General features: G+C 36.7%; 44 protein-coding genes and 1 tRNA gene. 30 read left to right on the top strand and 15 right to left on the bottom strand.

Annotated elements, in window-relative coordinates:
• Positions 1 to 99: 99 nt before the first annotated feature.
• From A6M55_RS12590 to A6M55_RS12570, 5 genes are all read left to right on the top strand, one after another.
• Positions 100 to 171: transfer RNA gene (locus A6M55_RS12590), tRNA-Glu, on the top strand.
• A gap of 252 nt (positions 172 to 423) precedes the next feature.
• Positions 424 to 921, top strand: a complete 498-nt coding sequence (locus tag A6M55_RS12585) for a ubiquinol-cytochrome c reductase iron-sulfur subunit (RefSeq protein ID WP_064197942.1) — start codon at positions 424 to 426, stop codon at positions 919 to 921.
• A 357-nt stretch (positions 922 to 1,278) separates the two neighbouring features.
• Positions 1,279 to 1,920 (top strand): hypothetical protein, encoded by a 642-nt coding sequence (locus tag A6M55_RS12580; protein WP_064197948.1) that lies wholly within the window; start codon positions 1,279 to 1,281, stop codon positions 1,918 to 1,920.
• Between the two features lie 30 nt (positions 1,921 to 1,950).
• The gene (locus A6M55_RS12575) at positions 1,951 to 2,505 is read left to right on the top strand and encodes a YceI family protein (protein WP_064197941.1); all 555 of its coding nucleotides are present in this window, start codon (positions 1,951 to 1,953) and stop codon (positions 2,503 to 2,505) included.
• Between the two features lie 59 nt (positions 2,506 to 2,564).
• Positions 2,565 to 3,113, top strand: a complete 549-nt coding sequence (locus A6M55_RS12570; protein WP_064197940.1) for a YceI family protein — start codon at positions 2,565 to 2,567, stop codon at positions 3,111 to 3,113.
• Here the strand turns inward: A6M55_RS12570 and gldD are convergent, their stop codons facing one another.
• The gene (gldD, locus tag A6M55_RS12565) at positions 3,114 to 3,710 is read right to left on the bottom strand and encodes a gliding motility lipoprotein GldD (RefSeq protein ID WP_064197939.1); all 597 of its coding nucleotides are present in this window, start codon (positions 3,708 to 3,710) and stop codon (positions 3,114 to 3,116) included. It abuts the gene before it with no gap.
• A gap of 13 nt (positions 3,711 to 3,723) precedes the next feature.
• Positions 3,724 to 4,224: a phosphoribosyltransferase family protein gene (locus tag A6M55_RS12560; protein WP_064197938.1), complete on the bottom strand. Its 501-nt coding sequence runs from the start codon at positions 4,222 to 4,224 to the stop codon at positions 3,724 to 3,726.
• A 205-nt stretch (positions 4,225 to 4,429) separates the two neighbouring features.
• Here A6M55_RS12560 and A6M55_RS12555 point away from each other — a divergent pair, with 205 nt between their 5' ends.
• From A6M55_RS12555 to A6M55_RS12545, 3 genes are all read left to right on the top strand, one after another.
• Complete coding sequence (locus A6M55_RS12555) at positions 4,430 to 4,867, top strand: DUF4783 domain-containing protein (RefSeq protein WP_082893013.1); 438 nt, start codon at positions 4,430 to 4,432, stop codon at positions 4,865 to 4,867.
• A 302-nt stretch (positions 4,868 to 5,169) separates the two neighbouring features.
• Entirely contained in the window at positions 5,170 to 5,658 is a 489-nt protein-coding gene (locus A6M55_RS12550) for a YcxB family protein (RefSeq protein ID WP_064197937.1), read from the top strand.
• 319 nt (positions 5,659 to 5,977) lie between these two features.
• Complete coding sequence (locus tag A6M55_RS12545; protein ID WP_197491704.1) at positions 5,978 to 6,595, top strand: lysoplasmalogenase family protein; 618 nt, start codon at positions 5,978 to 5,980, stop codon at positions 6,593 to 6,595.
• Here A6M55_RS12545 and A6M55_RS12540 read toward each other — a convergent pair.
• The 4 genes from A6M55_RS12540 to A6M55_RS17315 all read right to left on the bottom strand — a co-directional run bounded on the left by A6M55_RS12540 (position 6,592) and on the right by A6M55_RS17315 (position 11,438).
• Positions 6,592 to 6,777, bottom strand: coding sequence for a hypothetical protein (locus tag A6M55_RS12540; protein ID WP_064197935.1), 186 nt, complete (start codon positions 6,775 to 6,777; stop codon positions 6,592 to 6,594). The two genes, A6M55_RS12545 and A6M55_RS12540, sit on opposite strands and share 4 nt — an antisense overlap.
• Positions 6,778 to 6,874: 97 nt before the next feature.
• The gene (locus A6M55_RS12535; RefSeq protein WP_064197934.1) at positions 6,875 to 9,511 is read right to left on the bottom strand and encodes a VPS10 domain-containing protein; all 2,637 of its coding nucleotides are present in this window, start codon (positions 9,509 to 9,511) and stop codon (positions 6,875 to 6,877) included.
• 90 nt (positions 9,512 to 9,601) lie between these two features.
• The gene (locus A6M55_RS12530) at positions 9,602 to 10,711 is read right to left on the bottom strand and encodes a lipopolysaccharide assembly protein LapB (RefSeq protein WP_064197933.1); all 1,110 of its coding nucleotides are present in this window, start codon (positions 10,709 to 10,711) and stop codon (positions 9,602 to 9,604) included.
• A 109-nt stretch (positions 10,712 to 10,820) separates the two neighbouring features.
• Positions 10,821 to 11,438, bottom strand: a complete 618-nt coding sequence (locus A6M55_RS17315) for a hypothetical protein (protein WP_064197932.1) — start codon at positions 11,436 to 11,438, stop codon at positions 10,821 to 10,823.
• A 226-nt stretch (positions 11,439 to 11,664) separates the two neighbouring features.
• On the opposite strand from A6M55_RS17315, the gene A6M55_RS12520 reads away from it, so the two are divergent.
• Together A6M55_RS12520 and pepT are read left to right on the top strand one after the other, a co-directional pair.
• A complete protein-coding gene (locus A6M55_RS12520) occupies positions 11,665 to 12,132 on the top strand; it encodes a nucleoside triphosphate pyrophosphohydrolase family protein (protein WP_064197931.1) in 468 nt (155 codons plus the stop codon).
• 7 nt (positions 12,133 to 12,139) lie between these two features.
• Entirely contained in the window at positions 12,140 to 13,387 is a 1,248-nt protein-coding gene (gene pepT, locus A6M55_RS12515) for a peptidase T (RefSeq protein ID WP_064197930.1), read from the top strand.
• Positions 13,388 to 13,490: 103 nt separating this feature from the next.
• Here pepT and A6M55_RS12510 read toward each other — a convergent pair whose 3' ends face one another.
• Complete coding sequence (locus tag A6M55_RS12510) at positions 13,491 to 14,525, bottom strand: alpha/beta fold hydrolase (protein ID WP_082893012.1); 1,035 nt, start codon at positions 14,523 to 14,525, stop codon at positions 13,491 to 13,493.
• Between the two features lie 46 nt (positions 14,526 to 14,571).
• Between A6M55_RS12510 and A6M55_RS12505 the strand changes: the two genes are divergently transcribed.
• Complete coding sequence (locus tag A6M55_RS12505; protein ID WP_064197929.1) at positions 14,572 to 16,233, top strand: AMP-binding protein; 1,662 nt, start codon at positions 14,572 to 14,574, stop codon at positions 16,231 to 16,233.
• Between the two features lie 69 nt (positions 16,234 to 16,302).
• Here A6M55_RS12505 and A6M55_RS12500 read toward each other — a convergent pair whose 3' ends face one another.
• On the bottom strand, positions 16,303 to 18,456 hold the full coding sequence (locus A6M55_RS12500; protein ID WP_064197928.1) for a DPP IV N-terminal domain-containing protein: 2,154 nt from the start codon (positions 18,454 to 18,456) through the stop codon (positions 16,303 to 16,305).
• A 142-nt stretch (positions 18,457 to 18,598) separates the two neighbouring features.
• Here A6M55_RS12500 and A6M55_RS12495 point away from each other — a divergent pair, with 142 nt between their 5' ends.
• The gene (locus A6M55_RS12495) at positions 18,599 to 19,036 is read left to right on the top strand and encodes a DUF6934 family protein (RefSeq protein ID WP_064197927.1); all 438 of its coding nucleotides are present in this window, start codon (positions 18,599 to 18,601) and stop codon (positions 19,034 to 19,036) included.
• A gap of 167 nt (positions 19,037 to 19,203) precedes the next feature.
• Here A6M55_RS12495 and A6M55_RS12490 read toward each other — a convergent pair whose 3' ends face one another.
• Positions 19,204 to 21,675: a TonB-dependent receptor gene (locus A6M55_RS12490; RefSeq protein WP_229235529.1), complete on the bottom strand. Its 2,472-nt coding sequence runs from the start codon at positions 21,673 to 21,675 to the stop codon at positions 19,204 to 19,206.
• Positions 21,676 to 21,859: 184 nt separating this feature from the next.
• Between A6M55_RS12490 and A6M55_RS12485 the strand changes: the two genes are divergently transcribed.
• Together A6M55_RS12485 and A6M55_RS12480 are read left to right on the top strand one after the other, a co-directional pair.
• Entirely contained in the window at positions 21,860 to 22,591 is a 732-nt protein-coding gene (locus A6M55_RS12485; protein ID WP_064197925.1) for a sulfite exporter TauE/SafE family protein, read from the top strand.
• 92 nt (positions 22,592 to 22,683) lie between these two features.
• Entirely contained in the window at positions 22,684 to 23,196 is a 513-nt protein-coding gene (locus A6M55_RS12480; protein ID WP_064197924.1) for a hypothetical protein, read from the top strand.
• A gap of 2 nt (positions 23,197 to 23,198) precedes the next feature.
• On the opposite strand, the gene A6M55_RS12475 is transcribed toward A6M55_RS12480, so the two are convergent.
• Positions 23,199 to 23,567: a winged helix-turn-helix domain-containing protein gene (locus A6M55_RS12475; RefSeq protein WP_064197945.1), complete on the bottom strand. Its 369-nt coding sequence runs from the start codon at positions 23,565 to 23,567 to the stop codon at positions 23,199 to 23,201.
• Positions 23,568 to 23,732: 165 nt separating this feature from the next.
• Here A6M55_RS12475 and A6M55_RS12470 point away from each other — a divergent pair, with 165 nt between their 5' ends.
• The 15 genes from A6M55_RS12470 (at position 23,733) to A6M55_RS12400 (ending at position 48,248) form a co-directional block, all read left to right on the top strand.
• The gene (locus A6M55_RS12470; RefSeq protein ID WP_064197923.1) at positions 23,733 to 24,242 is read left to right on the top strand and encodes a hypothetical protein; all 510 of its coding nucleotides are present in this window, start codon (positions 23,733 to 23,735) and stop codon (positions 24,240 to 24,242) included.
• Between the two features lie 364 nt (positions 24,243 to 24,606).
• Positions 24,607 to 27,174, top strand: coding sequence for a TonB-dependent receptor (locus A6M55_RS12465; protein WP_064197922.1), 2,568 nt, complete (start codon positions 24,607 to 24,609; stop codon positions 27,172 to 27,174).
• 119 nt (positions 27,175 to 27,293) lie between these two features.
• Positions 27,294 to 28,187, top strand: coding sequence for a DUF1684 domain-containing protein (locus A6M55_RS12460; protein ID WP_064197921.1), 894 nt, complete (start codon positions 27,294 to 27,296; stop codon positions 28,185 to 28,187).
• 85 nt (positions 28,188 to 28,272) lie between these two features.
• On the top strand, positions 28,273 to 29,142 hold the full coding sequence (locus tag A6M55_RS12455; protein ID WP_064197920.1) for an aldo/keto reductase family oxidoreductase: 870 nt from the start codon (positions 28,273 to 28,275) through the stop codon (positions 29,140 to 29,142).
• 87 nt (positions 29,143 to 29,229) lie between these two features.
• Positions 29,230 to 29,895, top strand: coding sequence for a YggS family pyridoxal phosphate-dependent enzyme (locus tag A6M55_RS12450; RefSeq protein ID WP_064197919.1), 666 nt, complete (start codon positions 29,230 to 29,232; stop codon positions 29,893 to 29,895).
• 640 nt (positions 29,896 to 30,535) lie between these two features.
• The gene (locus A6M55_RS12445) at positions 30,536 to 31,201 is read left to right on the top strand and encodes an RNA polymerase sigma-70 factor (protein WP_064197918.1); all 666 of its coding nucleotides are present in this window, start codon (positions 30,536 to 30,538) and stop codon (positions 31,199 to 31,201) included.
• 32 nt (positions 31,202 to 31,233) lie between these two features.
• On the top strand, positions 31,234 to 32,316 hold the full coding sequence (locus A6M55_RS12440; RefSeq protein WP_064197917.1) for a FecR family protein: 1,083 nt from the start codon (positions 31,234 to 31,236) through the stop codon (positions 32,314 to 32,316).
• Positions 32,317 to 32,390: 74 nt separating this feature from the next.
• Positions 32,391 to 35,729 carry a TonB-dependent receptor gene (locus A6M55_RS12435; RefSeq protein WP_064197916.1) on the top strand — a complete coding sequence of 1,113 codons (3,339 nt, stop codon included), beginning with the start codon at positions 32,391 to 32,393 and terminating at the stop codon, positions 35,727 to 35,729.
• Between the two features lie 21 nt (positions 35,730 to 35,750).
• Positions 35,751 to 37,613, top strand: coding sequence for a RagB/SusD family nutrient uptake outer membrane protein (locus A6M55_RS12430; RefSeq protein WP_064197915.1), 1,863 nt, complete (start codon positions 35,751 to 35,753; stop codon positions 37,611 to 37,613).
• Positions 37,614 to 37,707: 94 nt separating this feature from the next.
• The gene (locus A6M55_RS12425; protein WP_064197914.1) at positions 37,708 to 39,084 is read left to right on the top strand and encodes a DUF1080 domain-containing protein; all 1,377 of its coding nucleotides are present in this window, start codon (positions 37,708 to 37,710) and stop codon (positions 39,082 to 39,084) included.
• 32 nt (positions 39,085 to 39,116) lie between these two features.
• Positions 39,117 to 40,826, top strand: a complete 1,710-nt coding sequence (locus A6M55_RS12420) for a hypothetical protein (RefSeq protein ID WP_064197913.1) — start codon at positions 39,117 to 39,119, stop codon at positions 40,824 to 40,826.
• A gap of 13 nt (positions 40,827 to 40,839) precedes the next feature.
• Complete coding sequence (locus A6M55_RS12415; protein ID WP_064197912.1) at positions 40,840 to 42,843, top strand: NPCBM/NEW2 domain-containing protein; 2,004 nt, start codon at positions 40,840 to 40,842, stop codon at positions 42,841 to 42,843.
• Positions 42,844 to 42,863: 20 nt separating this feature from the next.
• Complete coding sequence (locus A6M55_RS12410; protein ID WP_064197911.1) at positions 42,864 to 45,113, top strand: c-type cytochrome; 2,250 nt, start codon at positions 42,864 to 42,866, stop codon at positions 45,111 to 45,113.
• Between the two features lie 35 nt (positions 45,114 to 45,148).
• Positions 45,149 to 46,714, top strand: a complete 1,566-nt coding sequence (locus tag A6M55_RS12405) for a hypothetical protein (protein WP_064197910.1) — start codon at positions 45,149 to 45,151, stop codon at positions 46,712 to 46,714.
• Between the two features lie 22 nt (positions 46,715 to 46,736).
• Positions 46,737 to 48,248, top strand: a complete 1,512-nt coding sequence (locus tag A6M55_RS12400; protein ID WP_064197909.1) for an arylsulfatase — start codon at positions 46,737 to 46,739, stop codon at positions 48,246 to 48,248.
• Here the strand turns inward: A6M55_RS12400 and A6M55_RS12395 are convergent.
• Positions 48,194 to 48,499, bottom strand: a complete 306-nt coding sequence (locus A6M55_RS12395) for a hypothetical protein (RefSeq protein WP_156511052.1) — start codon at positions 48,497 to 48,499, stop codon at positions 48,194 to 48,196. The two genes, A6M55_RS12400 and A6M55_RS12395, sit on opposite strands and share 55 nt — an antisense overlap.
• 381 nt (positions 48,500 to 48,880) lie before the next feature.
• Here A6M55_RS12395 and A6M55_RS12390 point away from each other — a divergent pair, with 381 nt between their 5' ends.
• Entirely contained in the window at positions 48,881 to 49,531 is a 651-nt protein-coding gene (locus A6M55_RS12390) for a hypothetical protein (RefSeq protein WP_064197907.1), read from the top strand.
• Between the two features lie 56 nt (positions 49,532 to 49,587).
• Here the strand turns inward: A6M55_RS12390 and A6M55_RS12385 are convergent, their stop codons facing one another.
• The 4 genes from A6M55_RS12385 to A6M55_RS12370 form a co-directional block, all read right to left on the bottom strand.
• The gene (locus A6M55_RS12385) at positions 49,588 to 51,105 is read right to left on the bottom strand and encodes a lytic transglycosylase domain-containing protein (protein WP_064197906.1); all 1,518 of its coding nucleotides are present in this window, start codon (positions 51,103 to 51,105) and stop codon (positions 49,588 to 49,590) included.
• 160 nt (positions 51,106 to 51,265) lie between these two features.
• A complete protein-coding gene (gene gatA, locus A6M55_RS12380; protein ID WP_064197944.1) occupies positions 51,266 to 52,684 on the bottom strand; it encodes an Asp-tRNA(Asn)/Glu-tRNA(Gln) amidotransferase subunit GatA in 1,419 nt (472 codons plus the stop codon).
• 134 nt (positions 52,685 to 52,818) lie between these two features.
• Positions 52,819 to 52,995 carry a twin-arginine translocase TatA/TatE family subunit gene (locus A6M55_RS12375; RefSeq protein ID WP_064197905.1) on the bottom strand — a complete coding sequence of 59 codons (177 nt, stop codon included), beginning with the start codon at positions 52,993 to 52,995 and terminating at the stop codon, positions 52,819 to 52,821.
• A gap of 230 nt (positions 52,996 to 53,225) precedes the next feature.
• Positions 53,226 to 53,654, bottom strand: a complete 429-nt coding sequence (locus A6M55_RS12370) for a YkvA family protein (protein WP_082893011.1) — start codon at positions 53,652 to 53,654, stop codon at positions 53,226 to 53,228.
• Positions 53,655 to 54,082: the final 428 nt, after the last annotated feature.

Raw genomic sequence — 54,082 nt, 5'->3', positions numbered from 1 at the left:
TTATTTTAAACTTTTTTTGAAGTGTGCTATTGCACATTAAAATTATTGCCGTACTTTTGCACCACAATTCGCTAACGCAGACGATAAATGGAACCAGTCGGCCCTATCGTCTAGCGGTTAGGACAAGTCCCTTTCACGGATTAAACCGGGGTTCGATTCCCCGTAGGGTCACGAAGTCGCTGCGATTAAAAAATCGTTAACGCCTGATAATTTTCTAATTATCGGGCGTTTTCTTTTAATGCTATCTTCAATTTCACTCCTTCTTAAATTTTTACAAAAAAGTTTTCATCACTTCTGCAACCTTGCTTGATTTATTCTCGTATCTGACAATAAACAAAGAGAATTCTTTTATAATGGCCATTTAAAAAGATAAATCTATTATTGTTATCGAGTCTTAAATTTATCCTAAATTTACTTTTCTTTATGGAAACATCACAATTAAGTAGAGGCCAATTTTTGAAGCAACTTGGGCTGAGTAGTGCGGCATTAATGTCATTTTATTGTTTGGGTACGGGACTCACATCATGCTCAAAAGACGAGGCAGAACCAACTCCAACGACTGGTGGTAGTACAGGTTCTACAAATTCAGGCGTAACAGGGACAACATCTGGTGCAATTGATTTTACGATTGATTTGACTAATGCTAATTTTTCGAAGCTAAAAACCGCAGGCGAGTTTACTTATGTAGCCGACATTATTATCGTTAATGCTAAGGGAACATTTGTGGCCTTATCAAAAGTTTGTACACATCAAGGTACGACAATTAATTATAGAAGTGGTACAAACGATTTTCTGTGTCCTAATCATGGTTCACAATTTAAAATCGACGGTTCTGTGCAAAATGACCCAGCCACAAAAGCTCTTACTGTGTATAAGACTGAACTTTTAAACAGCGGAAATTCCTTAAAAATCAAAGCTTAATACCCTATTCTAAATTTCTCAGCAAATATGTAGAAATTTTGGAAAACATAAATCCATTGTTTTTAATTTGACGTATATGTAATTAGTAATTATAGAAATAGATTACAGTAAACTGGTAAATTTATTTAAAGATATCTAAGTCTGTAACATTATATTGAGTTACAGCGTAGTTTACCCTAGTCATTTCTTTAGTTATTTATGTAAACTGGAAAATTACATAAACAAAGTTTTAAGTGTTTTTCAAATACATATAGTAATTATTGTTTAGGGGTATGTGTTTTGATGAATAAAGGAAGCCAAATTTTTTGGCTTTCTTTTTATATTCCTTTTCTAAACTTTTATACCTTATTAATTATCATGAAGAAAATTCTTGTATTGCTGTTATTCGTATCTTCTGCAATTATAAATCAAGCTCTTGCCCAGACCGATGCCGATAGTCTTTTAAACGATTTGGATGCAGGAACTGCAAAAACGGAATTACTGCCCAAACGAATGCTTTTATCTCAAAGGCTTTTTTGGGGTGAGCATGGGCTATATCGAAGAACTGGAATTGCTCCGAAGCTAACACTCGAAAATCGTGAGCGAGAATTAAAGATTCGTAGAAATATGTTTAAAATCCATCAAACACTGGGTTTTATTACAGCAGCTGGTATGATTACACAAGGAATTTTAGGCTCTCGTTTGTATAAAAATGAAACATACAGTGATAAACTTAAGAAGACTCACGGAGCAGTAGCAACAGGTGTAAACATTGGCTATGCAACAACGGCTTTAATGGCCTTTACAGCCCCTCCTGCGATGCTAAACAGAAAAGGTATCAGCAATATTAAGGTTCATAGATATTTGTCTTATGTGCATCTTTCTGCTATGATTGCTACCAACGTCTTGGGTCCTCGAATTAGTGATAATTATAAATTAAAGCCTTATCACCGTGCCGCTGCTTATACTGCAGTTGGAGGCTACTTGGCCGCAATCGCAATGATTAAATTTGAGTTTTAGACTCAACTCTCACATTTTTGATACTAATCAATGAAACTAAGATATAGTTGCCTTGTTTTGTCGCTGATTTCTTTTTTGGGAGTCGCACAGCAACAAGATGTAAATAAGATATTTGCCGATAAAAGCGTTTCAAAGGTAATTTATGCCATGAAACACCCAATGCACGACTGGGAGGGGGGCTCGAAAGACGTAAATGCCGTGATAGTGTATAATAAAGCAACCAAGAGCGTTGATCAAGTGGTGGTTTCGCTTAAAGTAGATTCGTTTGATAGTGGAAACTCTAACCGTGACTCACACGCATTGGAGGTATTAGAAGGTTTAAAGTTTCCGAAAGTGACTTTTGTTAGTACAAAAGTCAAACCAAATGGAAATGTCCTTAGTATTGATGGAAATCTAACTTTTCATGGCATTACGAAGGCGATTACGATTACTGCAAACCGAAATGACACAGCCAATAAAATGACTTTTGAAGGCAAATTTGATGTTTTGTTGTCTGATTATAAGGTAGATAGACCTTCGCTCTTTGGTGTAAAAACTGAAGATTTTATCAATTTAAAGTTTAATTTGAGTTTCAATATAAAGTGAGGAAATGACGAATTTACTTCTGTTATTCCGATTTTTAAAATAAACATTAAAGAACTGCAATGAAAACGCTCTCAAAGATCCTCGTAGCTATTTTACTTCCATTAATGGCTTTTTCACAGCAAGATTTGACTAAGATTTTTGCCGATAAAAGTGTTTCGGCGATTACTTACGAAATGAAACACCCCATGCATGATTGGGAGGCTGTCTGTAAAGACGTAAATGCGATAGTAGTCTATAATAAAGTAACGAAAGGGATTGAACAGGTAGCGGTATCGTTAAAAGTACAATCGTTTGATAGTGGAAATCCGAATCGAGATTCACATGCTTTAGAGGTTTTAGAAGCTCTAAAATACCCAAAGGTAACGTTTGTTAGTACAAAAATAAAGGCCGTAGCCGAGATGCTAACCGTGGAAGGGAATCTGACGTTTCATGGTATAACCAAGCCAATGACAATTATTGCTTCTCGTGAAGATTTTGTAAATAAATTGGTCTTTGAAGGAAAATTTGATGTGTCGCTCACTGATTATAAAGTTGAGCGACCATCATTATTTGGTATGAAGACCGACGATATGCTACACTTTAAGTTTAAATTTATCTATAAGTTGTAGTTATTGCCATTTAAGCGTTTCAAGAATATGTCTTGAGTCAATTTTGACGTAATCAATGATTGGCTTCAATGAATCATTTTCAGTCGCTGTCATCAAATATACAGCTCCTCTGAGGTAATGTTTGGTGCTATCAGTCACAAAAAACTGGTAAGGACTTGGCACTTCGCCTTCTAATTCAAAAATAACTGCTCGTTTTCCACTTTTCGTAGTCAAAATCTTATCTGTTATCGAATAAGCTTTTTTATCGTGGTTAAATGCCAATTTAGCTGCATCACCCATCATGTTTTGTAGTCTGCTGAAGTCATTTTTGACGGGCTTGTACGTAAACTGGATACGCGTATTTAGTTTTGGATAATAAACAATTATCCAGTGCGGTTCGGCTTTTTTGAAAGTATCAAGCTGAATAATTGCTTCCTTTGAGTACTCAAAGGTATAGGGGTGTTCGTTCGGTAATGTTTGATATTGATGCGGAGGCAAATCAATTCGATTAAATCCCCGAGGTTTTGGCGAATATTCTTGGTCTGAGTTTTTGCAGCTTCCGAGCCAAATGCCAACAATCATAACTATTACTATTTTCACAACCTGTATTTGGTGCATAGAATACTTTTTCTTAATAAATATAAACTCCTGTTTTTTCTTCGTCGCTCAAAATTACCTGAATATGCTCATTGAGAGTTGTTGAAAGCGAATATCCAACGTAATCTGCCGCCATCGGAAAATTAGGATGGTTGCGGTCAACGATTACGGCAACTTGTATTTTTTTGATTGGAATACTCAAAAAGGGACGCAAACTAAATGCCAAAGTTTTCCCGGTATTGAGTACATCATCACATAAAACGATGTTTTTATTGCGAAAAGTATCTACTTTACTTTCAATATTTATTTCTGGTTGTTCGGTTGCTTGTTTATCAAAAGATACACGTGCGATATAAATATCAATTTCTGAGATTTGTTTCAATTCTTCTACTAAGATTTCTGCAAAAGTGTAGCCTTCTCCATTGATTCCTGCAATAATTATCGAGGATTCTTCAAAGTTTTGTTCATAAACTTGATAGGCAATTCTACGAATTTTTTGAAGAGTTTGGGTCTTATTTAATAACTGATTTGACATAAAATAAACTTTTTATACTTGATTTATTGTGCCTAAGATTTAAAAACAAAATAATTGGTTTGAATTTTGATATTACTACTTTGAAGCTCTTTTGGACTGATCCAATATGAAAAAACGTATCCGTTTAGTGATTTTTTGGCATAGTTTGTGCAAATGACTTTAGTAAATAATATTAACGAACAAAGATAGTCAAAACTTAATCATTATGAAGTTCATGAAATACTTAATGTCAGCAATCGTTTTCATTTTTCTTACGAGTGCCACACGTCCAAATGATGATGACACCAAGAGAAGAAGAGAAGATAATGAGTTGGCTGACAGAATCAGGATGTCGTTTAGAGGTGGAAACCCTCGAATGTTGGCAAGTTGTCTAAACCAGCAAGTTGAACTGGTGATAGATTCAGAAAAAATCGACTTCCAAAAAATTTCAGCACAACAAGCAGAACAGATTTTTAAATCGTTCTTTCAAAAAAATCCTCCATTGGCATTTCAGTATGTTTATCAAGGAGCATCTAACGCTGACCTTCGTTACAGTGTAGGCACGTATCGCAGTCGAAACAAAGATTTCTTGGTTTATATCTTGGTTCGTCGTGCTGATGCCAACAAATATGTGATTGATACGATTCAGTTTAGAGAGGGGTGATATTGCTCTACTTACGAATTTTATAGATACTTATCACAAAATAATAGGAAAGGCTCTGAAATTGTCAGAGCCTTTTTCTATTTTTGTGTTTTCAAATCATAAGTGAGTGTTTATACATAATGATCAATGTTAAATGCTTTATGTTTAATTTGCTGATAGACAGGAGATTATGTTGTGTTGATAATTTAAAAACAAGGCAAACAAACTGAAAATGATTTCTTGGAATTAAAAAAATAAAGAGAATATCAAAAATTAGACAGATATTGAAGCACCGATTGAGTATTTAATGACAATAAAATAAGATGATAGTAAAAACTAAAAAATTTGCCTTAGACCCCAAAGAATATGTGAGTATTTCGTTTAAGCGTCACATGAAAAACGAGTGGAAATGGTTGTTGATTCCAGCGGCTATTTTTTTATTGGGTTTGGTTCTTCATTTCACGGGAGCATACAAAAACTGGTGGATTCCAGTAGTATCCGTAGTGGGTGGTGGTCTTTATGTGTTGTTTTGGTATGCACAATTTTATGCGGCCTCACAAATGGAGCAAAACAAACAAATGTTCGACAAGTTTATGTACGAAATTGATAGCCGCCAAATTTTAGTTAAAATCAATCAAAAAGAAGGTGGAATTATGAAATGGGAAAGTATTCAATCGGCTGAACGAATGGCTGATGCTTTTTTATTAATCATCGGTAAAGGTCAATTTTTACGCTTTCCATTTACAGTTTTTAATAGTGAGCATGATTTGAAATTATTTGAATCAATCTTGAAGCGTAAAGAACTTCTATAATTTACTAATTAAAAGGTATTTAGAATATGGAAAAATAAACTAAATGCCTTTTAATTAGCTCATAAATGCTAAATGTCTTGTATTGATTGATGTTTGCCAAGTGTTAGTAGCAGCCTAACAATTTTATAAGTAATAATATTCATTAAGCTGCATGTTTTTCGCTTAATTTTCTTATTATTACATGATGAATATAAGAAAGGTTCTCTTCGATTATGATGAGTAGTATATTGTTACTGACATGAAAAAAGCTTTCCTTTTGATGTATTACGGTTTTATTTCTGCTTTATTTTTTTTTGATTTCTTTCAAGAACGAGATATCATGAAAAAAATAGGAGGATTAGAATCGTTTTTTAATATAATTCTGGTTTTTTATACCATTCAATATAAGAATAAGAAAGCAAAATTTGATCTGGTTGATTTGTATTTAATTGAAGCTCTACTTTTTACAGCAACTGGTGGGCTCCTTCTCCTATTTTTTAAAGACTATCAATTATTGATGTTTATCAATACAGTTGGGTTTTACTTAACCCAATTTATGTATATCAATATTTTTAGAACCGAAGGTAGTTTTTTGCCCGCTTTTTCTTCAGTAATCAAAGACTGGAAAATAATTATACTTACAATTCTATTTTTTTTAGGTTTAGCTTATTTTCTGATTACTTATACACCTAATAGTCTTCTTGTATTAAGTTTTGTCTATTCTACCCAAATGATGGTGCTTTGTTGGATGGCTTATTTTCGACCAATACCGTCTAAAGCATTTTTTATGGGTTTTGCAGGGGTTTTCTTATTGGTTATGTCTAATCTGTGGTTAGCCTTCAACTTATTGTATCGACATTTCAGCTATGGAATAGGTATATATTTTGTGCTTTATGCGACCTCGCAATTTTTGCTCGTTGAGAGTATTCTGTATAATCAAAATCTGAGTAAAAATTAGCTTGCCATTAGATAATCAATCGTGGCTAAGTCAATGGCTTCTTCAACATTCATTCCTTCTCGGAGATAATTTAGAGAAGTGCGTAAATAAATCAACTCATCTTGGAGATTTGGTCTTACTCCAGTGGTTTTTTCGAGTATTTGCTCGATGTATTCAGTCGGAATTTGGATATACTCTTGCATCGTTTTTGTAGTTTAAATAGTGCTGGATTTTAACTACAATATCAATGCCAATGCTTGATTTGGGTAATTATACTTATCAAGAGGATATGAAATTGATTTAATTAACGGCCATTTTTATAACTTTGCTAAAATTGCCAGATGAAAGTCTAATGAAGTAAATGCCTGACTGTAAGTTTTTTACTTCAAAATTTTTGCCGAATTTTAAAGCTTTAAGCTTCAAATTTTCTTCATACCTAATTCTCCCCTGAATATCAATTATTTGTATTTTTTCAATCTCATTGTAGTTGGCTTGAAGAGTAAAAATACCATTATTCGGATTGGGAGAAAGGATAACTTCCATCTCATAAAAATCAGCTGATTGAGAAGACTTTTCGTTGAGTAAATCCGTTACCCAAATACCTCGACCAAAGGTAGCTGCATAAAGCTTTTTTGTTTCGGTATTTATTTCAAGTTCATGAACAATTACGTTGGGTAAATTATTCATCAATGGTTTCCATTCTTTTGTACCTTCAACCATATAATAAACCCCAATATCCATACCTACATATAGAATATCAGTTTCGTCATCTGATTGATAAACAATGGTATTTGCAGGAAGATTTGGCAAATTATAGCTAATATTCTCCCAATTTTTCCCACCATTACTCGAATAGAAAACTTTCTTGTTTTCTTCAAAATTACTTAAAGTAGCCCAAATACGTTCGGGATGATTATCATCTACTGTAAGATAAGTTATGTAAGAATCTTTATAAATATCGTTCGTGATATTTTCCCAAAATGCACCATTATTAACAGTTCGCCAAAGCTCTGCCGACTGTTTTTGGATTGGCGTTGCCTTCTTTGCTATATAAATAATATTGGCATCAGATTTCGGTACAGCCAAAGCCGTTGAAACTTGTGGATAGCGAGTTGTGCCGTAAATTCTGAAATTTGAGATGGTTTTGAGTTGAGATCTATCCTGAGCGATGTCTAATTTATGTACATTTCCGCCCGCAATAATTACTTGATTACTCTTTTCATTAATCACAAATGGGGTTGTCCATTCTCCAGTATCGTTATTGGTAGCTGGTGGAAATACAGGAATCTGCCTTTTTCGGCTATCATTGAGGTCAAAAAAACTAATAAAACCATATTGAGAAGAACCATAAATATAGTTTTTACTGAAAGCACCTTCCATTCCATCACCATCAAATTCGTTTGTCCACGGTTTTTCGTCTTGCGTCAAAAACATATTATTATCTTGAGCTCCTGTCAGAATTTTTTTACCATCTGACGAAAGGCCAAGTCGATAACACGAAGTAGCATTTACACCTGTCGATACGAATTTCCAAGATAGGTTGGCAATCGTACTGGGAATGATTTCTTTGGTGGCGTAAACTCCTCCATCATTACACAAATAAATTGTTTTGTTAAGTGGATTATAGCCAAAAGCGTGCTGGTCAGGGTGAATCGTGTCATAACCCGTAGCTTGACGCCATGTGGTGCCGCCATCGTTTGTTTCGTTCAGTATTAAGCCTCCAACATAGACGGTTTGTGCTTTAGTAGGATGCACCATAATACACAAGTCATAAAAACCTTGTCCACCACTTGAATTATAAGAAGTAGAAAGTAGGTTGCCTCGAAAGGCTGATTTTTGCCAAGTTTCTCCAATATCAGAACTACGATAAAAGCCTTCAAAACCATTATTGACATCACAGCTTACGGCATAGATGAGGTTAGGATTTGTGGGTGAAATAGCGACCTCTACTCGTTGCACATTTGTTTTACCGATACCTGTTGACAAATATCGCCAAGTATTTCCGGCATCTTCCGACTTCCATATTCCCGCTTCTCCTTGCTTAGTACTTGCCACATAAACGGCAGAAGCAAAAAGAATATTTGAGTTGGTAGGATGCTGTACGAGTGAAGATGTCATTTTATCTAAGACTTTATTCGACCATGATTCTCCACCATCAAACGACTTGAAAATACCTTTTGTACCAACCACTACGACCTCCTTAGAATTTTGTGGATTTACCCAAATAGTTCGAGTAATTGAGTTAATACCTTCTGAGAGTTGGTTTTTTAGTCCAGTTTGTTGCCAAGTTTGTCCTCCATTAGTACTCTTCCAAACACCGATTCCGTAGTAAGTATTCCGTTTTCGATCGGCAGTGTAAAGGTCATAGCCAATGTAGGCGAAATCCGCCAATGAAATGTAGATAATTTCAGGATTATTGGGGTCAAGAGTAATACCACTGATTCTTAAAATAGGTAAATTATCGCCCAGTGGCGTATATGATTCTCCACCATTGATAGTTTTCCAAATTCCTCCTTGACCAAAACCGATATAGAAAGTCAAGCTATCTTTTGGGTGAAATGCAATACAGTTTACTCGGCCAATGCCGAATAGTTCTTGGCTACCATAAGGCCCAGAAGGAATCCAAGAAGATGTTTTTTTGCGTGAATTTCTGTCGTTTTTTCTAAGATTTTCAATAGTTTGATTAGTACTGAGTAAAACTTCATTTGACGGCATTGAGCCAGTTGTATCAATTCTTCTTAGAAGTTCATGTTCGTAGCGAGCCATCCATTTCCATCCACGAGTACCTTTAGGTTGTTGAAAGAGCCAATCTCTAAACCTCTCTTCGTGTTGAAAAAGGTTCTTCGATTCGTCTAAAGTCGGAACTCTCTCAGGAATGGTCTGAGCCATTAAAGCGAAGCTAATAGAAAAAAAGAATAACGTAAAGGCTCTTTTCATGAAAAAGAAAAATTAAGTAAGCATCAGTCAAAAGGTTCTATTAAATCGGGAATGTTTTGATAATTTTAATGTAAATGTACATTAGCGAAGCTACTTTATGAAATTATTAGCTTCGCTAACTGTTGATTTATATTCTGCATATTCCAAACATCTACGATATAGTTCTTCAGCTCGTTTATTATTTCCTGAACGAATCGAAATCCGAGCTAAACCTGCGTAAGCCATCGCATAATAATCGTTGGTATAGCGTTCGTTGGGTTGCATCTTCAATACATTAATATAGTGTTCGGCGGCAGCTTTATCATTTTTTTTAAACTTTTCGAGTATTAATCCTTCAAACAGATTTCCTGCCAAAACATATACTTTATCATTAGTACGTTTTAATTGTTGAATAAGTGGCAACGCATCATCAATTTTTCCATTCATAATCAAACTTTCTGCATGACGCATCGTATAGACTAAATTATTTGGATAACGCTCATGTAGCCAGTTTGAGTAAACTAAGGCTTTTGGATAATTAGACTCGTATTTTAAAAAGACATTCAGTAAATAAAATGCAGCTTCAATGCGAGAAAAAACTGATTTCTGAACAGCTTGTTCGAGCTGTTGAATACCGATTTTTTTATTGCCATTTTCAAAGAAAAGCATAACTGGTTTGACTATCGGATGAGTTTCAGGGTACTGAACTCTGTAAAAATTATACAAACCCGAGGTAAACAAAAATTCAGGATTTTTCTCAATCAATTGTTTTCCATCTTTCAGATAACCATAAGCCTTACGAGATTCGTTAGCGGCTTTTACTTGCTCTTTTTTATAATTAAGCACTAAGGCGATATATCCATGCGAAGCAACTAAAAAGAAAATGGCTTCCGCTTTTTTGCTTTGGTCTTGTAGCAAAGTCTCAGCTGAAAGTTGGCATTTTTCAAGCAGAGCAAGATATTGTGCTAAGGCTTTCGGGTTTTGTTCAACAGGTAAATTCTGCCACTGTACTTGTAATGCACTTAGTAGTGGTGTTACTGGATGTTTTGGGTATTTAGCTTTTACTTGGTGGAAATATGAATCGGCTTCTTTAAATTCATAGTTATATAGCTTGTCTAATCCTTTGATAATCAGTTGCTTAGACTCGTTATCATTAAGGAGTTGTGCAAATGATGTTACTGAAAACATTAAAAAAAATAAGATACCAAAAAGTTGTTTCATGAAATGTAATGTGTATTTCCTTTATTAACGAATATTAAGCAAAAAAAGCCTCCCAAAGGGAAGGCTTTTTTTTGCTTCGTAACTTACTTTTTGATTGTGTAGTTTACGATTAATTTTTGTGTTGCTCTAAGTAAGTCATTACAGCTTCACGGCTTCTGAGGTTTACACCTTCATTTTGCATAGCCTGACCAACTGTTTTCTCAACTGTAACGTAAGAGAAAGTTAGGTCTGTTTGAGGAGCATAACTTTTGCTACCACCAATAGCGGCAGTTTGTGAACTGTAATAGAAGTTTACTTTGCCAGTTTCATAACCAAAGTTTACTTGCTCAGTTGCACCATCAGTTTCTTTGATGATTACACGTGGTAAAGCTACAAACTGTGTACCAACTTTAACGAAGGCAAAAACAAACATTGTTGCTTTTATGTTAGCATCAGTTACTGAGAAAGCACCTGTTTTACCAGTTGCACCAGTACCAAGACCAGCAGCATCAATTGTTTTCCAGTCTGCTACTTTTACTGTTACTTCTGCACCTTTTACGTTAGCGTTTCCATTTGTTCCGTTAGTACCGTTAGTTCCATTAGTACCGTTAGTTCCATTTGTACCAGGAGTTCCTGCAGGACCTTGAGCACCAGCAGGGCCTTGAGGACCTTGGTCACCTCTACATGACCAGAAAGCTACAGATAATGTGAGTGATACTACTGAAAGAACTCTATAAAATTTGTTCATGATTTGATGGGTTTTGATTTTTTGGCTTCAGTTACGTAGCAATATTATTGAAATTTGTTCAACTTTGCAAACGCAAATATCGCTTTATTTATTTTACGGCAAAAATTTTTTCTAAAACAGAGTATCTTAAAGTTAGAAGAAAGAAATTGCCCTAAATTTGTTTCAAAGATAATATTACTTTAGCAAAGTGTATGCATTTAATGTTTAAAAAGAATAAATTCAAATTATGCAAAATTTAGATTGCCTCAATCAAGTAGCCGAGTTTCATCGCACATTCAAGCATCCAATTTTAGAAACCCCACAAATTCCTTCAAAACAACGTTGTGACCTTCGGGTTTCACTCATAGCCGAAGAGCTAAAGGAACTTCAAGAAGCAATCAATGATAATAATATTGTAGAAGTGGCCGATGCATTGGCCGATATTCAATATGTATTGGCAGGTGCAATTTTAGAGTTTGGTTTGGGCGAAAAATTTAGAACTTTGTTTGATGAGGTGCAACGCTCTAATATGAGTAAGGCTTGTAATACGGTAGAGGAAGCCGAAGCTACCATGAAGCACTACGCCGAAAAAGGAACGGAGTCTTATTATAAGGAAATAGAAGGTAAGTTTTTGGTGTATAGAAAAGGTGATGACAAGACCTTGAAAAACATCAATTATTCGCCAGCTGATTTAGCTTCAATCGTTAACGCTTGAGATTTTTATGAAAAAACATCAGATGTTTAGTGCAAGTACTCGGTTTTTGAAGTATGTCCAAATTGACACGCAATCAGACCCAAATTCACCATCGAATCCATCTACCGAAAAACAGAAAGATTTGAGTCGATTGCTGGTGCAAGAGCTATTAGATTTAGGTATTACTGATGCTCATCTTGATGAATGGGGATATGTCTATGCCACGATTCCGAGTAATACCAATAAGGATGTTCCAACGATTTGTTTTTGCTCCCACGTTGACACTTCGCCTGATTGTAGTGGAGCAGGGGTGAAGCCACTTACTCATTTTAATTGGGATGGCACAGATATAATTTTGCCCGATGACCCTACGCAAGTAATTAAGGTTTCGGAGCATCCTGACTTAAATGAACAAATCGGTAACGACATAATCACGGCCAGCGGAACAACTTTGTTGGGGGCAGATAATAAAGCTGGAGTTGCTGAAATTATGGCTGCGGCCGAATACTTGGTGCAAAATCCTGAGGTGAAGCACGGAACAATAAAGATACTGTTTACACCTGATGAAGAAGTGGGTCGTGGTACAGAAAAAGTAGATTTAAAGAAACTCGGTGCTGACTTTGGCTACACAATGGATGGTGAAAGCCTTGGCACACTCGAAGACGAAACTTTTTCGGCTGATGGTGTGAGTCTTACTATTCATGGTATAAGTACACACCCTGGTTTTGCGAAAGGTAAGCTCGAAAATGCCATGAAAATTGCGGGGGATATTTTGGCGGCTTTACCCAAAGACACCCTTTCGCCCGAAACTACCGAAGGCATGGAAGGGTTCATTCATCCAACACAAATTTCGGGGATTCAAGAATCAGTAAAACTTGATTTTATCATTCGAGATTTTACGGTGGCGGGGCTGCATGAAAAAGAAACTTTCTTGCAAAACATTGTTAATCAGATTCTTATAAATTACCCTAACTCAAAGGTTGATTTTAAAGTAATTGAACAATACCGCAATATGAAAGAAGTTTTGGTGAATCATCCGCAGGTAGTTGACTTTGCTTTGGAGGCTATCGACCAAGCAGGTTTAAAGGCCGAAAAACGTAGTATTAGAGGTGGAACTGATGGTTCACGGTTATCATTTATGGGTTTGCCTTGTCCGAATATTTTTGCAGGCGAACACGCGTTTCACTCAAAACTCGAATGGGTTTCGGTGGAAGATATGGAAAAAGCTACCCAAGTGATTATTAATTTAGTGCAGATTTGGGAACAACGTTCGTAAGCCTCTTATTACGTCCAAGCCAAGGTGACAATTTTTGATGTGGCAATGATATTGTGTCGTAGAGACAAGGCATGCCTTGTCTCTACCTTTGATAATACCCGATTTATTTCTTCAAAAATTCCTTCACAACCGCCACCGTTTTCTTCGCATCTTCTTCCATTGGTGTGTGGCCTAAATCTTTGAAAACTACTAAAGTATCGTTCGGTAAATCTGCATGGAATCGTTCTCCTACTTCGAGCGGAATCAATAAATCTTTATCGCCCCAAATAATGAGCGTTGGCATTGCTAAATCTTTGATTTTGACGGTTTTGTCATTGATTAATCCTTTATTTCTAAACTCCGACATTCTATCAATAAATGCTTGACGATTACCTTCACGGAGCGATAATTCAAAATAACGGTCAACCAAATCATTGCTTACTTTGCTTTTATCAGCATAGACATTTTCTACACTTTTTTGTACAATTGAACGAGGCGTAACGTATTTAAACAGATTCTTTACAACTGGCCAACCTGCTACTTGAAAAGCAATTGGTACTGATTTTGACTTCATGGCATAGCCTCCAGCATCGACTAAAATTATTTTTGATACTTTTTCGGGGTATTTCACTGCAAAATTCCATGCAATTGAGCCACCCAGCGAGTTCCCTGCAATGATGCACTGCTTTACGTCAAGTTTTGTCAGAAAATCATTGACGAAAGTAGCATAAAACTCTTGAGAATAATCGCTCGTGGGGTTTGGGCCAGTTAGACCATAAGCAGGTAAATCAAGTCTGATGATTTTTCTTTCGGTTTTTAGAGCATTTACCCATCCATCCCATGTGTGTAAGCTCGCTCCAGTTCCATGCAGAAGAACCAACGGAATGCTATCATTTGCTAATCCTTCAATTCTGTAATGCACTGACATTCCATCAACTTCGATAAATTTTGAGTCAGCGTTGGTATATTTTTCTTTAAGTGTTGAGAGCGGAATATCATTTTTCCAGTATAAAGCAGAAAGACCAACAATGGCGAGTAGTATAAAGATAAAGAGGTACTTTAAAGTTTTGACCAACAGTTTCATGTGATGAAGATTTTTTTCTGAATTTTTATAAGCCAAATCTAATATCTTTTTCTTGAAAATTTTAAATTGTTTCATTATTTTGTGCAAATTTGTGAATAGAATATAACCTGTTAATATACCTATGGAAATTTCACCTAACAAAACCCTATTAGAATATTTTTATCATTGGGAAGCAACAACTCCCGATAAAATTTATCTTCGTCAGCCTTTTGGCGATGATTTCAAAGATTTTACTTTCAAAGAGGCTGGCCGACAAACCCGTAGTTTGGCGGCGTATCTGAAATCGCTGAATCTTCCGCCGAAAAGTAATATCGGTTTAGTTTCAAAAAACTGTGCTGAATGGCTCATCGCTGATTTTGCAATCATGATGGCGGGGCATATTTCCGTGCCATTTTATGCTACTTTGACCGATGCTCAAATTAACCAAGTGCTTACTCACAGTGGTTGCGAGGTGCTTTTTGTAGGAAAATTGGATGATTGGGCAGGAATGAAATCGGGTATTCCTGCTAATGTGAAATGTATTTCATTTCCCACTTACAACCCTGATGCTTCGCACGTACAATGGAATGATATTTTGGCCAAACACGCACCAATGACAGATAATTATGTGCCGAATTTAGCCGATATTTTTACGATAATTTATACATCAGGCACTACAGGAAACCCTAAAGGTGTGATGCTAAAATACGGAGCAATGGCAAGTGTGATTTATCATACGAGAGATGTAGCAAAACTACACACTGAAAATGCCCGTTTTTTCTCGTATTTACCACTTTGCCATATTGCTGAGCGAAATATCATTGAAGCGGCGGCAGTTACGATGGGGGCTACCATTTATTTTGCCGAAACGCTTGATAGTTTTGCCAAAAATTTGGCCGCTGCCGAACCAACGCATTTCTTGGCCGTTCCTCGAATCTGGACAAAGTTTCAGTTGGGAATTCTGGGGAAAATGCCCGAAAAGAAACTCAATACTTTATTGAAAATTCCGATTTTGAATGGAATTGTGAAGAAAAAAATCAGAAAAGGGCTGGGCTTAGATAAAGCCGTGGTAATTCTGACTGGTGCTGCACCGATGCCAAATAGTTTGATTGTTTGGTTTAGAAAACTGGGGATAATTATTCAAGAGGCTTATGGAATGACCGAAAACGTCGGAGCTGTGTGTATGATGCCAAAAGAAAATGTGAAAGATGGAACAGTCGGGAAAATATATCCAGGAATGGAAGTAAAAATTGCCGAAGGTTCTGGCGAAATTTTGACTCGCTCAAATTGGAACATGGATGGTTATTATAAAGAACCAGCCCTAACCGCCGAAACGATTGATGCTGAAAATTGGATTCATACGGGCGATGTGGGAGAATTAGACGCTGAAAACTATCTAAAAATTACGGGTCGGGTGAAAGAAATGTACAAAACCTCGAAAGGAGAATACGTCGCTCCAGCACAAATCGAGTTTGGCTTTGCCGATAATAATTTCATCGAACAAATTTGTGTCGTTGGAAATAATTTACCTCAACCAATTGGCTTATTAGTATTATCTGATTTAGGAAAAGCTACTGATAAACAGGTAGTTAAAGAAAGTTTGGAGACAACCTTAAAAGATTTAAATCCAAAACTAAAAAGCTATGAGCGTGTACAAAGATTGGTAGTTTTACGTGAACCGTGGACAGTAGAGAACAATAAAATGACGCCAACGCTCAAAATCAAGCGAAATATCATAGAGAAAGAATTTGCTCCAAAAGTTGATGGCTGGTATAACAAAACTGAATCAGTGGTTTGGGAGTAAGTTTTTTAGATATGAATTATGAGATATGAATTATTTATTTTTCATATCTCATAATTCATCTTTTATATCTTATCTAAGCAATCCCTCTGGAATTGGTTTCTCCAATAAATGCTTATAAATAAATTGTGTTTTTAGATTATCGAAATGAACCCCTTTATTTCCTCCCCAGCCATGACGGCCATTCGGGTAAAGCATAAACTCGAAGTTCTTCTTTTCATCCTGCAATTTACTGATTAGCTGAATGCTGTTTTGCATATGTACGTTATCGTCCATAGTTCCGTGAACAATTTGCAAAACACCTTTTAGTTTACTTGTGTGCGTCAGAACATTGGCAGATTTATAACCTTCAGGGTTTTCAGCTGGTGTATCCATGTATCTTTCCGTGTAGGCACTGTCATACAAACTCCAATCTACTACGCTTCCACCTGCCATTCCATGGGTAAATACATCACTTCCGTAAGTCAAGGCATAACAACTCATATAACCACCGTAACTAAAACCTGTGATACATATTTTAGTTGGGTCAGCTATTCCTTTGTCTATCAATGATTTAACGAGAGTTTTATAGTCTTTCATTTCCCAATAACCTAAATTGCGGTGCATGTATGCCACACCTTCTTTCCCGAAATGCCCACTGGCACGGTGGTCGAGTGCTACTTGAATAATGCCTTCTTTAGCGTACCATTGTTGGCGAGCCGACCAAGTCCATTGGTCATAGACTGTACCCGCATCAGGGCCACCATAAATACTTACTAAAACAGGGTATTTTTTGCCAGCCACCATATTTTGCGGGTAAGTGATTGTCATTGGTAAATCATAAATGCCATCATCACTTTTTACTCTTAGAAGCTCAGTTTTCGCCAAGTTATAATTATCCATTTCGGCACCTTTTATGCTACCCAATTCACGAATAACTTTACCTTCGTTATCAACAATGGCCATGCTGGTTGGCGTATTGATGTTTGAGTAAGTTGTAATAAAATATTTCAGATTTGGTGAAGCATTGATATTTCGGTTATTGTAAGCTCCAAACGTAAGGCGTTTTAAGCCTTTCCCATCAAAACCAACTCTGTAAAGGTCGAAACGAGCGGTGCTTTCTATTCCACGAGCGTAGAAATAAACCACACGATTCTTTTGGTCGATACCTTCAACATTTTTTACTGTATATTTTCCTTCAGTGATATTATTGATGAATTTTCCGTTGATGTCATGCAGATACAATTGTTTCCAACCAGTTTTATCGCTGATAATCATCATTTCTTTGCCACCGTCCATAATCGTTAGGCGTTCGTCTGCTTCATCAATGCCAATCCATGATTTTTGAGTTTCGTTATAAAGTTCTTTTTTACTACCATCTTTTGGCGAAACATTGTAGAGTTTTAGGTTATCATTGCCACGGTTTATCCATTGGAGCATCAAGCCACTACCATCGGGCAACCATTTTGGCCAACCAAAATATTGTTCGTCTTTTTCGTTGAAAGCCGCCCAAGTAGTTTTTCCACCCGCTGGAGAAACAAACCCAACTTTGGCTTCGGGATTTGGGTCGCCACTTTTTGGGTAGCGAGTTTCTTCGATGAATCCGTGTTGCCCTTCGCTGCTATAAAGCGGAAACATCATTGTTTTTGACTCATCGAAACGCATATAAGCAATTTTCTTGCTATCAGGACTCCACCAAAACGCACGGAAACGAGTCGGACGACCAAAGATTTCTTCCCAATATACCCACGTTGCGTAGCCATTTAGGGTAGTTTTTGTACCATCGGTAGTGAGTTTTATTTCTTTTTTTGCTTTGAAATCATACGAATAAAGGTTGTTTTCTTTCGTATAAGCAATGTAACTGCTATCGGGCGAAAACATGGCGTTTTTTTCTTCGGCAGGGTCGTTGGTCAATTGCGTTTCTGTATCACCACTTTTCAGAAATAAATTACCATTTTTGCTGATAATCATTTTTATAGGCTTAGCTTTTGGGCGGAGAATTTCTTCGCTTGCTTCGGTCATTTTTCCGCTACTAACCTCCAAAATCATTGACTTTGCTTCGGCTTCGGGTGAAAGTTTTTGAGTAACTAAAACTCGCTCGTCGTCAAGCCAGCGTTGAATAATTGGTAATGGTTGGGTGAAGTTTTTGGGTGTTTTGCCAGTCATTAGTTCTTTTTCGTCAAAATCCTTCTTTTGAGCAAAAACTGCTGTACTCGCAAGGCAGAGAAGCAATAGAGTTTTTTTCATGTTTAATAGTTTGAAGATTAAATTTTGGCGTAAAAATAGTGATATATATGACGAGAATGATGAAATGTTAAGCTAAATTTATTTTTTGAATTGGAATAAATTACTTAGAATTGTAATACTAAAGATAATTTTGCTGAAATAGATGACTGAAAAACCATATCCATTTTCATTAACAAGAACAGAGTTTAGATACGAATTTGTAAGCGTGAGTCAAGATAAAGCCGTACAGAAAGTAGTTTTATTCACACAGACCGATTCTCCTCTTATTTTTAATCTTGCTTTATTGGATGTATTAGAAAATGGAAAAATGAGCGATGTTTCGGTGACTAATAATGATGATTTACGAACAGTTTTAGCAACGGTAATTAAAATAATTGAAGATTTTTTGAATAAAAACCAAGATAGGTTTGTTGTTTTTAGAGGAAGTGATGACAGAAGGCAAAGGTTATATAGAATTGTAATCGGTCGAGAGTTAGAACTTTTACAACAGAATTTTCAAATTTGGGGAGTGGTTGACAATGAACTCACTATTTTTGAATTAAATAAGGAAATGGATTTTTACTTAATAGGGAAAAAATGAAAGCAAGTAAGAAAATAGTTGCGAAAACAACAGCCGAGCAAATCGTACAAAAAAAATTAAATGAAGTAAATGAAATGCTCAAAAAAACGGATTTATCAAAATTAGGTATAACAAAATAGTTAAGATTAACTGGTTGTAAAAGTTAATCTTGACTACTATTGGTATAATCATTTTCTCCCCAAATCTGCCGTAATCGTCAAATAATAAAATGCTCCAACTGTTGGGCCAGCAATAAAGCTCACATAAGGTCGGTTCAGGATATTTGTTCCTGCCAGCTTGAATTGTAAGCCTTGTTTTCGCACATAATAGGTAAATTGTGCATCTACATTATGAATTTCTGGTACGTTTCCCGTTGCCAGTGCTGATTGCCACAAAAAGCCCTCTTGGTATTTATAGTTTATGCCAAAACCAATATTTTTGGTCAGTTTGGTATTGCCAATTCCTATATTTACTATCCAGCGAGGGGTGTTGAAAGCTTCTTCAAAACCATCATTATTGGCTACATTTTTCAGTTTTGCAAAGGAAGCATTGCTTGTGAGTGAGAAGTTTTTGTAGAAGTTATAATTAATGCCGATGCTTGCACCGTAGTTTCGGACGATGGTTTTTGAGTTTGTCCAAAGGCGATAACGCCCCTGCTTATTACGGTCGTACATATAAAATGCCAACGAATCTGGATTGCTGCCGAGCGGCACATTTGCTTCGATTTGAGCCATGAAATTTCGGTAAACATTATAGTAGAAATCGGCATCGACAAAAAGTTTTTTGCCCATAGGATAGCCTTTGTAGCCGATTTCAAAACTATTTACATACTCAGGTTTCAAATAGGTATAATCGTTTTTGCGGAGAAGCCCTTTGTTTTTAATGATTGCCTCATTTTGAGTTAATTTATTTACATTGATGTCTTGATTGACTGCCACTGTAAAATCATCAATGGTTTTTCGTAAATATGAATTTTCAAAAATACCTTGCGACATTATCGGTAAGCCACCCACACGCTTCACCCCTCCGCTATTGATATTTGAAAATGCCTCAAACAAACTCGGAAAACGATAGCCGTTTTGATACGAAACTCTAAAATGATTATTGTCATTGAGCGAATAAACGACCGAACCACGAGGATTGAATCGTACATTGAAATATTGATTTTTGTCGGCTCTGAGAGTCAAGACAATTTTTAGCCTTTCGTCTAAAATTGTTTTGCTTCCTTGTACAAAACCGCCCGCTTTCCAGTAACTGAGGTTTTTGCCATCTTCTTTCGGATTAATGAAATAATTGCCATCAGGCACAACAAAATAATTTCGGTAATCGAAGCCAGCCAAAAGTCCAAAGCCTTTGTTTTGTAGCGTAGAAGATATTTTTTTGCTCAAATCGGTTAGCCCTTCGGCATGAAGCATGGTCGATTTTACCCGTAATGCTGCACCAATGTCCCAGTTATTAATATCGCCTAATTTTGTGATTAACTCATCAAAAGCGGCGTTATTGGCTTGCGGTCGGCCTTTATCGGCTTGCGTTCTGGCCAAATTTAGTGCATCAATTACGCTTTTTCCTGTTTTGGTTTGGGCATTAAATTCATTGGTAAAATCGGTAAACCAAACATTATCTGACTTAAAACTTCGGTCGATATTTTCGGCCATCGAACGAATATTATACGATTTTCCTGTATTTTCGGTGGTCAGATAAGCTCTAATTTGCGTACTCGGACTTTGATAAGTAATGGCATTTTGCGAAAGACGATAGTCGTTTAACCGAAAACGATTGGTGCGTTGATACACATTATCAAGTTGAGCAATTTTGAAACTATAAGCAATTTCGTGTTGAGGCTTGAATCGATAGTTCAAAGAAAAATCAGCTTTGAGATTATTGATAGAATAATCGGTTACTTCTTCTTCAAAATAACCCGTTCGAGCCACTACATATCTTTTTCCACCGAGCGTAAGTGTTCTTCGATTCGATGATTCATTGCCGTAAGAGTTCACGTAGTCGGCTCCGACATTATCTTTTCCGAGTAAATTTACTGAAGTATTGGCCAAAGGATTAAGGTCGAGTGTTGAGTTCGCAATCCAATCATAGCCTTTCTGATACCCAAAGTTTACTTTAAATGCCCATTTTTCGCTTAATTTTTTTGCATAACGTAAATTCGTTTCTGAAAATAATTTTGGGTCGATTGTAGGACTTGATAAGTGATTTACCCCTGTTTTTTGCTGAATACTCAACCCTTCCGAATCAAATGGATTGAGGGTTAGTAAATTTACCAAGCCATTCAACGAGTTCATCCCATAAAGTGCCGAAGCCACGCCTGGAATCATCTCAACTTGACGAATATCAAGGTCAGTTGGCCCCATGCCCGAAGCAATCGGAGAGCCAATATGTGGGGCTTGGTTGTCAATTCCGTCAACGAGTTGTACGAAACGGACATTGGTTGTGTTGGTAAATCCACGAGCATTATAGACTCTAAAACCCAAACTTGGCGTAATTAGCTGAATCCCTTTTAAGTTTTCGATGGCATCAAAATAGCTCAAAGCTGGACTTTGCTGAATCTGCTTCAAGGTCAATAACTCAATACTCGTAGCCGATTTTAGGTAATTTTCTTTAATCCTCGAAGCCGAAACCACGATTTCATCTAAAGTTCGAGATTTCAATGTATCCGACTCTTGAGCATTTGATTGGATCCTAATTAGTAATAAAATTATCGTTATGTATTTGATTATATTACGATAGGCAAGCAAAGGTATATTTTCTAACATAAGGTTTGGATTTTCATTACTTTCGTTATATTTGCAAATATATAACGTTGTGAGCTTTACATCCAAATAAACCAAGCAAATGTCATCTGTTTTACTCTTACTTTTATTATTGAGCCTTGTAGCTTTTTTATACTCATCGGTTGGGCATGGCGGAGCAAGTGGATATTTGGCCGTGATGGCAATTATGGGTGTAGCTCCCGCAATGATGAAATCTTCGGCTTTGGTGATGAATTTAGCCGTTTCTCTTTTCTCTTTCATTGGCTTTTATCGAGCGGGGCATTTTCGCTTAAAACTCTTCTTGCCATTTGCACTGGCCAGTATTCCGATGGCATTTGTGGGAGGCACAATGACTCTTTCGGATTCCATTTATAAGAAAATTCTCGCTGTATGTATCTTATTTTCAATCGTCAGGTTAATCTATAAATTTGATACCGATGAAACGAATAGACCAATTCCGATATGGGCAGGAGTCCTTTCGGGCGGCTTGATTGGTTTACTTTCGGGAATGATTGGCATTGGCGGAGGAATTATTCTTAGCCCCTTGATGCTACTAATGCGATGGGCGAATTTGAAAGAAACGGCGGCCGTTTCGGCACTTTTTATCTTTGTTAATTCTCTTTCTGGTCTTTATGGTCAATTGCAAAAAGGCGGTATCAATCTTCCAGAGAACATGCAATGGGCAGTTTTGGCTACAATTATCGGTGGTTTGGCTGGGTCGTATTTTGGTAGTCAAAAATTCAATATACCAACCCTAAAAAAACTTTTAGCAGTGGGATTGGTCATTGCTTGTTTGAAATTGATTTTTACGTAGTGTTCAGATAATAAATGGGTCATTTTGTAGGAACATCCAAATTGGACGTTCTTACGGGTGAAAATTAATATAATAAAGAAAACATAAACAGCATGAAAGAACTATCTGTTACCTTACTTTTTGTTTTTTCGATAACATTTGGCTTTGCACAAAAAAATGTAGAATCAACAAATCAGTTTACAATATCGGGTTTGGTCGATAAACCTAAAACAATAAACTTTTCTGACTTACAGCGAGAAAAAAGCATCGAAATTGGTGATTTTAAAATTGCGAATCACGCAGGAGAATTTCGGAAAGAATATAAAAATGTAAAGGGTGTGCCTTTGCTAAATTTGCTCAAAGATGTAAAGATTACGGCTGAAAGTCCTAAAGTTTTGAGTGAATATTATTTGATAATCAAGGCATCTGATGGATATTCGGTTGTTTTATCTTGGAACGAACTTTTTAATACTGAAATCGGAAATTCGTTTTTTATTGTGTTGGAAGCTGATGGTAAAAGTCAAGCTGAAAGCACTGAACGAATCTTACTAATTGCCACAAAAGATTTTAAGACAGGTCGCCGACATGTAAAAGGTTTACAAAGTATTGAGATTAAAAAAATCTAAATTTAAGATTGTAGAAAGATTTTAATTTTTTCATCAAACGATGCTTGAAACTCTTCATGGAGTTTTTTAAATGCCGCAATCAGTTGTTTACCCTCATCGGTAACAATTGTTCCGCCACCTTTTTCGCCGCCAGTTTGCGTGCTGACGATGGGCTTAATTGTATGCTGATTCATCGAATTTACCAAATCCCAAGCTTTTTTATATGACATTCCCATTTGTTTGGCAGCTTGACTAATCGAACCAGTTTCGATGATATTTTCGAGCAATTCTAATCGGCCAGGGCCAAGAAAACGGTCATCTTCGCTCTCAATTCTAAGCATTCCAGTAATACGAAAAGTCTTTTCGGGTTTCAATAAATCTTTGATTGGCATTGGTTTTTGCAATTTTGGTGCGGTAAATATAAAAATTATATAGATGAAAACTTGTCCAGTTGCTAAAATCCCTCGAATCTTCACACTAAAATATGATTTTTCTCATTTCAAGATAAAAAATCATTCGATAGTTTTGGTCATTATCTATTCTAAACCCTTGATACAATGACCTCATTTCGTACCCGTCCAAAATTTAAGATTACTACCGAAAAAAGTACCAACGAGATTGTAAAACTACTTACCGATGGACTTGAAAAAACATCGCTGCCCGTTGAAGGTAAGGTTTTTAATACGCACGGCTTGCTCAGAATCAAACCCGAACAACAGCATTATTGGTCGCCACAATTAAGCATTAGTTTTGAAGAAACCGACGACCATAAAACAATTATTAGAGGAATGTACGGTCCACATCCGAGTGTTTGGGCGATATTTCTGATGGGCTATGTTTTTTTTGGGTTGGGAGTATTTTTTATCACGATGATTGGGCTGGTCAGAATGAGTCTAAAACTCGATACTACTATTTTATGGATTGTACCAATTTTGGCGATTGGGGCAATAATCGAATGGATGTTAGGCCAAACAGGCCAGAAAGTGGGAGCGGAGCAAACCTTCACTATTCATCATTTCTTTGAAGATGCCCTCAATGAGCAAGTGCATATCAGTAAAATAAGATGATTTTTTATTGAAGTAAAACCACATTCAAACGATATTTTAAATGAAATATTAGCATGTAAATAGCACCATTCTAATATTTCATTTACTTTTTTTATTTTTAGTTAAAAAAACTTAAAATTTATTACTCTACTTATTTGGTAGATTAAATATAGATTCTTAGTTTTGCTTCATCAAACAAAAAATATTCAATAAATGAACTTAAAAATTATCTGTAAAAACTAACAAATTATGTAATAAAAAACCAGTTTGGCTGCCACCAAACTGGTCGAGTTTAACAAAAAAAATATCACCGCTAAATGACTCCCGACAGCAATCCGAAGATTGTCTGCCAAGACCTTATTTTGCATTAAACGAATACAAATTAATGAAAAAACTTTTAAATTCAATACTAATTTTAGGTGCAATTCTTTTGCCACTTTATGTTTCTGCTCAAGACAAACCAATTATCAACGCCACCGTATCGGGCAAAATAATAGATGAGATTACAAACGAAGCTCTCATTGGAGCAACGGTTTCAATTAAAGGTACAACCAATGGTGCTACGACTGATGCAAACGGAGATTTTGCTCTCATTACTGGTCAAAAATTGCCCTTTATACTTATTATTTCTTATGTCGGATATATAAAAAAAGAAATCGTAATTAATGAAAGTAAAGTAATTATCAAACTCGAACAAGACGTAAATAAATTGGCCGATGTAGTGGTTTCTTCACGCCGTCGTCAGGAAGCTGTGCAGGATATTCCGATTCCAATTTCGGTGATTCGTGGGGCTGCGGCCGAAGATGCAGGTGCTTTCAACGTAAATCGTCTGAAAGAACTCGTTCCAACCGTTCAGCTCTACGCTTCAAATGCACGTAATACTACTTTAAATATTCGTGGTTTGGGTTCGACCTTCGGTTTGACCAACGATGGTATCGACCCAGGAGTAGGTTTTTATGTCGATGGTGTATATTACGCACGCCCAGCCGCCACGGCTCTCGACTTCGTTGACATCGACCGTGTGGAGGTTTTGCGTGGACCACAAGGAACACTTTTTGGTAAAAACACAACGGCTGGTGCTTTCAATATTACTACTCGTGAGGCCAGTTTCGACCCAACTGCCAGTTTTGAATTGAGCTACGGAAACTATGGTTATATTCAAGCAAAAGGCTCATTGTCAGGGGCTTTAAGCAAGAAATTGGCGGCAAGAATCTCTTTTTCGGGTACTCAACGAGACGGACTTCTTTATAATGTAAAGACCCAACAAAGCATGAACGATATAAATAATTTGGGTGTGAGAGGGCAGTTGTTATACACGCCAACCGATAAAATTAAAATCACTTTCATTGCCGATATGACTGACCAAAAACCAAATGGTTATGGTTGGCCAGTGGCGGGTGTTGTTACAACCAAACGTGCAGCGTATCGCCAGTTTGATGCCATCATCAAAGACCTAAATTATAAATTACCATATAGCAGTCCATTCGAGAGAATTGTCGACCTCGATACGCCATCAAAGGCTGATAATCAACTCGGTGGAGCTTCGTTGAATGCTGATATTAAAATCGGAAATGGAACGCTTACCTCAACTTCGGCTTGGCGTTATTGGAAATGGGTGCCGTTAAATGACCGTGACTATACGGGCTTACCGATTTTTACGATTTCATCAGGAAATTCAGTGCATAAGCAATTATCGCAAGAAATTCGTTATTCAGGAAAAATATCTTCAAAATTGAGTGGAGTTGTAGGCGTATTTGGTCTATGGCAAGATTTAAACTCTGACCCAGTTCAGACCGAAGAAGCGGGTTCTGCACAATGGCGTTTTGCTCAAAGTTCGACAAGTGCTTTATGGAAAACCGCTGGTTTGTTTGATAATTTTGGTATTCGTACAACCAACCGAATCCAAAGCACAAGTTTAGCGGCTTTTAGTCAAGCCGACTGGTCAATTAACGAAAAACTACATATCTTGCCAGGTATAAGATATAATTATGACAAGAAAACCGCCCATTATAAAAGAGAAACTTATGGTGGCCTTCAAACAACTGATGCTGCTCTAATTGCCCTCAAAAATGCAGTTTATACAAATCAGGCATTCGATACAGAAGCTACCGAAGGAAATTTTTCAGGTCAGCTAACGCTACAATATAAAATCAATAAAAATATCAATAGTTTTACTACGTATTCGGTTAGTTATAAGCCAGTTGGTGTAAATATTGGTGGTTTGCCAACGGCCAGCGGGAGAGTATTGGTTGAACTTGCAGAAGTAAAACCAGAGTTTGTGAAACATGTTGAAGTCGGTTTCAAAACAAAACCATCTTCTAATTCTGTTTTAAATGTTGTAATCTTCAATGATGAAATCAAGGATTATCAAACGCAAGTACAAACGCCCGAACCTGGGGTAAACCGTGGCTATTTAGCAAACGCCGAAAAAGTGCGAGTAAGAGGAGTGGAGGTTGACGGAAATATTAGAATAAATAATCATTTTACTTTCAATGCGGCACTGGCTTATACCGATGGAAAATATATTTCATTCACCAATGCACCAGTGCCATTGGAAGAAGTGGGTGGAACGCAGGCTTTCAAAGATGTTTCGGGCGGACGTTTACCTGGTATTTCAAAATGGTCAGGGTCGTTTGGGGCAGAGGCAAGTACTAAAGGAAATCTGCTGGGCTTAAAAGGTAATTACTTTGCGGCTGTTGATGTCTATTTTCGTTCGGAATTTTCATCAAGTCCATCGCCTTCTCAATTCTTAAATATTGATGGATATTCATTGCTCAATGGTAGAATTGGTTTTAGAGCATCAAATGGTATTTCGCTTTTTGTTTGGGGAAGAAATCTTGCTAACAAAGATTATTTTGAGCAGTTATTGGCTGCCCCAGGTAGTGCTGGACAATACGCAGGTATTTTGGGCGACCCTCGTACTTATGGAACAACGCTTCGATATTCGTTTTAATAAGACTCGTGTCACGCCTTTTTTGCCGAAAATAAGGTGTGATACGATTAAAAATGATAATGTTTTGCCAGAAAAGATTAGTTTTTTATTAATTTAGGCTTTTAAAGATAACATTTCTCATGAAAAAGAATCAAACCCAATTCAGCATTTTAGGAGTTTTAGCTTCGATAATCTTATTTTCGTTTAGCTTCAAAACCGATGATTCTGACTACGAAAAAGAAATAAAAACTTGGCATCAGAATCGAATTGAGGGGCTAAAAAAAGAAAACGGTTGGCTAAATCTGGCGGGCTTGTTTTGGCTCGAAGAAGGCAGAAATTCGTTTGGTGGAAACACTGAAAACAAAATTGTTTTTCCGAAAGAAAGAAGTAAGGCTTTCTTGGGTGAAATAATTTTATCAAAAGGAGAAGTTTTTGTGGAAACTAAAGCCGATGCCGAGGTTTTTAATGAGAATGAAACGGTTGAAAAACTCAAACTTTTTCCCGCCGAAAAAAGCATAGTTTTGAAACATAATTCCTTACGTTGGTTTATAATAAAACGTGGCGAACGTTACGCCATCAGGCTTCGAGATTTAGAAAGTCCATTTTTGAAAGAATTTCACGGAATCGAAACTTTCAAAATTGACCCAAAATGGAAGCTAAAAGCCAAATTTGTACCAACAGAAGGCAAGAAAATTGCTATTTTGGACGTAACGGGACAAACTTCACAACAAGATTCACCTGGGATTTTGGCCTTTACGATTGCAGGAAAAGAATATAAATTAGATGCTCTGAAAGAAGGTGATGAGTTTTTTATCATCTTCGGTGATAAAACCAATAAAAAAGAAACCTACGGTGCTGGCCGATTTGTATATGCCGCCAAGCCCGATGCCGATGGATACACGTATATTGACTTCAATAAAGCATACAATCCACCGTGTGCTTTCACACCTTATGCAACTTGTCCGCTGCCACCAAAACAAAATCTCTTAACGATTGAGATAAAAGCAGGTGAGAAAAATTACGGAAATCACTAAGAATTGAGCAAAGAACAAGAAAAATTAGAGAAGCAGTAAACTAAAACTATTATCTTTACGCACTTTAATAAAAATCTTGTACAACATGAAGAAAGTATATCTCAGTGATTCGGGGCCGAAAGTATCGGAAGCTATTTATGGATTTTGGCGTTGGGAAAATTTAGAAAATACTCCAGCCAAAATGGAGCAAATCATTAATTTATGCTTAGAATTGGGCATTAATACCTTTGACCATGCCGATATTTACGGTGATTCGACCATCGAGGAGCATTTTGGAAAGATAATCAGCAATAAGTCATTCAAGCGTGAAGACATCGTACTTTTCAGTAAGTGTGGTATTCGCAAAAATGGTAAAGTAAGTTATTTCGATAATTCTCATAATTATATTGTGAGTAGTGTTGAAAATTCATTGAAAAAACTCAAAACAGATTATTTAGATATTTTCTTACTGAACCAAAGTGATTTTTTAGCTGACCCAGAGCAAACAGCTATGACTTTGGCCGAAATCGTTAATTCGGGAAAAGTTAAGCATATCGGAGTGGCTAATTTCACGGCATTCCAACACCAATTATTGGCTTCTTACCTCACGATTCCAATCGTGACGAACCATATTGAGCTAAATTTGATGAACATTTCGGCAATCGAAGATGGTCGTCTTGATTTTATTAAGCAAAGTTTCAGTAAGCCTTTGGCTTGGGCTCCGCTCGCTGGTGGCGAAATTCTTGATGGAAAAGAAGGCAAATCGGCAGTTTTAAAGATAAAACTCGAAGCAATCGGTAAAAAATACGATGCTAACGTAGAGCAAACGGCTGTTGCATGGTTGATGCAGTTGGGTACTTTACCCATCATTGGCTCACTGTCAGAAGCTCGTATTCGCAATGCTGCCAGTGCATCAGATATTAAATTGAGCCGTGAAGACTGGTACGATATTTACCAAACTTCGGTGGCATCATAATAGAGTTATGAGTGCTGAGTTCTAAATTCTGAGTGAGATACTCGGTCCAGACTCAGAACTCAGAATTCTAAACTCAGAACTCTAACTATGGCAATTGTAGAAAATATTCAGTTCATCGAAAAAGAGATTGAAGGGAAAGGTGTAACGCTGGTGGCGGTGTCGAAGACCAAGCCTGTGGAAATGCTAATGGAAGCCTATAATGCTGGTTTTAAGCGTTTTGGCGAAAATTACGTGCAAGAATTGGTCGATAAATACGAACAAATGCCAAAGGACATTGAATGGCATTTTATTGGCCATTTACAGTCGAATAAAGTGAAATATATTGCTTCTTTTGTGAGTTTGATTCACTCGGTAGATAGTTTGAAACTTTTGCAGGAAATCAATAAACAAGCTGCCAAAAATAATCGAGTTATTGATTGTTTATTGCAAATTTATATAGCCGAAGAAGACACTAAAAGCGGCATGACTGAAGAAGAATGTTTGGAGATTTTGAAAGCTGAGACGCTGGAAAAACTTCCAAACGTAAGAATCGTAGGTCTGATGGGAATGACAACCCTCACCGAAGATGAAACTCAAATCAGAAAAGAATTTAAAAAGCTGAAAAATTTTTACCAATCATTAACAATCAATCATTCACAATTAACCATTCTTTCAATGGGCATGAGTGGTGATTACGCTATTGCAATCGAAGAAGGCAGCACCATGATTCGAGTTGGAAGCAAGATTTTTGGTGGTAGAATTTATCAGAAATAGAAAAATACTTGTGCCATATTTATTAAATGTGGCACAACTTTATACATACTCCCCATTGGTTGACTTCTTGAAATCTGCCTACTGAAAGTCGCTCATCAAAATTACATATCAATTTTTCAATGAAGGAATTGAAAAACAAGTAAATCTTTCTATCTGCTTGAAACTTGAAGCTGGGTTTCTCCAGTTCAAGTAACGTTTTTCTTGAAGAGGTATTGAGTTCTTTATTTGACCATTCAATTCGTAGTTTTTTCCTCAACAATTTTAATTTTATCTGGAATGAGCAAAATTGCCAGTCTTTCTTTCATTTAAAGTCTATCAATGGTATGAAAAAGTGGACTGAAACTTAAACGCTGTTTATTAATATACTTCGGATCAATACTTGTCACTTAGTGGAGAAAACTGTATAGTGAAATTCAAGATATAAAGGTATAATAGTTATTATTTCAGGTCTCAAATCTACACTAAAGCAATGCTACCATTAAAATTCACGAGGCCTTTATGCCATAGATCATAGCATAACTTACTGAAACCCACCAAAATATTCTTTATCATTTTCAACAATATCAAAAAAAAACATCTCCTAATGTGGGGTAAAATAAGAAAAAAATGTCTTAGAATTGTACAATAAAATTTCCGAATAATGCTACACTTTAAGCACAAGGAAGATACCACTGAGAAAGATATAATAAGTATCATTAAATTTTCGGAAGAAACTAAGGTGATTTCTGAAGAATATTTTATTGAAAAAACTTTCGTCGAATCCCCACAAAAAGGCTTTGAATTACTCTTCAGAAAATATTATACTAATTTATGTAATCACGCTATTCGATTTGTATATTCAAAAGAAATGGCCGAAGATATTGTGGCAGAGGTCTTTACTAATTTTTGGCAAAATAAGGTATATGAAAATATTGCCACTTCTTATCGCTCGTACCTCTATACTTCGGTTAGATATAGGGCTTACAATACTATAAAAAATGAAATTAACCGAACGACCAATTTAGAAAATAACGAATTTGATTTTCAGTATTCTGATAGTTCGGTGGTACTTCAGCCTGATGAAATTTTACATTTTCACGAACTGACAAAAAAACTGGAAACTTCAATTCAGAATTTGCCGCAGCAGTCCAGAAAAGCGTTTCAATTAAACCGACTCGAAGGGAAAAAATATACCGAAGTAGCACTTGAAATGCAAATTACGGTTAGTGCTGTAGAACGTTTGATAAGTAGGGCATTGGCAAAAATCCGTCAAGAACTCAAATCAGAATGGATTCTGAGTGCTGTACTTTGGATATTTTTAAACTAAACCCACAAGAATTTAAAAATTAGGCTTTTAACATGGAATCATCACTTACAAAAAAAATAATATTTGACTACTTCGACGGAAAGCACTCTTCAATGCAATACAAAATGATTGAAGAGTGGCTTAAAGTCAAAGAAAATCAAGAACTTTTCTATCAATACCTTGACGAATGGGAATCGCAAAATCCGCAATATTTTCATAGCCTTGAGCAGGGATTTGAGAAAATCAAACAGAATCTTGCAAATGCGGCCATAGAAAAACAAGCTTTTGAAACTATTGAAGATAAAAGCCAGCGAGATGTGTTCTTAAAATGGTTTGGTATGGCAGCCGCTATGTTAATTTTTGCATGGGTAGGGTGGTCAGAGTTTTCAAAGCCCACAAAAGTTTCTTATGAAAACCTCGTACAAAATACAAAAAAACAAACAGGAGAAATTTACGAAAAAGAAAATACCACAGCCTTTCCAATGCTACTAACTCTACCCGATGAAAGTTCGGTGATTTTACAACCACAAAGTAGAATTAGCTATTCACCACAACAATATAATAAAAACAAAAGAGATGTGATTTTGTCGGGAGAAGCGTTTTTTGAAGTACAAAAAAACTCTAAAAACCCTTTTTTTGTTTATGCTAATGGTTTGATTACTAAGGTATTAGGGACAAGTTTTAGTGTGAAAACAAATCTTGCTGAAACCGAGGTGATTGTCAAAACTGGACGAGTATCAATTATCATGCAAAATGATATTCGCAAAAATGAAAAAATCAACGGTAAAACTTTAGAAGGGCTTGTGTTAGAGGCTAATCAACAAGTGAAAATTAACCAAAATGATGAAAAAATAGAAAAACCAGCGATTGTTAAACAAGACCAGTTATTCCAAATTATTCAAAAACTTTCTTTCGATTTCGACGATACACCTGCAACCGAAATTCTTGAGGTAATCAAAAAAGCCTACAACATTGAGATAAGTTATAACAAAGAAAAGTTGGCAAACTGCAAACTTACAGCACATTTATCAGACGAACCACTTATCGAGAAAATCAAACTGATATGTATTGCCTTAGACGCAACTTATGAAGAATCTGACAATAAATTTATCATCAAAAGTAGTGGCTGTAAGTAAAAACATTATTCAAATCACCTAATCACTATAAGCGTAAACAAACAGTAATATCTATTTTTCCCTTAAATAAAACTATGAAAAAAAATCTACTGATTTGTAAGAAAACGAGTAGTTTCTTGCGAGTTACATTTTCACAGTTGATTCTTCTATTGTTTTTTGTTGGAGTTTCCTTCGCTCATGATGGTTATTCGCAAGAAATCTTGAATAAAAGAATTAGCCTTAAAGCGGAAGTTCAGCCCATAAAAAAGGTTTTGAATGAAATCGAAAAATCGGCAGATATTAGATTCATTTATAGCTCAAATCTAATAAAAGCAGAGAAAACGGTAAGTATAAAAATGGATAACTCTACTTTGGGCGATGTGTTGAAAAATCTACTTTCACCGCTTCAATTAGATTATAAGGTAATGGGCAAACAAATTATCCTTAAAAGAATCGAACCAAAAGTAGGACTTATTGAAAATGAAAACCTGCAAACTGCTCCCATAATTTTAGATAAACCTATCAAAGGCAGTGTAAAAGATGATAAAGGAGAAATGATAGTTGGGGCAAGTATAGCGGTAAAAGGTACAAATAAGGGCACAACATCTGACATCAATGGGGAATTTAGTATGAGTGTCCCAAACGAAAGTGAATTATTGATTGTCAGTTTTGTGGGCTACGAGTCGCAAGAAGTGGCAATCGGCAATCGCACCATCTTTGACATTACACTAAAAGCTGATTTAAAACAGCTCGAAGAGGTGGTTGTGGTTGGCTACGGAGAGCAGAAAAAGAGAGACTTAACAGGTGCTTTGTCTTCAATTCAATCGAAAGATATTGTAAGAGCAAACCCAACATTGGCAGCAAGAGCTATTCAAGGGCAAGTAGCTGGAGCAACCGTAACAAAATCTGATAACCGCCCTGGGAGTGGTTATAATATCACAATTAGGGGCGAAAATACGATTAATAACTCGACCGCTCCTTTAGTTGTAATTGATGGTCTGATGGGTGGAGATATTAATAACCTCAATCCAAATGATATTCAAACAATGGATGTGCTAAAAGATGCTTCATCAACGGCTATTTACGGAGCAAGAGGGGCAAACGGGGTCATTATTATTACCACAAAAAAAGGTATTTCAGGAAAGCCTCGTGTAAGTTATGATGCTTATGTAGGGATGAAAACCCCCGCTCATCTACCAAGAATGATGACCGCTCAGGAATTTTACAAATCTACCTACACTGATAGAATTTTAGAAGGTTCAACAGGGGCTACTTTTACAGCTTCCGAATTAGCAGTTATTAATGGTGGCAAAAGTACTGACTGGGTTGATTTAGTGACACATAATGGCCTACAAATGAGCCATAATATTAGTGTTTCGGGTGGAACAGAAAAAACAACCTATCGCTTTTCGGGTGGATATTTAAACGAAGATGGAAACGTAATCAGCACCAATTTCAAGCGTTATAATTTAAATGCGGGGCTTGATAGTAAACTGGGCGAACATTTCAAGGTTGGGTTTACTTCTTATGTTACTTACTCTAACCAAAATTTAGGTTCGCAAGAATCATTGAGAGGTGCATACCGTGCCAGACCAACTGGTGTGCCATATTACGCTGATATAGCAAACCCAAGTGAAAATCAAGAAGTAAATGTAGATGGATTGGCTTTCTGGATGGGAATTAATGATAAGCAAGTACCAAATCCGTTGAATGATGTTGACCCTACGCAGTCGAAACTGCAAACCACAACGGCTAATATCATGGGTAATACTTATGTCGAATATACGCCAATCAAGGGTTTGAGTATTCGTTCTTCGCTTTCGGCGACTTACGGAAATTCAAGAATTGGAGATTTCAGAGGCTCTTGGACAAAATCGCAAATTGGGGCAAAACCAAGAGCTCAATACGACAACCGAATCATTGGAAGTTATACGCTTGATAATATTATCAACTATAATTTAGATTTGGGTAAGCACCGAATTACTTTAACTGGTTTACAGAGTGCATTTTATCAAAGAAATGAATCATATACGATAGCAGCAAGAGACCTTCCTTTTAACTCTGATTGGTATGCTTTAAATACGGGTTCGATCACAGGCTTTTCGAGTTCATTGGTTGAGCGTTCAATTGCTTCCTATATGGGGCGGGTTAATTATTCATTCAATGATAAATATTTATTAACCCTCACAGGTCGTTCGGATGGTGCATCGCAACTGGCGGCTGGAAACAAATGGGCATTTTTCCCATCAGTTGCTTTTGCTTGGCGATTACTTGACGAAAAATTTCTGCAAAATGTCAAAGTTTTATCTAATTTAAAATTAAGAGTAAGCTACGGCGAAGTAGGAAATTCGACCGTAAATCCATACAGTACGCAAGCTGGCTTGCTAAATACTGGTTATGACTTTGATGGAACTGCTGCCTATGGATTTGCTCCCTCTAATTTAGCCAACAAAGACTTGAGATGGGAACGCAGTAAAGAGTTGAACTTTGGTTTAGATTTTGGTTTTTTGGGAAACAGAATCGCTGGAACTGTTGAAGTGTATGACCGAAAAACGGTTGATTTAATTCTCAATCAAAAAATTCCAACTGCTTCGGGTTTTTCGCAGGTAATTTCAAATGTGGGTAAAATTCAGAACAAAGGTGTCGAAATATTATTAAACACCGTCAATGTGGCAAGACCAAATTTTTCATGGAATACCTCGCTTACATTCACGAAAAACAATAATAAACTACTCGAATTATATGGTAATGGACAGTTGGCCGATAAAGGAAACAAACTTTTTGTGGGTTATCCAATCAGAGCGAATTTTGATTATGAATTTGATGGAATTTGGCAAACGGCTGATAAAGATTTAGCTACAAAATATAAGCAAGTGCCTGGTTCGGTAAGAGTGGTTGACCAAAATAATGATGGGCAAATTTCCTCAACCGAAGGAATCGACGATAGAAAGGTGCTGGGAACACAGCTACCTAATTTCTTAATGGGGCTTACGAATCGTTTCAAATATAAAAACATTGATTTATCGTTTTTTGCATACTATCGCAACGGCACGCAATATTCAAATAATACATTGGCTGGAACATTTGGCGAACTTACTGGAACAAGATATAACCGACTTGCCGAATTAGATTACTGGAGGAGCGATAATCCTTCAAACACTTATTTTGGTGTAGTAGCGGCAAATCCATATCGTAGTGCTATCAATTATCAAGATGCAAGTTTCTTGAGAATTTCTGACATCACTTTGGGTTATACGCTCCCAAAAGGAAAAATGGATGCTTGGAAATTATCGAATGCCAGAATTTACACGCAAGTGCTGAATCCTTTCATATTTACAAAATACGTAGGATTTGACCCAGAATTCAATTCAGCAATTTACCAAGACGACGTACCGTCAATGACCGTAAGTGTTGGTCTTAATGTAAGTTTCTAATACCCTAAAATTGACAAAAAAATGAAATCAATACTATTCAAACGATATAATTTTTGGCTGGTTACAAGTTTATTTCTTGTTCTAACTGGCTGTAAAGATAAGTTTTTGGACGAAATTCCAAAATCGACCCTAACAACTGACGTATATTATCAAACGGAAGCAGGTTTTGAAGATTTGGTTCGCTCTTGTTATCCTTTATTAAGAAATATTCATCAAAACAGAATTTTGGTACTTAACGGAACCGATGTGTTTTCAGCTCAAGGTGGTTGGAATCCTTCGGCGGTCAACGGCAAAGAGAATCTTCCAAGTTTGTATGATGTATATGATGCCCGATTTAATGCAACTTTGCCCGAAATACAAAGTTTGTGGCAATTGTTGTACGCCGAAATTGCTCGAACAAATACCGTAGTTTCTCGTGCAGGTGATATAACAACAATGGCAGCGGCATTGAAAGATACAAGGGTTTCAGAAGCGAAATTTTTGAGAGCATTATGCTTATTTTACGCTGTTCAACAATGGGGCGATATTCCGATGCCATTGGCAGAAGTAACCACACCCAAAAAAGATTTTCCTCGTGTGCCTGCGGCCGATGTTTACAAACAAATCATTGCCGATTTGCTTGATTGTGAGGCAAAATTACCTGCTGTTGCCTCAAATTATGGTCGTATTACCAAAGGTGCTGCTCAGTTTTTGTTATCTCGTGTGTATTTGACAAGGGGCTGGAATTACAACAATTCGCTTGGTGGAACAAACGCTGATTTTGATTTGGCTCTAATTTATGCCGACAAAATAATTGATACTTATCCATTGGCCGCAAATTACAGTGATTTATTTCCTAAGCGTTCAAATAATCCTTTGACGCAATATACAGGAGCTCAGAACGATAAAAATGCCGAAATCATTTTTGCTGTACAGTATAATTCTGATGTTTTAACTAATAAAACTGACCCTGCTTTCACACAAGATGTAGCAGGAGGAAATGATTTACACTCAAAATTTGGCCCAAGTGGTGAAGGTTTTGTGGGAAGCAAAGGCAGAACGAGTGATTATAATCGTTGTCTCGGTACTCATCAAATCAATACGGCGACTTATCGCTTTTTCGACCCCGATAATGATACTCGCTATGCTCATAATTTTGTAAATGTAGGCTATGCACTTGCAGCGGTGAAAGATTATAAACCGCTACCATTAAGCAATGCTAATTTGAAAGTAAATTTTGCAGTTGGTGATACTGTTTTGGTTTGCCGCCCTTGGAATAAACCAGCTACAACATTGGCCGAAAGAGGAATTGATTTAGGAGGAAAGAAAAACTATGCTGTCGTGAATACTGACGAATATGGCGGTGGTTATCCGATTGATAATTCTGGATTTAATATTCAAGCTCCTTTGATGTGGAAGTTTTGGCAGCCAGGTATTCCTTATGGCGATGCTTTCGGAACTTTCAATGAGTGTGTTTTTCGTTCGGCCGAAGCCTACCTAATTGCAGCAGAAGCCATTGTGAAAGGTGCTAAAGGTGGAAAACTGGGCGGTGCTGAAGTTTACTACAACCGAATTCTTGATCGTGCTTTAGGTACAAAAAAAGGAACAGACCCAAAACGTGCAGCAGCTCCCGAAAACCAAAAATCTCTCGAAACAACTTCATACCGAGCCACCGCATCGAATATTTCAGTTGATATGATTTTGGATGAAAGAACACGAGAGTTTATGGGTGAATATAGCCGTTGGTTCGATTTGAAAAGAACAGGAAAATTGGTTGAGCGAGTGAAAAAATATAACCCTTGGGTAAAAGGACAAGCAATTGCCGACAAACATTATTTACGACCAATTCCACAAAGTGAAATTGATTTATCATTCCCTGCAATGAAGCAAAATGAAGGTTATTAATTAGAGTAGATTAGTTAATAAACATAAGGTTGAAAGAGAAGAAGAAGTTTTTTCTTCTCTTTTTTTTACTAAAACCATTATTTCAACCCTAACTATGAAAAAAAAAATATTTTCAATCCTAACCACTATCTTACTTCTTTGCTGTTTTTCATTTGCTCAAGCCCAATGGAAAGAACTCTTTAATGGTACAGATTTTAAAGGCTGGACAAAAAAGAATGGCAATGCCGAATACAAAGTTGTCAACAAAACTATTGTTGGTCTTTCTCAACTCAATACACCCAATTCATTTTTATGTACAGATGAAACATACGGTGATTTTGTGTTGGAATTGGAGGTGAAAGTTGATATTGGCTTAAACTCGGGTATTCAAATCAGAAGCATCAGCGACCCAAACATTCAAGCAGGTAAAGTGCATGGTTATCAGGTGGAAATTGACCCTGGCGACCGAGCTTGGAGTGGTGGAATATTCGACGAAGGACGCAACGGCTGGTTATACCCTTTATCGGTAAATCAGAAAGGTAGAAAGGCATTCCGAAACGGCCAATGGAATAAATATCATATCGAAGCCATCGGAAATAGCATCAAAACTTGGATAAACGGCGTGCCGTGTGCGAACCTTTTAGATACACAAACCGCTCGTGGCTTCATTGCATTACAAGTACACCAAATCAAACGAGAAGAACAAGTAGGCTTTTCTGTTCAATGGAAAAATATAAGAATCGCTACTGAAAATCTGCAAGATGTTGTCTGGAAAGGTGGCGAAGAAGCCCCCGAAGTAAGCTATTTGGTCAATAAATTATCTGAAAACGAAATCAGAAAAGGCTGGCGTTTGCTTTGGGATGGTAAAACGACCGAAGGCTGGCGTTTAGCAAATTATGATAAATTTCCAACAGTGGGCTGGGCAATTCAAGATGGGGTTTTGAAGGTTTTAGGTACAAAAAAAGACACTTTGGTGAAAAGTGGCGACATCATCACTGACAAAGAGTTTTCAAATTTTGAACTCGAAATGGATTTCAAACTTACAACTGGAGCAAATAGTGGGATAAAATATTTTGTTGTAGAAGACCGTAAGAAAAAAGCAGGCACAGGATTAGGCCCAGAGTTTCAGATTTTAGATGATAAAGTACACCCTGATGCCAAAGCGGGTGTGAATGGTAACCGAACCACTGGTTCACTCTATGATTTAATCACGGCCGAAAATTTATCTGAAGGCAATTTGGATAAACGTATGAATCAGCCTGGGAAATGGAATAAATTACGCATTGTCTCAAAAGATGGACATATCGAACATTGGCTAAATAACCTTAAAATGGTTGAATATGACCGCCATTCGCAAATTTTTCGTAATTTAATTGCCAAAAGCAAATACAGTACCTACCCAAACTTTGCTCAAGCCATCTCGGGACACATTCTTTTACAAGACCACGGCGATGAGGTGCATTTCAGAAGTATAAAAATCAGAGAGTTTTAAAAGCCATTCAACCCTAACCAATTACAACCACCATGAATAGAAGAAATTTTGTGACAATGGGAGTAAGCTCTCTTTGTGCAATTCCAATGCTTGGATTTAACGTTTTTGAAAAAAGAAATAGTGCCGAAAAACCAGCTTGGGTAATCGAATGGATAAAAATACATGACCAGCAGTTACCCAATTTTAAGAAACTTAAAGTTACTGACCCAAAGCATAGGTATGTAGGCGGCTATACTGACGATGTTGAAATTCCGAACCCACATACGACCAGCGGTTTTATTGCAAAGGCTTGCATGCTCATCTCTTGTCCAGAGTCTTCGTTTTATCAATCAACTGAGGTTTTGAAAGAAGTCGAAGCCGCTGCAAAAGCGATGCTCAAATTTCAGCACGCTGACGGAACGATTGATTTATTAGCAACCAATTTTCACTCAACGCCCGATACTGCTTTCGTACTGGAAAATATTGTTCCTGCCTACAAATTTTTGAAACAATCAAACACAAAAGGTTCAGAAAGCACGCTTGAATTACTGCAAAAATTCTTGAAAAATGCAGGAGAAGGCCTCATTGTTGGTGGAATTCATACACCCAATCACCGCTGGGTTGTGTCGGCTGCATTAACAAAATTAAATGAGCTTTTTCCTGACAAACGCTACCTCAATCGTATTGACCAGTGGCTCGCCGAGCACATTGACCTCGACCCAGACGGACAATACACCGAAAAAAGTACCAATAGCTATTCGCCTATTGTTAATCGCTCGTTGATAATCATGGCAAAAGGCTTAAATAAACCAGAATTACTGGAGCCAGTATTAAAGAACCTCGAAATGACTCTGTTTTATGTTCACCCGAACGGCGAGGTTGTAACGGAAGCATCGAACCGACAAGACAAAGGCACGATTGGCAATATGTCGAAATATTATTATTGCTATCGTTTCATGGCATTGCAGAAAAATAATGGAGAAATGGCTGCAATGGCTCGTCAAATTGAGAAAACCAGCTCCAAAGAGCAATTGGCGGGCTACCTCGATTATTTCTTAGAAGACCCAACACTTTGGAAAGATTTACCCGCCGATAAACCCTTGCCGACCAGTTATGCAAAGGCATTTCCGTATTCGGGAGTAGTGCGTATCCGACGTACTAATTGGGACAGTACCCTTTTATCAAATAATACGAGTTGGCTTACTTTTCATAAAGGAAATGCAGTTTTGCAAGCTATGCGAGTAGCAAGTTCTTTTTTTGGAAAGGGACAATTTCAGTCAGAAAAAATTGAGCAGCAAGGCAATACTTGGGTTTTGACAAAATCGCTCGAAGGACCTTATTATCAACCACTTGAAAAAGATAAAATCTCTCCAGATGGTGATTTAGACAAAATGCCAAGAACTCTAAGAAAACAAAGTGAAATACAGAAGCTCGAAACAACTGTAAAAATCAAAGAAGCCAATAACGGACTTGAGGTCGAAATCGACATGAACGGAACAGAAGGGGTTCCTGTTTCGCTTGAATTGATTTTTAGGGCAGGAGGGGAGTTTTCGGGTGTTTCAAAACTTCCAGCAAAAGAAAATGCGTATCTTTTTTCGGGTGAAAAAGGCACTTATACTGTCAATGGCGATACGATTAGTTTTAGTTCAGGAAAAATCGAACATAAAAACGTACAATTAAGAGGAGCCCTACCCGCAATGGATGCTCCAACGGTTTATCTGACAGGCTTTACACCATTCAAACACACAATAAAACTCTCTTGATTTTTTGAACAAAATGAACAAAATATATCCATTATTCCTACTGTGTTTTTGCGTAATCATCAGCAGTTTTGCACAAAAAAACAAGCAAATTTGGCTGGATGATTTAGGGATAAAATCATTTTCAGAAGGCATACCTGCGGTTTTACCCAAAACCAATGCAGGCGGAGACTCGATTCGGATGAACGGAAAATATTTCAAACACGGTGTTGGCGTAAGTTCAACGAGTGTTTTATCATTTTTCTTAGATGGTCACGCCGCTGAATTTTCGGCCATTATAGGAGTTGACGACAAAGGCGTAAAAGATTTACCACTCAAATTTTATGTAATTGGCGATAGAAAGATATTATTTGAAAGCGGAGAAATGAAACTCGGCGACGAACCAAAACCCGTAAAAGTTAATTTGGAGGGCATTAAACGGTTGGGGCTTTTGGTAATAATCGAAGAAAAAGGGTTTAATCGGTCATATTCTAATTGGGCAAATGCACAGTTTGTAATGAAAGATGATTTTATTCCTCAAAATATGCCAAATTCTGATGAAAAATACATTTTAACACCTAAACCCGATAAAAAACCTAAGATTAATTCACCAAAACTTTTCGGAGCAAGACCCAACAACCCTTTTCTTTATACAATTGCCGCCACTGGTCAAAGACCGATGAGTTTTTCAGCAAAAAATCTACCTAAAGGCCTATCAGTTGACACCAAAACTGGAATTATTACTGGAAATGTCGTTCAAAAAGGTACTTACTTAGCAACGCTGAAAGCAAAAAATGAACTTGGAGAAACCACCAAAACCTTAAAAATTATCATAGGCGATACCATTGCCCTCACGCCACCAATCGGCTGGAATGGCTGGAATTCTTGGGCAAGAAATATAGACCAAGAAAAAGTAATTGCCTCGGCCGATGCAATGGTAAAAATGGGGCTGAACCAACATGGATGGACATATATTAATATTGACGATGCTTGGCAAGGACAACGTGGCGGACAATTTAATGCCATTCAGCCTAACGAAAAGTTTCCAAAATTTACGGAAATGATTGATTATGTGCATGGTTTGGGCTTAAAAGTAGGAGTCTATTCTACGCCCATGATTACGAGCTATGCAGGCTATATTGGCGGTTCGTCAGATTTTGCAAATGGGAAAATCACTGATTTTATCAAAAATAATAAACGAGCGTTTCGCTATGTAGGCAAATATACATTTGAAGAAAATGATGCTAAACAAATGGCAGCTTGGGGCATTGATTATCTGAAATATGATTGGCGGATTGAAGTCCCTTCGGCCGAGCGAATGTCGATAGCCTTGAAAAATTCTGGACGAGACATTGTGTATAGTATTTCTAATTCTGCTCCTTTTACAAATGCCAAAGATTGGGCAAAACTAACCAATACCTTTCGCACAGGCCCTGACATTCGAGATTCTTGGTTGAGCCTTTATGTATCGGCTTTTACGCTTGACAAATGGAGTCCGTTTGGTGGGCATGGGCATTGGCTTGACCCCGATATGATGATTTTGGGAAATGTTACCACAGGTACAAGTCTGCACCCAACTCGACTTACACCCGACGAACAGTATAGCCACGTAAGTTTATTTAGCTTATTATCAGCACCTTTACTCATTGGTTGTCCGATTGAACAATTAGATGACTTTACCCTCAATTTATTGACAAACGATGAAATAATCGAAATTAATCAAGACCCACTCGGAAAGTCAGCAAGGCTTTTATCGGAAGAAGAGGGTGTTCAGATTTGGGCAAAACCATTAGAGGATGGTTCGTATGCCGTTGGATTATTTAATGTAGCTGACTTTGGAAAAACTCCTGAAACTTACTTTCGCTGGGGTGATGAAAAATCGAAAACTTTTACCTTCGATTTTAATAAAATTAACTTGAAAGGAAAATATCAACTGAGAGATGTTTGGCAACAAAAAGACCTCGGTTCTTTTAACAATTCATTTAAAACAGACATTCGTCATCATGGTGTGTTGATGCTGCGGATGTACCCAAAACAATAATTTTAAAATTTTTGATAGTCATGGCAAAAAAGAGACCATTTAGGGTAGCGTACATTTCTGTTTTAATACTTTCGGCTTTCATCGTAGGATTTAAAATAATTTCTTTTGAAGAACCCAAAATTTCGCTTGAAAACTATAAAATTGAAGAAGGTTTTGAATTGAGTGTAATCGCATCCGAACCATTTTTCAAAGCTCCAGTAAGTATGGATTTCGATAATCAAGGGCGAATGTGGGTAGTAGAAATGATTGGCTATATGCCAAATCTTGAAGGTATCGGTGAAGACGAAGCAAATGGTAGAATTTCTATTTTGGAAGACCTTGACAAAGATGGTGTGATTGACCGCTCAAAAACTTTTTTGGATAAACTTGTTTTGCCTCGTGGCCTTGCTCATGTATATGGAGGGCTTTTATACGTTGATGGCCCTAAACTTTGGTTTGTAGAAATAAAAAATGATAAACCTGGGAAGAAAACCCTCGTTGACCCAATATACGCTGAGGGGGGGAATGTTGAACACTCTTCAAACGGTTTGATGATGAATATTGATAATTGGATATATAACTCCAATTATAATTTTAGGTATCAACTAAAAAATGGTAAGTGGTTAAAAGAGCCAACTTCTTATCGTGGTCAATGGGGAATTACAAAAGATAATTTTGGGCGATTATACTATAATAATAATAGCACACAATTGCAGGGTGACTATGTGTTGCCAAATCGAGCCATTAGAAATAAGTACTTTAAGCCAATGATTGCTGAGGGACAAAAACTAACAAATAATAAGGTGTTTCCTATTCATCAAACATCGGTTAACCGTGGCTATCAAAAGGGGATTTTAGACGAAAAGGGTTATTTGGTAAATGTTACGGCTGCATGTGGGCCATTGGTCTATCGAGGTGCTTCTTTTCCTGAAAAATATAACCAAAATGCGTTTGTGTGTGTCCCAGAAGCAAACCTCATCAAACGAAATATTTTAAGCTTTGAAAATACTCAAACATTTGCTAATCAGGCAATTGCAGAGAAAGAATTTATAGCATCAACCGATGAAGGTTTTCGCCCGGTTAATCTATTCAACGGCCCTGATGGAGCCATCTATATCGTTGATATGCACCGAGGAATTATTCAGCACAAGGCTTATATTTCTCAATATTTGACCGAACAACTCGCAGGCAAAAAATTGGATACTTTACAAAATGAAGGACGTATTTTGAAAGTTGTACATAAATCAAGTAAGCTTCATGCGATTCCTGATTTATCAAAGGCTACTTCCAAGGAATTATTAGCGTTTTTGAGCCATCCGAATGGCTGGCTGCGTGATAGAAGTCAACATCTTTTGATGATTAAGCATGATAAAACAATTATTAAAGATTTGATTGCCCTAACCAAAAGTAGTAATGAGTTTTCAAGGGCTATTCACGCACTTTATGTCTTAGATGGTTTAAATGCTCTTACTTTAGCTGTGCTAACAGATATTATCAACCAATCAAAACAACCCGAACTCATTGCTCATGCTTTAGGGCTTTTAGAGCGTTTTGCCACGCCCCAGAATTTAACAAAAATGAAGGCCATCAGTACTCAATTATTGGCTCAAAATAATGAAAAAATAGACCTTTATTTGGCTTTTTCGGTAAATAGCTGGCTCAAGATAAGTGAAGAAATATTTTTACCGATACTTTCTCAAATCGAGAAAAGATACACTGAAAAGAAGGTTTTTCAAGAGGCCATTACCAGCAGTCTTGAAGGCAAAGAAGAACTTTATCTCAAAACCCAAAGTCCAAATGCTATTCTAAAAACAAACCTAACATTGGCACTAAGCAATCATCAAAAGCAAGAATTAAACCCGATTTTTGTCAAGGAAAAAAATGTTGTTGATAACCGAACCAAAGGACTACAATTGTTCCGAACGGTCTGTTCGGCTTGCCACGGTGCAGATGGCAAAGGAATTCAAGATTTAGCACCGCCACTCAAAGGGTCTGAATACATTGATGGCTCAATGAAAAGGTTGGCCTCAATTATTTTACATGGATTAAGCGGGCCAATTACTGTGAACGGGAAGTTATATCAATTAAATAATGAAATGCCTGGTTTGGCTACCAATAAGGATATAAGCGACCAAGATATTGCTGATATTATCAGATTTACCCAAAATGCGTTTGCCAAAGAAGGTAAAAATATCACGGTAGAAGAAGTAAAAAAACTCAGAGATAGAAAACCCGCAGGTGGTGGACTTTTCAATGAAAAACAATTGCTCGAAACTGACTTTGAGAAGTGATTTAACGAATAAACACTCTTAAATATAATATAATCATGACAAAAAAGGCTAAATTTTACTTGATAATTTTTGTTTATTTTGGCTTTTTAGGGGCATTAAAAGCGAAAGGTTCTTTTTTAAAAGATAGTATATATTACCATACATACACCTATCAAACTTTATCTCCCTATCAGAAACACCTTTTTGAGGAGTTTTTGGCTGACGAAATTCCTGCGGGTGTAAAAGTTGAATCCGTATTGACTGATAATACAAGTTTACGAAGCAAAACTCGTTTAGCCGAAGCACTTTTGTTTAGAAATGCCGCTGGCGATAAAGAAAATGCGGTGATTATCTTAGAATGGATTCTGAAAAACCAGCACCAAGATGAAAATACCAAGATTTATGGCATTTGGAAAACGAACATTGCCAATGATAAATTTGACCAAAATTGGCGAGAATTTATTGGCTGTGATTTGATTATCATTCGTAATAAATTCAAACATTTATTGCCCAAAAAAATTATAGCAGACATCGAAACGGGTATTATTCATGCCGCAAAAGGAGCTTTTAAAAGAAACGTTGCCCCTGATTATACTAATATTTCGATAATGAGTGCTTTTTTGATGGAATACGTCGGAACAGAATTTGGATTAGATGAAGTAAAAAATGCAGGTTTGAAAAAAGCCAAAGATATTTACAAACTTTATCAAACCAATAAAACATTCAGCGAATACAATTCTCCAACTTATTACGGTGTAACCATCATCGGTCTTGCCTTATGGAGAGAATTGGCTTTTTCAAAAGAAATTCAAGAAATGGGTAAAGCCCTCGAAAAAGAATTTTGGCATGAAACTGCTACTTTTTATAATCCTTATCTAAAAAACATGCCTGGGCCATATTTTCGGGCTTATGGCATGGATATGACGAAGTATTTTGCCATCACAGGTACTTGGATTGCCCTTGCTCTCGATGATGCAAGTCTTGCTCCTTTACCGCCTCAAAAAGGCCCAAAGTATGGCGAAATGAGTAATCTTGCTCCAATTTTTAATTTAGGTTTATCCATTCCTCAATCAGATTTGATTAAACTGAAAGCGTTTACTAAACCTCAATTCATTACTCGCAGCGTTCCGAATAATTATAAAGGTGATAGCATTAAAAAAGTGACCGCCATGATAAACAAAGATTGGATGATGGGTGGTTTATGGGGGAATTTACGAGTTTGGGAGCAAATAAAAACAGGAACTATTCATTGGAAAACCGCAGATGGAGAAATTGCATGGTTGATGATTTTGGGCGATGGTAAAACCAACGTAAAAGTAAACCAAACCCAAATGGATATCTATTCTTCTGATTCAAGACCAACAAGTTTTGAAATTTATGTTTATGCCAAAAGTGTTGATATTAAGACATTTGAGGAAAATGTTTGGGTTTTGCCACAGATGAATATGGCGATTAAAACTCAGTTAAAAAGAGTCAAAATTGAGAAAATTACTTCGGAAGAATTTCATAATGATTATGCAGTTTCAGACCAAATACCTTGCATGTATAAGGTGGTGTACGAAATTCCAAATAGTTGGGATATTCAGAAAACGCTCATCGAAATTACTCCTAAAAAATATTGACCGTAAACTATCATAAAACAAAATGAACAAAAAATATATCCTGTTTGTAATACTTGCTTTGTTTTTAGGTACAAAAGCTTTTACACAAAAACCAAATATTGTCTATATACTTGCCGATGATTTAGGCATCGGAGATGTATCAAGTTATAATCCTGCTGGAAAGATTCAAACACCTAATATTGACCAGTTAGCTAAAACAGGCGTGCGTTTTACTGATGCTCACACAACATCATCGGTTTGTACACCTACAAGATATAGTATAATGACAGGGCGTTATAATTGGCGAACGCCTCTTAAAAAAGGAGTTTTACATGGGTATGATACCCCTTTAATTGAGGCAAAGAGAGAAACAATTGCTTCATTTCTACAAAAACAAGGATACACCACAGGCATAGTTGGCAAATGGCATTTAGGCTGGAATTGGGGAAATATTGAAGCTGGCGAAAAGAAAGTAGATTTTACCTCAAAAGTGCAGAACGGCCCTAATGCAAAGGGATTTGGTTATTCATTTTGTATTCCTGCCTCTCTTGACATGCCACCTTATGCATATGTTGAGAATGGATTCTGCACTACGATTCCAAAAGATACATGTATTGGTCGTACAGGTATTCAACTTTTTAGAGCGGGTATTTCTGCCCCCGATTTTTTACCAGAAGAAGTACTGGGAAAATTTACAGAAAAAGCCATCACATTTATCGAAAATAGCTCGAAAAAATCCCAACCGTTTTTTCTTTATTTGCCCTTGGCCGCTCCTCATACACCTGTTCTGCCAATTGGCAAATTTGTTGGCAAAAGTAATGTCTCGCCCTATGGAGACTTTGTACTGATGGTCGATGATGTGCTCAAACAAGTGGTCGAAACCCTCAAAAAAAACGGTGTTTACGAAAACACACTTATAGTATTTGCTTCGGATAATGGTTTTGCCAATTCTGCCGATTTGAAAGCTCAACTCGCTAAAGGTCATAACCCTTCGATGACATATCGTGGCCTCAAAACCGATATTTTTGAAGGTGGTCATAGAGTTCCGTTTATTGTCTCTTGGGGAGGTAGATTCAATCAAGGTAAGGTTAGCCCACAGCTGGTAAGTACAACAGATTTTTTCAGAACAATTGCTGAACTCACTGCTACTCAATTAGATGATAATGTTGCCGAAGATAGTTATAGTTTTTTAAGCGAAATTACAGGCAAAAATACAACTTATGCCAAACGAGAGGCGGTGGTTCATCATTCGTCAAACGGTTTTTTTGCGATAAGAAGAGATAATTGGAAGTTAATAATGTGCTCACATTCAGGCGGAAATGGCCAACCAAAAGAAACAAGCGAGGAAGCAAAAACATTACCAGCCGTACAATTATATAATTTATTAACTGATAGTGCAGAAACCCAAAATGTGTATGATAAACACCCAGAAATTGTAAAAGAACTCACGATTTTACTCACAAAATATATAAAAGACGGCAGAAGTACAAAAGGAGAAATTCAAACCAATGATGGGCCAAAGCATTGGCCACAATTAACCTGGTTGACCGAATGACGACTAACTATATTCGGAATTTTCTTGTCGAGTAGGAGTGGGCGGAGGGTATTAGCACGGGCAGTCATTTGCTTGAGAGCCGAAGCATCCCAAAGTTGTGGCTCGTTGGGAAGAGCGGTACTAATTTTTGCTTGAATATTAGAGTAAGATGCCACCGATTTCATAAAAAATCGATAGATAATCTTATCGGCATCTAAACCAACTCGATAGCAAATTTGCCCCATAACAGAATGACTGATGAATGACATCATTAGCATCAAAAACCTTGTAGGTCAATACACATATATGATTTTTTATGTTTTTTAGGAAACTATTCTGTAAGTATATGTTGGGTAAAAGTGTTTTTAAATACATTTTATCCTTGATTTCGGGACACAAAACATACCTCTTACCTACCCTAAATACAAATCCTTATCATTCGTTATCATACATATATATAAACTTATTTAGCGGATATAATTGCTTTTCTGCAAAATGAACGAGCTTAAAGAAGTGTTTTTTTTAAATAATGCCAAGAAAGAGTGGAGGCTTACTATCAGTAATAGTATTTTTATGCAGAAAAGTTAAACATTCTTTATTTAATTTACACTCACAAATTTTTTAATATACTTTTGCGAACTAAGAAAGGAATTATGCCAAATTATCTTTTTTCAAAGACAGCTTATATCAAAGGAGTGCAATGCCCGAAACAATTGTATCTCTACAAATATCACTATAAACTCCAAGACCCACTAAGCCCCGAAACTTTGGCAAAGTTTAAAGGGGGACATGATTTTGAGGATGCCTATCGGGCTGCTAATTTTCCGTTTGCGGTTGATATTGAGAAAATTGCTAAAAATAGAAATGACTATGCAAGCCTGACTCAAAAGGCACTACAAAAACAAGTGGCTGATATTTTTGAGGCAACTTTTGTGCATCAAGAAGTTTTAGTAATGAACGATGTGTTGACTCGAAGCAGTGGAAAATGGGAGATTCAAGAAATTAAGAATAGTATCGAACTAAAATCAGCACATATTCAAGATATAGCTTTGCAATACTTTGTTACAAAAGGCTTTTTGGGGCAAGAACTTGATGCAAAATTAATTTTGAATGATGGTGAAAATGGCTATAAAATAATTGATGTTACCCCCGATGTAAAAGCATTACAAGGTAATATTAAGGCTAATATTGAGCGATTTAAAAATATTTTGGAACAAAACTCTGTTCCAAAAATTGCAATTGGCGAACATTGTGATGATCCTTATAAATGCAGTTTTTGGGGATATTGTCATAAAACCACCTAAAACCAAAAAGCGGTACCAAGATTGCTCCAGATACCGCTTTTTACATTTTTATTCAACTAAACGATTTTTAATTTTTGTCCTTTCTTTACTGAATTAGAGCGTAAACCGTTTATTTTCTTTATTTTTTCTACCGAAATGCCTCCATATCTTTGTGAAATGCTCCAAAGTGTATCTCCTCTCTGTACGACGTGGTATTTAGGTTTTGTTTTTTCAATCGTTTTCTTAGACTTTCTTTCTTCCTTGATGGTGCGTTCAACTTCAACAACCTCTTCAACATCATCTAAAATAACTAATTTTTGCCCAACCATGATTTTTGATGATTTCAAGTGATTCCACACTTTCAAATCATACATATCAACATCGTATTTTTCTGCAATTCGATTCAAAACATCACCTCTTTTAACTGTGTATGTTTTCTTTTTTACCTTACGAATTTTCTTGATTTCATCCTCAACCTTTTCTGGTTTTTCAGTTTCTTCAACTATATTCTCATCATTCAATGCTCTTGCAGAACCACCTCCAATAATAACAACACCATTTTCGATAACATCTTTATTAGAGGCTAACATAACTGGCACACCGTTTTGACGTTGAGCCGAGTCTAAAATCATCTGACGATTTGCTTCAAAATAAGCATAACTTTCGGTTGGAATTTTCAACTCAAAACCTCTTGAATGTGCAGGTAATACGCCTTTCAGAATTGAAGGATTATGTTTTTGAATATCATCAATGCTAATACCACTTACGTTTGAGAAAGTTTCAAGGTCTAAGTACCCATCAATAACTACTTTTTCTACCGTTACAGGCTCCATGATTTCTTCAGGAAAGATACCGTATTCGCCAGCGTGGTGCATCATATACATTATGGCTGTAAATTGAGGTACATACGCACGGGTATCTTTGTGTAAATAAGGGTGCAACTGCCAATAGTTAGTGATATTTCCTGCACGACGAATCGCACGGCGTAAGTTTCCTGGACCAGTATTATAAGAAGCTAATACCAACTCCCAATCACCAAAAATATTGTATAACTGGCGGAAGTACTTACAAGCAGCTTCGGTCGATTTTTCGATGTCCATGCGTTCATCCACATATTCATCCACACGAAGACCAAAATCTTTACCCGTAGGTTTCATAAACTGCCAAAGACCAACGGCTTTAGCGTGCGAAATTGCTTTCGGATTCAAGCCAGACTCAAGCATCGAAAGATACTTTAACTCGTCAGGCATATTATATTTTGCTAAATATTTCTCAAAAATCGGGAAGTAAAAATTCTTTTTTTCGAGCATTTTTTTAGTAAAGCTCGGTTTTTTATAGATGAAATAATCTACAAAACTATGCACGATTGAGTTATATTGTAAGGGAATCGAACGTTGGAGATTTTGAAATCCTTCTCTTACTCGATTGACGTCAGCCGTTGGAATAAAGGCTTCGACAGTAGGGAGTTCTTCAACGAGCGAGTCTTCGGCCGAGACAGTGATTGCCTCTTCAGGAATAACAGACTGTGCATTTGTCATGAATGATGCACAACCCAAAAAACTCGATAGGACAAGAATTTTTTTAGATATTTTCATTATTATAATGTATTAGCGAAGGTACTTTACGCCTGATTTATGGTGTTAGGAAAGCAAACCATTGTCAAAAATAATTCATAACTACTTTTTTGTCAAGTAAATTAGGTTTTATTTTTGTATTTTCAAATATTTCTGAAAGTATAGTTTATCTGAAAATATTTTACTGCTCCAATGATTTTGCAAATGCGAGCATTTCTGCTTCATCAAAATTCTTGCCAAGAATTTGAATGCCTATGGGTAAACCTTCTGAATTTTCACCATTGGGAATCGAAATACACGGATTTCCTATCACATTTGCTTGAACTGTAAAGATGTCCATCAAAAACATTTGTAATTGATCGTCTGATTTCTCTCCAATCTTGATGGCTGGTGTCGGTGTTGTTGGTGAAATCAAAAAATCATATTTTGATAAGATATCATCAGTCGATTCTTTTATTAAACGACGAACCCTCTGTGCTTTCGTATAATAAGCATCATAATAATCTGCACTAAGCACGAAAGTACCCAGAATAATACGACGACGTACTTCAGATCCGAACCCTTCAGCACGAGATTTTTTGTAGAGTTGCTCTAAGTTTTTCACACCCGAGGCACGATGTCCGTAGCGAACCCCATCAAATCTCGAAAGGTTTGAACTTGCTTCGGCAGTTGTCAGGATATAGTAAGTTGGTAATAAATATTTCATTAAAGGGTAGTCAACCGCCTCAACGATATGACCTTGAGCTTTTAACTGCTCAATTTTTTCGGCTGTATTCCTTCTGACATCTTCATCTAAACCTTCACTTTCGAGGGCTTCACGCATGTAGGCAAGGCGATACTGCTTTTTCGGAGTAAGATTTTCTGTGTAAGCTGGAACTGTCAAATGAGAAACTGTGCTATCGTGTTCGTCAGCACCCGCAATGATTTCGAGTAGGAGGGCGGCATCTTCAACCGTTTTAGTGATTGGTCCGATACAATCAAAAGATGAGGCGTAAGCAATCAGTCCCCAACGAGAAACTCTTGAATACGTTGGTTTTAAGCCAACTACTCCACAAAAAGCCGCAGGCTGACGTACCGAGCCACCAGTATCAGAACCCAGCGAAGCCAAACACATATCGGCTTGTACAGCTACCGCCGATGCTCCTGACGAGCCACCTGGTACACGAGTTGGGTCGGCAAAGTTAAGGGTTGGACCAAAAGCAGAATTTTCGTTTGATGAACCCATCGCAAACTCATCGCAGTTTTGGCGACCAATAATGATGGCATCTTCGGCCAAGATTCGCTCAACGGCAGTAGCCGTAAATTGCGACTGAAAGCCATTTAAGATTTTACTCGATGCTTGCAAACCATGATTTTCGTAAGCCAGTACATCTTTTAAGCCAATGACCATACCCGCCAATCGTCCAGCTGTTCCATCTTTGATTTTCTGGTCAACTGTTTCTGCTTGTTTTAGAGCTTCGTCGGCATATACTTCCAGAAAAACATTGAGGTTTGTATGCGTTTCGATTTGTTCTAAATAGTGTTTTACCAACGAAACACAGTTGGTTTCACCGCTGGAAATGGCTTGTTGTACAGCTTTAAATGAATTATATTTGGTCATTTCTGAATCATAATAATGTAAAAACAAAAAAACAACAGCACTCAATTTAAAACCGAGTGGCTGTTGTTAAGGTGTTGCCAAATTATCGTTGCATGAGCGAAGCCGAAGGCAAAGGTAATTTAGCAAAAAAATCCTTATTTTTCTTCTGAAGTTGCTTTTTCGATATTTTCTTTCACTTCACGTGAAGCATCTTTAAATTCACGGATACCTTTTCCTAATCCACGAGCAAGCTCAGGAAGTTTCTTTGCACCGAAAAAGAAAAGAATAACAACCAAAATCAAAATCATTTCTGTACTACCGAGACCGAACATAATATTATTTATTTAAAGTGTTTTTTAGTCTATAAACCACTGACGACTGTCCGCAGTATTTTTTTATTCTATTACAAATGTAAAAGTAAATTAGAAATTAAAAAATTAATTTCGTCTTAAACTTTTCAAATGTTTAATCAGATGTTTTACATTAAAATAGTGTGTTTTAGTATTAAAAGCTTTATTATCAGCTAAATTTTCGTTTATGTCGATTGAAAAGTTTGGGTTGTCTATTTCTTATTTTGCCATTGGTCAAACTTTACAAGTTCATTGTCAATGCTCTTGAAGATAAATACCAATAATGCTACGTCATCGCTCAAACCAATAAATGGCAAAAAGTCAGGTATAATATCAATCGGTGAGATAAAATAGACAAAAGCAGCAATGATTTTTACTAAATTTCCGAGTTCGATTTGACGATAATCACCTACGGCATAAGCCTTAATGAGTGTTCCCATGATGGTAATTTTTTCTCTTATAACATCAAAAATCCCTCCTACGCCCATTTCTTTGGTTTTCGTAAGGGCAGCTTGCAATAATTGTAATAGACTTTTTGCATTTTTTGCGATTCGAGGAGCTTTCCCCAAAGCACTTTTATAAATGGCAGATTCGATTATTTTTGATAGCAAACTTTGTGTTGAACTCGCTTTGGTACTCATTTTATTAGGTTAATGTGCTTTATAAAAGAAATTTTCAAGTAATTGGTTTCTTGAGGTTTTTGTGCAAAAATAGCTTACATCGGTGCATTGACTTTATGAAACTTAACATAGAAACGTAAAAACTTATAAAAATTATCCACGAAATATAAAAAATGCAAAAAAAACATTCAAATACATTGTTTTGTATTAGTTTTGTCCAATAAATTTGTTGTCAATTTATAATAAAACCATTTTGCTGATTTTTATACTAAAACTGCTTCCTGGTCTGTTATAAATTTATCTAAATATTTCTTCAACTTTCATGTCTAATCTATAACCCCAAGACATGAATTAATTTATAAAAAGTTCCTCTCCTGGGGTAGGGGGCTTAAAAAACTATGAAAGTAACAGTAGTAGGTGCAGGTGCGGTTGGTGCAACCACTGCCGAC

Source organism: Emticicia sp. MM (assembly GCF_001649495.1).
Note: the sequence above shows the minus strand (reverse complement) of the source record. Positions and strands in the feature narration are given on the sequence as shown.

Coding starts and splice junctions, on each gene's coding strand:
- A6M55_RS12465 (WP_064197922.1), top strand. CDS start 24,607: ATGAAAAAACTTTTAAATTCAATACTAATTTTAGGTGCAATTCTTTTG.
- A6M55_RS12435 (WP_064197916.1), top strand. CDS start 32,391: ATGAAAAAAAATCTACTGATTTGTAAGAAAACGAGTAGTTTCTTGCGA.
- A6M55_RS12485 (WP_064197925.1), top strand. CDS start 21,860: ATGTCATCTGTTTTACTCTTACTTTTATTATTGAGCCTTGTAGCTTTT.
- A6M55_RS12390 (WP_064197907.1), top strand. CDS start 48,881: ATGCCAAATTATCTTTTTTCAAAGACAGCTTATATCAAAGGAGTGCAA.
- A6M55_RS12375 (WP_064197905.1), bottom strand. CDS start 52,995: ATGTTCGGTCTCGGTAGTACAGAAATGATTTTGATTTTGGTTGTTATT.
- A6M55_RS12530 (WP_064197933.1), bottom strand. CDS start 10,711: ATGAAACAACTTTTTGGTATCTTATTTTTTTTAATGTTTTCAGTAACA.
- A6M55_RS12560 (WP_064197938.1), bottom strand. CDS start 4,224: ATGTCAAATCAGTTATTAAATAAGACCCAAACTCTTCAAAAAATTCGT.
- A6M55_RS12430 (WP_064197915.1), top strand. CDS start 35,751: ATGAAATCAATACTATTCAAACGATATAATTTTTGGCTGGTTACAAGT.
- A6M55_RS12510 (WP_082893012.1), bottom strand. CDS start 14,525: ATGAAACAATTTAAAATTTTCAAGAAAAAGATATTAGATTTGGCTTAT.
- A6M55_RS12440 (WP_064197917.1), top strand. CDS start 31,234: ATGGAATCATCACTTACAAAAAAAATAATATTTGACTACTTCGACGGA.
- A6M55_RS12585 (WP_064197942.1), top strand. CDS start 424: ATGGAAACATCACAATTAAGTAGAGGCCAATTTTTGAAGCAACTTGGG.
- A6M55_RS12450 (WP_064197919.1), top strand. CDS start 29,230: ATGGCAATTGTAGAAAATATTCAGTTCATCGAAAAAGAGATTGAAGGG.
- A6M55_RS12385 (WP_064197906.1), bottom strand. CDS start 51,105: ATGAAAATATCTAAAAAAATTCTTGTCCTATCGAGTTTTTTGGGTTGT.
- A6M55_RS12520 (WP_064197931.1), top strand. CDS start 11,665: ATGCAAAATTTAGATTGCCTCAATCAAGTAGCCGAGTTTCATCGCACA.
- A6M55_RS12445 (WP_064197918.1), top strand. CDS start 30,536: ATGCTACACTTTAAGCACAAGGAAGATACCACTGAGAAAGATATAATA.
- A6M55_RS12470 (WP_064197923.1), top strand. CDS start 23,733: ATGACCTCATTTCGTACCCGTCCAAAATTTAAGATTACTACCGAAAAA.
- gldD (WP_064197939.1), bottom strand. CDS start 3,710: ATGCACCAAATACAGGTTGTGAAAATAGTAATAGTTATGATTGTTGGC.
- A6M55_RS12475 (WP_064197945.1), bottom strand. CDS start 23,567: ATGCCAATCAAAGATTTATTGAAACCCGAAAAGACTTTTCGTATTACT.
- A6M55_RS12460 (WP_064197921.1), top strand. CDS start 27,294: ATGAAAAAGAATCAAACCCAATTCAGCATTTTAGGAGTTTTAGCTTCG.
- A6M55_RS12575 (WP_064197941.1), top strand. CDS start 1,951: ATGAAACTAAGATATAGTTGCCTTGTTTTGTCGCTGATTTCTTTTTTG.
- A6M55_RS12405 (WP_064197910.1), top strand. CDS start 45,149: ATGACAAAAAAGGCTAAATTTTACTTGATAATTTTTGTTTATTTTGGC.
- A6M55_RS12455 (WP_064197920.1), top strand. CDS start 28,273: ATGAAGAAAGTATATCTCAGTGATTCGGGGCCGAAAGTATCGGAAGCT.
- gatA (WP_064197944.1), bottom strand. CDS start 52,684: ATGACCAAATATAATTCATTTAAAGCTGTACAACAAGCCATTTCCAGC.
- A6M55_RS12370 (WP_082893011.1), bottom strand. CDS start 53,654: ATGAGTACCAAAGCGAGTTCAACACAAAGTTTGCTATCAAAAATAATC.
- A6M55_RS12400 (WP_064197909.1), top strand. CDS start 46,737: ATGAACAAAAAATATATCCTGTTTGTAATACTTGCTTTGTTTTTAGGT.
- A6M55_RS17315 (WP_064197932.1), bottom strand. CDS start 11,438: ATGAACAAATTTTATAGAGTTCTTTCAGTAGTATCACTCACATTATCT.
- A6M55_RS12555 (WP_082893013.1), top strand. CDS start 4,430: ATGAAGTTCATGAAATACTTAATGTCAGCAATCGTTTTCATTTTTCTT.
- A6M55_RS12580 (WP_064197948.1), top strand. CDS start 1,279: ATGAAGAAAATTCTTGTATTGCTGTTATTCGTATCTTCTGCAATTATA.
- A6M55_RS12495 (WP_064197927.1), top strand. CDS start 18,599: ATGACTGAAAAACCATATCCATTTTCATTAACAAGAACAGAGTTTAGA.
- A6M55_RS12410 (WP_064197911.1), top strand. CDS start 42,864: ATGGCAAAAAAGAGACCATTTAGGGTAGCGTACATTTCTGTTTTAATA.
- A6M55_RS12415 (WP_064197912.1), top strand. CDS start 40,840: ATGAACAAAATATATCCATTATTCCTACTGTGTTTTTGCGTAATCATC.
- pepT (WP_064197930.1), top strand. CDS start 12,140: ATGAAAAAACATCAGATGTTTAGTGCAAGTACTCGGTTTTTGAAGTAT.
- A6M55_RS12420 (WP_064197913.1), top strand. CDS start 39,117: ATGAATAGAAGAAATTTTGTGACAATGGGAGTAAGCTCTCTTTGTGCA.
- A6M55_RS12550 (WP_064197937.1), top strand. CDS start 5,170: ATGATAGTAAAAACTAAAAAATTTGCCTTAGACCCCAAAGAATATGTG.
- A6M55_RS12545 (WP_197491704.1), top strand. CDS start 5,978: ATGAAAAAAATAGGAGGATTAGAATCGTTTTTTAATATAATTCTGGTT.
- A6M55_RS12535 (WP_064197934.1), bottom strand. CDS start 9,511: ATGAAAAGAGCCTTTACGTTATTCTTTTTTTCTATTAGCTTCGCTTTA.
- A6M55_RS12540 (WP_064197935.1), bottom strand. CDS start 6,777: ATGCAAGAGTATATCCAAATTCCGACTGAATACATCGAGCAAATACTC.
- A6M55_RS12480 (WP_064197924.1), top strand. CDS start 22,684: ATGAAAGAACTATCTGTTACCTTACTTTTTGTTTTTTCGATAACATTT.
- A6M55_RS12505 (WP_064197929.1), top strand. CDS start 14,572: ATGGAAATTTCACCTAACAAAACCCTATTAGAATATTTTTATCATTGG.
- A6M55_RS12395 (WP_156511052.1), bottom strand. CDS start 48,499: ATGATGTCATTCATCAGTCATTCTGTTATGGGGCAAATTTGCTATCGA.
- A6M55_RS12425 (WP_064197914.1), top strand. CDS start 37,708: ATGAAAAAAAAAATATTTTCAATCCTAACCACTATCTTACTTCTTTGC.
- A6M55_RS12570 (WP_064197940.1), top strand. CDS start 2,565: ATGAAAACGCTCTCAAAGATCCTCGTAGCTATTTTACTTCCATTAATG.
- A6M55_RS12500 (WP_064197928.1), bottom strand. CDS start 18,456: ATGAAAAAAACTCTATTGCTTCTCTGCCTTGCGAGTACAGCAGTTTTT.